Here is a 57,671-nt window from a genome sequence, read left to right on the forward strand (position 1 = left end):
CCGCTACCAGCTTCGCCCGCGCCGCTGCCCGCGCCGCCGGGTCGCTCTGCGCCGCCTGCGCGTTCAGCTTGCCCTGCGTCACCAGCACATCACTCACCTGGCGCCCGATTTCACCTGTCTTCTGCGCCGTCGCCAGACGGTTTTGCTCTTTCTCCTGATCAAATATCGGACTCAGCGTCTGGTTCGCATGCGCCGCATCCCGGCTTAACCCCGTCACGTCCTGCTGCTGACTCGCCATATCGCAGATGACGAGGGTGCCTTCAGGAACGGGCTGTGGATAAGGTCTGATAAAACGATCCCGCCGCGATGGCCGGGCTCGCTTATGCTATGTCTGAACTGCTAATCTTCATACCCCAGAGCAAATACGCAGGAGAATTTTGGGGAAGAGTGATCTGTATTACCTAAACTTGGGAATAAAGTAATACATTAACCAAACACCAAAACCTGCAATAAACCCACCGAAGGCACCAGCTTTAATAAATAATAGCGCTCGCATAAAATTAACATCCCATGTCCCTGTCAAGAAAAAAACATAGGCTATAAATACAAACTGTAAAACTAGTGCACACAAAGAGATAACCAATGTGTGGAGGCCTACGATCATGGAAAAAACTTTTAATTCATTGTATATATTCACATTAATCCTCGTTCAATATATCAATGAGTTTAGAGCCGCCCTGACTTCCCATCTCAGTAGCTAACGCTGCACCACTGTTACCAGATATACCGGGTAATGAGCTCAACTGCATTGGTTTACTTACCCCCATCCCCATATCAATCCACTCGTAATTTTTCCATGCAGGATTAACCCATTTATCTAATGAAATTTTGGCAACTTTACCTATTCCATAACCGATACCCGAAGCGGCACCACTTATTACGCCACCTTTAAATGGATCATCACCGTTCAGATAGCTGGATGTTGCACCACCTGCCGCATTCCAGCCCACAGTACCCAGACTCCCGTATTTGCAGTAAATGCTCCAACATAAGTCGCGATTAATACATCAGTTGGATTAACCGTTCCATTAATCGCATACTGAATACCTGCATTTGCCGTTCCGCCTATCGCGCCAGTAATCTGCATTCCTCCCGGCAGATAGATTAGCCCCGCTGAAGCCAACGCACCTGCATAAGCTTTATTCTCAGCAATTCCTCGCTGGCAGGCTTCACCAGACGGGTTATCTGCGCATGAGAGAACATCTGCGCCATGCTCTCTGGCTTTCTCACCCTGGCCCCATTCGTTCCCACCCATCAGGTTATTCTCAACAACAGCTTACTTATTTAACATTCGCTTTCTATAAGACAAGTAATAGGAAAGCCATAGACATATCCCGACAAAAAAACCTATAACTGCCATTTTGAGAGCAACATACACTTGTTCATAGCCAAAGAAATCAACATCAAATCCAGGTACAAGGATCCACTGAAATACCAGACTCAGCATGAACATAGTGGCGGGAACAGCTGTACAGGAATAAAAAAATAACAATACTAATTGCCATGTTGGTACTTTCATCATTTCTCTTCCTCCCCATTTTTATCACTCGTAGCATAATTGGAAAGACCAGAAACGGTTGCAGACTCAGCGCATTATTCTCCACTAAAATCCTTTAATCTTAAAAAGACGACATAAAACGATCCCTGCACCAATAATGCAGCCACCACCAAAACCTACTTTCAGATTATGCAGAGCTTCAGAGGAAGAAAAACTGAAGCTACCCTGTATGACATAATCAACAATAAGTAAGGACACATAAGCCAGTTCGGCCATGAGAATCCCCGCCACCACAGAGAAGATAAAAAAGAGAACATTAATCATTTTTTCTCTCCCCCATAGAATCCGCGCGCTTCTCTATACCTTTACCTGTTATTTCCGAGAAGAATGAACCACCAAAATCACCAAAAGCCCCAGGAACGCGGCTCGGAGTCATTTCCTTCGAAATACCAAAATCCCCCTTAATTTCAGTAAACTGCCTCAATTCAGCGTTAAACTTCGGATCCCAGCCTCCTTTCCACCAGTTTGCCCCGGCATTAACACCCCATGAGAGTCCTTTACCAATGCCATAGCCAATACCCGAACCGGCACCATTGATAAGCGCACCAGACAGTGGATCTTTGTCATCTATCCAGTTGCCCAGCGCACCACCTGCGGCATTCCAGCCTACCGTACCTGCCAGACCATTCCCCATACTGAGCACGTTTACCCAGCCAGCAATAGTCGCATTTGCCGGATCTATCGTGCCATCTGCCAGATAACTGATACCGGCATTTGCACTTGCTCCCAGTCCCCACATTGCCTGAGCACCACCTGGTAACAGGGCCACACTACCCGATGCCAGCGCAAGTCCTACCGCATTACGCTCATTTATCGCTTTCTGACATGCCGACCCGCCTGGGTTATCGGAACAACTCGCCATATCGATGCCGTGCTGGCGCAACCATGCCGCCTGCGCATCTTCACTGCCGCTCAGTAAGTTATTCTCCACCGCATTCTTCCCGGCCTGTGCACCCGTCACCGCATCCGCGCTGCTGCCTCCGCTAAGCCCCCCCATCAGTCCCGCCGCCAGCGTACTCAGCGCGCTTATCGTCGACTTCTGCTCATCCGACAGCTCTTCTGTCTTAACACCCGGATAATATTCCGCCGCTATCCAGCGCCCCAGCAGCTCGCCACTCACTGCGCCTGCCGCTCCCGCCAGCGCGCTGTTATTTCCCGATGCCGCCGCTATCGCTCCCCACACCGCGTGCGCCATCGCATTGGCTTCCACATTCACCTTGCCCGTCGCGCTGTCCGTCGTCTGGCTGTGAATGATTTCCGCCACATACGGGCTCACTGCGCCACTCGCCGCCTGCGCCAGGTCGCCCCCCGCCAGACCCTGCATCGCCGCCGTTACCGCCTGCGCCACCTTCTGGTACTTTCCGCCCGTATCGTAGTCCGCCGTCGCCGTTCGGCTCACCTGCGCGTTGATTTGCTCCTCGCTCGGACTGCCATTCCCTCCCGCTACCAGCTTCGCCCGCGCCGCTGCCCGCGCCGCCGGGTCGCTCTGCGCCGCCTGCGCGTTCAGCTTGCCCTGCGTCACCAGCACATCACTCACCTGGCGCCCGATTTCACCTATCTTCTGCGCCGTCGCCAGCCGGTTCTGCTCTTTCTCCTTATCAAATATCGGGCTCAGCGTCTGGTTCGCATGCGCCGCATCCCGGCTTAACCCCGTCACGTCCTGCTGCTGATTCGCGCTGTCGCGGATAACGATACTGCCCTCGCTCACCGCCGCCCGCGTCAGCGAACTGTCGCTGCCGCTGCCGTTCGCCCCCATCAGCAGTCCACTGGCCGCATTCCCGAGGAACTGCCCCGCCACGCTACCGCTCGTGCTCACTCCCTCGCTCTGCTGCTCCACGCTGTACTCGGCATAGTTTTTAATATCCCGGAAACCCAGCGTCCCGGTATCCAGCCGGTTCAGCTCCGCCGCCGCCGTGCTCGCCAGCACGCTGCCGTTCAGCTGCGTATGCCCGCCCACCTTCACATCAAAACCGCCCTCGCCGGCAAAAATCCCCGTCTGCGCCTCCACCGACGCCCAGGTGCTGTGCATTTTGCTCTGGCTCAGGTTAAGAGAACCCGAACCGCCGCCCATGCTGCCGCTCGCCCCCGCACTGCCGCTACGCTGCTTCGAATCGTAGTTATCGCTGTCCTGCTCGCTGGTCAGCGTCAGGTTACGCCCGACGTCCATTGTCACCTGATGGCCACTCACCTGCGCGCCGGTCAGCGTCGTATCGCGACCGCTGACGATAGTCACCCGCTCACCGGCGCTGAGGGTCGTTTCGTTATGCGTCAGGCTGTTGCCCTTCTCGTGGCCCTTCCCGGCGTTGGCGCTGGCGCTGACCGTCAGCCCGTTCGCGCCCTGACCGAAGTTAATACCGACGCCAAACGAACTCCCATGGCTCTCGTTTTTACCGCTCAGGGTGCTGGCGTTCTCCGCAGAGAATAAATTCACATCGCGCGCGGCATTGAGCAACGCGCTGCCGCCGGCCTGCAGCTGGCTGCCCTCAACGTTGATATCCGTCTCCGTGGCGATAATGCTGAGATTGTTGCCGGCCATCAGGCTGCTGCCGCGGCTGGTGTTCTGCGTTTGTCGCTGAGTGGATTTCGAGGACTGGCTACCCCAGGAGAGGTTGACCCCTATCATGCTCTCCGGACTGGAATCCGCAGTCTGCATCTGCGATGCCTGATACGCCTGTACGCCCGATAATGCCGACTGCAGCCCGCTCAGCGCGGCGAGACGGCCATTGCTCTCGGTGCTGGCCTGGTTGGCGCTGAAAACCGCGGTGTTAATGGCGCTGCCCACCATCCCGGATAACGCCAGCGTCAGGCCGCTGGTTTTCTGCTCCACGGTATGGGTCTGGGTGCTCTGGTTTTCCGCTGCCAGAATATTCACGGTTTTACCGGTCAACGCCATATTGTTGCCGGCCACCAGGTCAGATCCCTGAACCGTCAATACATTACCGGCGCTCAGGCTCAGGTTGCCCTGTGAGCTTCCGACGGTACTGGCGGCGCTACTCAGCGCCGTCGTTACATCGGTGGCTTTCAGCGACGAACTGCCGACGCTGAAGCCGACGCCGCCGGTGCCGGAAAAGCCGCTATGTTTCTCTTTACGTAGATGGTTTTCCTGGCGACGCTCCTCGGCGGTGGTGATGGTCAGGTTACGCCCCGCCGCAAGGTTAACGTCCTGGGTGCCGGCAACACTGCTGCCGGACACCAGCAGGTCGCGCCCGGCCTGCATCACAATACTGTCACCGCTAAAATTGCTGCCGATGGCGTTCTGCGCCCACACTTCATCGTGAGTGGTGAGCGAACGGCGAGCCAGCAGGCCGCTGCTGCTTTGATGACTGTTTTCCGTCAGGTGCCATGAGGACTCGCCGCTGCTGAGGTTAATATCATTGCCGGCGGCAACCGTCAGGCTGCTGGTCGCCGTCACGCTGGCGGCGCGGGCATTCATATCGTGGCCGGCGGACAGCGCCACCGCGCCGCCGTTAATTTGCGTGCCGATATCGCTACGCTGGGTCAAGGAACGATCGTTGCCTTTCCCCCAGTTTCCGCTTTCGCTATGGGTGGTGGCGAGCGTCTGCAGGTTGAGATCGTTGCCAGCGATAATCTGCGTCTGGCTGCCCGCCGCGCTGTTACTCACCATGCTTGCCGTCAGATTAATGTTATGTAACGCCTGCAGCCCCAGCTGGCCGTTTTCATTCTGGACATAAATCCCCGCGGGCCGATCGAGGCTGATGTTACCCGGGCCGCCGCCGAGGGTGCTGGCGCTGTTGATATCACGCCCGGCTTGCGCGATCAGGCTATCGCCGCCCTGCAGCGTTCCGCCAATATTGTTGATATCAGTACGCGCGTTTAGCGTGAGCTGGTTGCCGCCGATATAGCCGCTATTATGAATGTTTTCCGCGGTTAGCTGCGTCACGCCGCGGCTGTGGATGTGCCCGCTGTTGATCACATCACGGCTCACGCTGAACGCCACGTTTTCACCGCCGAGCAACGCGCCGCTGCCATCGAGATCGCCCGCTTTAACCCACGCGTAAACCTGCGGCACCAGCACCTGCTGCACGGAGCCATCCGTTAGCGTGACCTCTCTGGCGACCAGCCAGACCATATCGCTGGTCAACAGCGCCATCTGCGCTGGCGTCAGCGCCACCCCGACCGTCAGGTTGTACTGTTTGGCGAAGGCGACGCCCGCGTCCATCAGCGCCCGGTACTGCTCTTCATCGTTACTGTAGCCCTGCAGGTAGCGCCCGCCGCTCAGCTTAACGATCTGCTCACGCACCAGCCGCTGTTCGTAATAGCCGTCGCCAAGCCGCTTCATCGCCTGATCAACGCCCAGCTGATTTTGCATGTAGTCGCTGGCGAGCCACGCTTTACCGTTGGTAAAACGCGGATCGGTTTCCACCAGATAGCCTGCTTTAGCCTGCGGGTCGATCTGATACAGACTGCTGACAGGAAGCCGGGTATCCGGCGTGATGACGCGAATAACCGTTCCGTCAGCGTTAACCGGCGTCACTTCCACCAGTCGTCCGGCGGGTATTTCGCCTGTTTCATCGGCGCGATCGCGCGGATTAATCACATCGCTATGGCCATCAATTTGGGTATTGCCCTGCCACTTCATGGTTTGCAAATCGATGGTCTGAACCGTCGGCGTCGGTTCATATTCGCTGCTTTTTTTCCCCTGGCTGGTTTTGGTGCCGCCAAACGGGCGGCTGGTCTTTTTCTCATACCAACGGGTCTGGGTGCCGACGTCGGTGGTCACCCGTTTGCCGGTCGTGGCGACGTTGTTTAGTTCGCCAATCACGCCACCGAGCGCTCCTCCGGCGATAATCTGGCTATCGTAGTTATTCAGCTTATCGCTGTTGATGATGAGTCGGCCGCCGGAGAGGATTTTGCCAGGATCGCTTTCCACCACCTGCATTTCCACAACGGTACGCTGGTACTGGTATTCATAGAACTCATCGCCGCGGCTACCGTCCGGCATGATGGCGTCGTGAACGCCGTATTTGTTTTTATAACTGGTATCGACCAGCGACCAGTCGAAGCGCTGTACCGATCCTTTCAGCGCCGCTTCATGGCGCCATGACTGCTCGACCATCACATCTTTCGTCACCAGATGGTCGTTGTAGTTATTGATTTGTTGGATATCGAGCGCCATATCACCGGCGGACTCAAGCGTTGCGCTGTGGTTATTAAACACTCCCGCCCGGCCGCTGAGCGAACCGTCTTCGGCAAGCTGGCCGCCAATGGCGAGCGTACCATCACTGTAGATCAGCGCGTGATCCTGGTTATTGAGCGTGCCAACGCCCATTGCCAGCGATGCCCGTGCGGCAATCGTCGCCGCCACGCCGTTCTCCGCGGCGTTAGTCAGCGTTGCCGCCTGCAGCGCGACGGCGTCGCCGTACAGGCGCCCGCTGCCGATATTGGTTAACGTCGTGGCGACAATATGGGTTAAACCACCGTCAATCAGCCCCCGATTGACCAGCTCGCCGTTGACCGTCAAATGGTTCTCGCCAGCGCTGATTTCACCTTCCTGACGGTTATCCAGCTTTGCCGCATAGAGATTGAGCGCCCGGCCGGCGCTGATAACCCCCTGATTAATCAGCCCCAGTCCGGAGAGATTCCACTGTAGGTTGCCGTTGGCGATGATCCTCCCGACGTTATGAAACGCCTGACGCAACGTGAGAGACATATCGCCCTGAGAGAGCACCTCGCCATCGCCGCTGAGGGAATCGGCATCGAGGCTAAGTTTGCTCGCGGCAAGTAACGTCCCGCCCGTATTAGCCAGCGCCAGGTTGACGCCTGCTATTTCCAGAGCGGCGGCGGAGACGATCTGCCCCTGCCGGTTATCCAGCCCCCGGTTGTGAATGGTGATGTTGAGATTACCGCCGGACTGCAGTTCTCCCTGCCGGTTATCAACGGTGGCGCTCTGAATACCCAGGGCATCAAAAGCGGTAATTGTGCCCTGCTGGTTATCCAGTAAACCGCTCGTCGTCAGGTTGACGCTGCCCCGCTGCGCCGTGCCTATCTGCCCGTGATGATTATTAAGATTTTCAGCCTGTAGTTGGATGTCGCCGCTGGCGATGATATTCCCCTGCGAGTTATCCACCCCATGGCGCGCAGTGAGCTGAATGTCGCCCTGCGCCGCGCTGATTTTTCCGCCATGGTTGGTCAGATTGTCGGCGTCAAGCTTAATATTGCCATTTGCGGCAAGAACGCCTTCGCCGTTATCCAGCCCTCCTTCAGTGCTCATGGCCAGGTCGCCCTGCGCCGCAATCAATTGCCCCTGCTGGTTCCGAAGGCTGGCCATTTGTAGAGAAAGGCTGCCGCCAGCAACGATATTCCCTTGCGAATTTTCCAGCTCGTGACGGGTAATGAGCTGAGCATTGCCCTGCGTCGTGCTGATTTTACCGCTGCGATTATTAATGTTATCGGAGTACAAAACGATATTGCCGTTAGCGGCAATAGTGCCTTCGCCGTTGTCCAGCGCGCCTTCGCTGGTAATAGATATGCTGCCGCTGCCGGTATGCAGCAGCGTTCCGTTTTGATTGAACAACTGGCTGGTTCTGAGCGTCAAAGCATGGCTGTTGCTGGCAATCTCACCGCCGCGGTTATCCAACCCCGCGCGAAAATCAAGGCGTAGATCGACCTCGCCCGTCTGCTGGATTACGCCCTGTTGGTTATCCAGCGCCATTGCTTTCAGCTCAAGCTGGCTGGCCGTCAACAGGCCACTGTGGTTGTTGAGTTTGCCGCTGGCGGCCAACTGGAGTTTTTCGCTGGCCACCACCACCGCATCTCGGGTGGTGATATCCCCGGTCGCGGCGCTGACCACGATCCGCGCCCCCGAGGTTCGACTGTTATCAAGATCCACCGTCCTGCCCTGCGCCGTCAGCGTTCCTGCCGCCATATTGCGGCCATTCAGCGCCAGCGCGCTCTGGCTATTCAGCGTCAGCGCGCCGCTGCTGGCGGTAGAACCATCGCTATTTAATCCGGCGGCGAGCGTACTGTTTTGCGCGCTACACAAAGCGTTGGCGGCAATCCGCGTATCGCCTTGTGCGGCAATCATGCCGTCATTGGTTAGCGTCGCGCTGGCCGTCACCACGCTATCTTTTCCGGCGTACAGCTGGCCCTGGTTGTGAAGATCGCCCTTAACGGACAGTTGCAGATTCTGCGCGGACTGAATCACGCCGCGGTTGCTGAGCGCGCCATCAGCGCTGATTGCTACGTCCCCCGCCGCCGCGCCGATATTGCCGGCATTGTGAACGCCTACGCCGCGCTCGGTACCGACAAGACGAATTTTATGGGCGTACATCCCGCCCAGCGCGCTGACGTCTATCGCCACCGCAGGCAGCGCACTGCCGTCGGCTGATTTTGCCGTCGTCCGGCTGTGCGCCGCATCGATCTGATTACGCCCTGCGGTGACCTTTAGCTCCTGCGCCCAAACCCCGGCGTTGATTTTCACCGCGCGGGCGAGCAGGTCGGTGCTGTCTACCGAGCTCGCATCAAGGCCGCCGCCCTGTACGAGAATTTCGCCGCGATTAACATCATAACCGCTAATCTGCCCGTTACCGTACTGCACCTGGCCTGTCGTCAGCGTCGCGCGGTTAGCATTGATGAACCCGCAGCCATCGCAGCTAATTCCGGCAGGGTTAGCGATAACCACCTGCGCTTTTTGTCCGGCAACCTCGATATAGCCATTCAGCCGGCTCGGATCGCGGGTATTCACCTCATTGAGGATCACTCTGGCTTCCCCTTTCGCCAGATTCGGATTACCGGCGACCATCCCGGCCAGTTGGGTTGAAGTGTTGGCACGGCTGTTATTCAGCACCACGCCGCGCCCATCGACGTCAAACTGGCTGTAGACGTTGCGTGAAACGCCTGCGCCGCTCGGTGTCTGAATATTGACCTGCGGCGTGCCATTGGCGCTATTGGCGATCTGCGGTTGCTGGCCGCCTGGCGCATGGTTATCGGCGACAATCGCCGCCTGAGCCGGGGTAAGACAGGAAAAAGCGAGCAGAAAGCTAAAGGCCAGCGGCGCCAGGGTGGAGGTCAGCATCGACCCGGTTCGCGCGTCGGCGCCGGATTGCGGCGACACGCCCGCCCGATGAGAGCGGGTCGTTTCCGCCACCACCATCAGCATCCCGCGAGTCTTATTAAATACGATTCGATAAAAGCGTTTATTCATTGCCGTTACTCGTCATCCATTGTCCACCGCGGCGCGGAAAATCATCCCTGTGCGCAGCACGCGCCGCCAAACGGCGCATAAGTGAAAATCAGTAGCTCCAGCTAACGCTGAAACCAAAAGTTGCCGGATCGGTTTTAAAGCCATCGGGTTTGGCTAAAGGGATACCGGCGAACAGGTCGTAGCTGGCGCGGTGGTACTGGCCGCGCAGCCCTGCCACGCCCCCGGCGAGGTGTTTGCCCACCAGCGTTTCACTGCCCGCGCCGCCGACTTCGCCGTAATCCGCCCCCAGATAAAACTCTTGCCCCGGTAACGGGGTCGACCAGGCGATATCGTTACGTATGTACCAGCCGTGACTGGCGGTCAGGGCGCGCTCGCCGTCAAAGCCGCGAACCGTCCAACGGTTGCCGATGGAAAACATATCCGGCGAAGTCAGCGGCGTGCTGCTCATCTGCCGCTGATAGCGACTGGTAAAGCGAAAATTTTGCCCGCCCAGGGCAAAAGGCAAATTGAGCTGAGCATTGAATTGCAGGATTTTGCTGAGGGCGGTTGCTTCCCCCCATTGCTCTTCCGGCGCGGGCTGAGCGCCAAACCAGCGGGTACCGCGCTGATAGCTCACTCCGACATCGAGAGTGGCGTTGCCCAGGTAATGGCGATGCTGCAGACCAAGCTTCCAGGCCGCCGTCTGCCGCCGCTGAACGGCAATCTCGGTGTCGTTAATGAAGTTGCGCTGCTCGCGGGCTAACACATCGGCGCTAAGAGTGGTCTTCTGACTACCGCTCCGGTGCAGTACGCGGCTCATCTGGAAATCAACGTTCTTGCTTTTACCGCTGTACTGGTAATCGCCGTTGGCCCCCGCCACGGTTTGCATGTAATCATACTGGCTGGCGGTTAATCCGAGCTGCCAGTAACCCAGCGGAATCGAATAGTGGCCGGTCAGGTTCTTTGAGGATTTACCGCCATTGCCATCGAGGTTATGTGAGCCGGAAAGGTAAAAAAGGTCGCTTAAGGCTAACAGGTTATCCAGGGATAGCGTCAGGTTACCCTGATAGCGGCCGGTGGCATTAGAGCCGGAATCATCGAGCGAGGCGTCGACGCGCCAGAAGCGTTCCTGTCGGCGGTTAATAACAATATCGCTTTGCCCAGGCGTTTCGCCCGGAACAATTTCCATGCTGGCCTGTACCGTCGGCAGGCGCTGCAAGTTTTCCAGCCCCTGTTCAATATCGCGCAGGTCCAGTAGTTTCCCGTCAGTCGCCGGAAACGCGCTCGCCAGCCACAGATAATCATCGCTGTCCTCCGTAAGCCTGGCTTCACGGATATAACCCGGCATCACCACCAGGCGCAAAACACCGCTTTTTAAGTCCTGCTGCGGGGCAAGGATCCGGCTGGTGATATAACCGCGATCGATTAATATATTCTGCAACTGGGCCATCAGTAGATTAATGCCCTTCCCTCCCAGACAACGCCCAATTGCTTTATTTGTCTGGCGCTGGAGCGGAAGCCAATGCGATAAGGCTTCAGCGCCCTGCAAAATAACCTGAGAAATAGCAAAGCAAGGTTGTTCCACGGGAAATAAACCATCATCGGTATTTATTTCTTCCGCTGATAAATGAATATCCGGTGACGGCGGCGCGAGCTGGTTTTCCAGCGCCTGCTGGCGCTGCTGCTGGTTGATGAACTGCTGCTCACGTACGGTATCCACAGGCGCAGCCCATGCCCAGGCAGGCAATATACAGATAATTAAAACTTTATGAACGAAATTCCATTTATTCATTATAGTTAAGTCACAACGTTCCATGTCGAGTAATAAAAAGCGAAGCGTGGCATTTAATACAACCAAACCCATATCAATATCAACACATATTATTCAAGCCACTTCAAAAATTATTGCTTAAAATTATAAACGCGATCATTACTCCATTCTAATGATATGGATGAATCACCGCTAAGTTCTGCCAAAGACAATATGAAATCATCATGAAATAAGAATATGAGATTATGAATTAATATCGATTCACACTGAGAGCATTAGCGCGACCTCTTTTTAGATTCTGCCGCTCCCCCATCGCACTGGGCTGAAATATGCCGTGATCTCAATCACATAATTATCTCTTGTTCACTTGATGGCCAACCGCTTATTTCAGCTAGCGACCGCTTAACCTTCCATACAACCACTCACCGATTTACCCAACTTTACGCGCGCGCTGTTCTGGCAAGATCGAAGGCAGCCTAGCTAATCAATACCTCCATCAACCCTTACTTAAAACCAGACGGCTTCGGCCAATTATTCATCTAATTAACGCCAGGTTTTACTATGGATACCAAAAAACTATTCAAGCACATACCCTGGGTGATACTCGGAATCATCGGGGCATTTTGCCTCTCAGTCGTCGCGTTGCGCCGCGGTGAGCACGTCAGTGCCCTGTGGATCGTCGTCGCCTCGGTTTCTGTGTACCTCGTCGCCTACCGTTATTACAGCCTGTACATCGCGCAGAAGGTGATGAAGCTTGACCCAACGCGCTCGACGCCGGCGGTCATTAATAACGATGGCCTGAACTATGTGCCGACCAACCGCTACGTGCTGTTTGGCCACCACTTCGCCGCCATTGCCGGCGCCGGCCCGCTGGTTGGCCCGGTACTGGCCGCGCAGATGGGCTATCTGCCGGGCACCCTGTGGCTGCTGGCCGGCGTGGTGCTGGCGGGCGCGGTACAGGACTTCATGGTGCTGTTTATCTCCTCACGGCGTAACGGCGCCTCGCTGGGCGAGATGATCAAGCAGGAAATGGGGCCGGTTCCGGGCTCTATCGCGCTGTTCGGCTGCTTCCTGATTATGATCATCATCCTCGCGGTGCTGGCGCTCATCGTGGTGAAAGCGCTGGCGGAAAGCCCGTGGGGCGTCTTTACCGTCTGCTCGACGGTACCTATTGCCCTGTTTATGGGGATCTACATGCGCTTCCTGCGCCCTGGCCGCGTGGGTGAAGTCTCGGTTATCGGTATCGTGCTGCTGGTGGCGTCCATCTGGTTTGGCGGCATCATTGCCCACGACCCATACTGGGGCCCGGCGCTGACCTTTAAAGACACCACCATCACCTTTACCCTGATTGGCTACGCGTTTATCTCCGCGCTGCTGCCGGTATGGCTGATTCTGGCGCCGCGTGACTATCTGGCCACCTTCCTGAAAATCGGCGTGATCGTCGGCCTGGCGCTGGGGATCGTTATCCTCAACCCGGACCTGAAAATGCCGGCGGTGACCCAGTACATTGATGGTACCGGCCCGCTGTGGAAAGGCGCGCTGTTCCCGTTCCTGTTTATCACCATCGCCTGCGGCGCGGTCTCCGGCTTCCACGCGCTGATCGCCTCCGGCACCACGCCGAAGCTGCTGGCCAACGAAACCGATGCCCGCTTTATCGGCTACGGTGCGATGCTGATGGAGTCGTTCGTCGCCATCATGGCGCTGGTCGCCGCCTCGATTATCGAACCGGGTCTCTACTTCGCGATGAACACCCCGCCAGCGGGCCTTGGCATCGTCATGCCGAACCTGCATGAAATGGGCGGTGAAAACGCGGCGATGATCGCCGCGCAGCTGAAAGAAGTGACCGTCCATGCGGCGGCGACCGTCAGCTCCTGGGGCTTCGTGATCTCCCCTGAGCAGATCCTGCAGACGGCGAAAGATATCGGCGAACCTTCGGTACTGAACCGCGCCGGCGGCGCGCCGACGCTGGCCGTCGGTATCGCCCATGTGTTCCATAAAATCATCCCGATGGCGGATATGGGCTTCTGGTACCACTTTGGTATCCTGTTTGAAGCGCTGTTTATCCTCACCGCGCTGGATGCCGGTACCCGCGCAGGCCGCTTTATGCTGCAGGATCTGTTGGGTAACTTCGTGCCGTTCCTGAAAAAAACCGACTCGCTGGTCGCCGGGATTATCGGTACCGCGGGCTGCGTCGGGCTGTGGGGCTACCTGCTGTATCAGGGCGTGGTCGACCCGCTGGGCGGTGTGAAGAGCCTGTGGCCGCTGTTCGGTATCTCTAACCAGATGCTGGCCGCCGTGGCGCTGGTGCTTGGCACCGTGGTGCTGGTCAAAATGCAGCGCACCAAATATATCTGGGTCACCGTTATCCCGGCAGCGTGGCTGCTGCTGTGCACCACCTGGGCGCTGGGTCTGAAGCTGTTCAGCAGCAATCCGCAGATGGAAGGCTTCTTCTTTATGGCTCAGCAGTATAAAGAGAAGATTGCCGCCGGCGGCGAGCTGACCGCGCAGCAGATTGCCAACATGAATCATATCGTGGTCAACAACTACACCAACGCCGGGCTGAGTATCCTGTTCCTGGTGGTGGTGTACAGCATCATCTTCTACGGCATCAAAACCTGGCTCAACGTGCGCAACAATAAGGTGCGTACCGACAAAGAGACCCCGTACGTGCCGGTACCGGAAGGCGGCGTGAAGACCTCGTCACATCATTAACCCTGATGCCGGATAGTGCTACGCGTATCCGGCCTACAGAAAAGTGCATCAACGTAGGCCGGATAAGGCGCTAGCCGCCATCCGGCTTTATTCGTTATCTGGAACTTACAATGTTTGGTAACTTAGGTCAGGCAAAAAAATATCTCGGTCAGGCGGCAAAAATGCTGATTGGCATTCCGGATTACGACAACTACGTCACGCATATGCAAACCAACCATCCGGATCAGCCCTACATGACTTATGAAGAATTCTTCCGCGAACGCCAGCAGGCCCGCTACGGCGGAGACGGCAAAGGCGGCGTACGCTGCTGTTAATGGAGGCAATAATGGCACCGATTGCAGTCACCCTACTCACCGGTTTTCTCGGCGCAGGAAAAACCACCCTCCTGCGCCATATCCTGAATGAGCAGCACGGTTTCAAAATCGCCGTGATTGAAAATGAATTTGGCGAAGTCTCCGTTGACGATCAGCTGATCGGCGACCGCGCCACGCAGATCAAAACCCTGACCAACGGCTGTATCTGCTGTACGCGCTCCAACGAACTGGAAGACGCCCTGCTCGATCTCCTCGACAGTCGCGATCGCGGCGAAATCGAGTTTGACCGGCTGGTGATTGAGTGCACCGGCATGGCCGACCCGGGGCCGATTATCCAGACCTTTTTCTCCCATGAGGTGCTCTGCGAGCGCTATCTGCTGGACGGCGTGATCGCCCTGGTGGATGCCGTCCATGCCGACCAGCAGATGGATCAGTTCACCATCGCCCAGTCGCAGGTCGGCTATGCGGACCGCATTTTGCTAACCAAAACCGATGTTGCCGGCGACACCGAGAAGCTGCGCGAACGGCTGGCGCGCATCAATGCGCGGGCGCCGGTTTATACCGTCATTCACGGCGATATCGATCTAAACCAGCTGTTTAACACCAGCGGCTTTATGCTGGAAGAAAAGGTTGTCAGCGCCACACCGCGTTTTCATTTTGTTGCAGAAAAGCAGAACGACGTCTCGTCGATTGTGGTCGAGCTCGACTATCCGGTGGATATCAGTGAAGTTTCACGGGTAATGGAGAACCTGTTGCTCTCCTTCGCCGAGCAACTGATGCGCTATAAAGGCATGCTGTGGATCGACGGCGAGCCAAATCGCCTGCTGTTCCAGGGCGTGCAGCGCCTCTACAGCGCCGACTGGGATCGCCCGTGGGGCGATGAAACGCCGCACAGCACGCTGGTATTTATCGGCATTCAGCTGCCGGAAGAGGAAATTCGCGCCGCATTTGCCGGGTTACGACGCTAACCTGCCCGCCTGCGCCCCAAGGCGCAGGCACCATCCTCTCTCTGACACCTCGCCAAAAACAGGGACCAAACGTCGGCAGCGCGTCGAAAAATGTAAAGCAACGTTTTAATAAGTAACAGCAGAAACACTTTTGGAAATAATAAGAAACTAAATGAATAGGATCCTTAATAATTAATGCCCGCCCTGTTCAGTTTCTGTTTAGCCCACCCATTAAACCGCGGCTAAACAGACCAAATTTGATGATTGACCTCGCCGTAACCCAACGTCATTACAACATTTTCAAAACACCGCCCTGACAAACCCAGCATAAAAAATTGACGTAAGTCACATTTGCAGAGGTAAACATCGATTGTTAAGGTGCGCTCAGACAAATTTAATGACGAGGAGCAAACCATGAAAAAGCTTAACATCCTGATTGTTGCTGCCCTGACCGCGGTCTCTGGTTCCGCCATGGCGATGGGATTTACCGTTGAACAAGGTAAAAACTTCACCAATCTGAATATGGAAATGGGTAAATCCTCTTCTGGCCTGTACGCCGAAAGCCACTGGCTGAAGAATACCGATGATGGTAGCCAGACCGGCGGCGTTGGCGCGGGTTACAATCTGGAAGTAGGTCCGGTTATGCTCAACGCTGGCGCGAAAGCTATCTACCTCGGGCCGAAAAAAGGCGATAACGGCGTCGCGTTTCCGGTCGGCGGCGGGGTGAACGTGGCCCTGACCGACAGCATCCACGTGTTTGGCGAAGGGTATGTCGCGCCGGACGGCCTGAACAACAGCGTAAAAAACTATGTCGAAGCGAACGGCGGCGTAAGCTGGTCCCCGATTGGTCCAGTGACGTTGAAAGTGGGTTACCGTCACGTGAGCGTTGACGGCAAAGAGGGTCGCCCAAACCACACCCTGATTGATGGCGCCTACGTGGGCGGCGGAGTCACCTTCTGATGAAACCACGTCTCGCCGCGCTCTCTGCGCTGAGCCTGGCGTTGCTGCTGACCGGCTGCACTCAGTATACCTGGGTGAAGCCGGGTTTAAGCGATGCCGAAATGCATAAAAAGCTCACCGAATGTGAAGCGCAGGCCCTGGTCGATCTCCCTCCGGATAACGTGGTGACCGGGTCCAGTTCAGAAAAAACGGACAAAAAACATAAGAAACAGGATGTTGAAACAAGCTATACGGTAGAAGACGCGAATGAATATCAGCGGGAGACCTTAGTCGACAGCTGTATGTTCAAAAGCGGCTGGGATAAAGTCGAAGTGCAATGAATCTATTATAAAAAAACCTGCCGAATGGCAGGTTTTTTTATGGCCGGGCTTAGCGGCGCACCACCACCAGCTTCTGGTTCACAAACTCTTTGATGCCGAGATCGGAGAGCTCCCGTCCGTAACCGGAACGCTTCACGCCGCCAAACGGCAGCTCCGGCGCGGTATCGGTAAGCCAGTTGATATAAACCATCCCGGTTTCAATGGCGGAGGCCATCCGTTTGGCGCGTTCGATATCCTGACTGAAGACCGCGCCGCCCAGACCATAGTGGGAATCATTGGCCAGCTGGATTGCCTCCTCGTCATTTTTCACCACGTAGATCTGCGCCACCGGGCCAAAGAACTCTTCGAAGTACGCCGGGTTGTCACGGGTGATACCGGTCAAAATGGTGGGTTCAAAGAAATTGCCTTCTCGTGCCACCGCTTTGCCGCCCAGATGCAGCGTAGCGCCATTTTTCACCGCCTCGTCCACCTGTTTGCTTAGGGTGTCCAGCGCATCTTTGGAAGAGAGCGGCCCCAGCGTGGTGCTTTCATCCAGCGGATCGCCGATTTTCACCTGGCGAAACGCCTCACTAAATTTCGCCAGAAACGACTCAGCGATATTTTCGTGCAGGATAAAACGCTTGGCAGCGGTACACACCTGGCCGGCGTTATTCAGCCGCGCCTGGACGCCGATTTTCACCGCGCGTTCCAGGTCGGCATCGTCCAGTACCACAAATACATCGTTACCGCCCAGTTCCAGCGTCGATTTCTTAATATGCTTCGCCGCCTGCGCCGCCACCACGCTGCCGGCTTTCTCCGACCCGGTGAGCGCCGCGCCCTGCACGCGATCGTCGGCGATAATCTTCGCCACCTGATCCTGGGAAATAAACAGGTTGGTCCACGCCCCCTCCGGTGCGCCGGCCTCACGCACCAGATGGGCAAAGGTCTCCGCGCAGTGCGGCACAATGCTGGCATGTTTGGCGATAACCGGGTTGCCGGCCGCCAGGTTTGGCGCCAGGACGCGCATCAGCTGGTAATAGGGGAAGTTCCACGGCTCCACCGCCATTAAGACGCCGATGGGATGATGCTCAACCCAGGCGTCGCCGAGTTCGGAGGGATATTTCACCGGCGCCAGCAACGATTTGGCGTTATCGGCATAATAGCGGGCGATCTGCGCGCAAAGTTTCACTTCGCCGCGGCTCTGCTTAATGAGTTTCCCCATCTCCTGGCTGGCGATTTTTGCCAGTTCCTCCGCCCGGCTGTCGATCAGATCAGCCAGCTTATGCAGTACCGCCAGCCGCGGTTCAATATCGCCTTTTGCCCAGGCTGAATGGTAGAGCGCATCCGCCTGCTGCAGCGCCGCCTCCACGTCCGCGTCGCTGTGCGCCGGGTACGTTTTAATAAGCTGATTATTCGCAGGATTCACCGTCTGATAGGCCATATCGCATGTCTCCTTGTTATCGCTATTAAGGCAGTCAAAAATGCCGTCAAGGATATTAAGGGTAGTCGAGATGGCTGGCGATGCGGGTAAAGTTAGGTATATCCGGAATATTCCATAAAAAGGCTAACCGGGGCTACCTTCAGGCCGCCCCGGCGTTATCAATGTTCCAGCGCGGCGATCTCGTCGGCGGCCAGGCCAGTGATTTTCACTACCGTCTCGCGGGCAATACCGTCGTCCAGCATCCTCTGTGCAATGCGCAGCGCCTCGGCATGCTGTCCTTCTTGTCTGCCTTGTTGCCATCCTTCTTGCCGGCCTTCCCGTTTGCCTTTTCTGCGGCCCACTTCCTGTAATCTTTCGGCGATGGTCATCAATCTCTCCCTGTGCTGAGGAACCCGTTGCGCCACTTCGTGGATAAACCGGCCAAAGCGGCGCGCGTTGCCAGTCTGCAGCAGATAATTAAACAGCGTTTTTAGCTGTCTGTCATTAGCGTCCCCGCTAAGTAAAATCGTCGTCAGTTGCTCAACAATGCCCATTAAATCGCGCTGGCGAATATGCTTCTGTATCAGCTCGAGTAATGCCACGCGCCGGTGGCGAACGATCTCATCGTCGGGGATCACCGTGACATCCACCAGCGGAAAGGGCGAGATATAAAGCGCCCTCGCCAGCTGCGGATCGGCAAAACAGTCCAGCCAGTTGAGCGACCACGGGTATGGCGTGGTCGCTCCGTGATAGAACAGCATCGGCACCACCAGCGGCAGTCTGGTATGACCGCCATCAAGATGGCGCTGCATCGCGGCGATGGCGTAGCGCATCAGGCGAAAAGCCATCTGCGCGTCCGGCGAGCTCTGATGTTCGATAACCACATAAATGTAGCCCTCGCCAGACGCGGTTTTGAGTGACCACAGCACATCGGAGTACCAGGCCCGCAGGCTCTCCTCGATAAAGCTTGCCGATTCCAGCTGTAAGGTATCGAGGTCGCAGCGCAGGCGGTAAGTGGATCGCCAGGAAATCACGCGCGGTGTCGGCCTGAGTGAGAAACTGTTTAAACACCGCATCATGCGGCGTCGAGGTGGTGCCCTTTGCCATCGGCTCATCCCTGCCTGCTTATCCTGCAGGGACTCTACGCGCTCGGAATGTCTCTGACACCCGGGCAATACAACCTTTACGCACCGCCACGAAAATAGATTTCCCCGGACTGCAAGCGCGACATCCTTTTTCGAGGCGGTACGCAAATCCAGGCGGGCGACAGCCTCCGCGCAGCATGCTATAAACGACCTCTCCCTCCTCAGCAAAGGTCGATGCGGTGAACCATACCCGAGATATCCCCCAAACCTTCTGGCGAGACGATCGTCTACCGTGGCTGGAGCTGCGCAGCACCTGGCGCAGCCGCCAGGCCTACAAACGCCACAGCCACCCGCAGCTCTCGGTGGGGGCGATTATCGAGGGGGAAACGCGCTGCCTGTGCAATGGTGAGGAATATCTCCTGCAGCCCGGGGATCTGATCGTGATCCCCCCGCACGCGTCGCATAGCTGTAATCCGCTGCATGACAGGCCGCGCAGCTATCATATGCTGTACCTGGAGGCGGCATGGTGCCACGCGCAGCGCCCGGATATTCCCCCTGGCGCCAGTATCGCCTCGCCGCAGCCACTGTTGCGCGACAGCCCTCTCTTTGCCTGTTTCCAGCAGGTTGTCGCCCTGATGAGCCGCGGGAGCCTTGAACAACTGCCCGCCCGGCTGGCGCAACTCCTGCACGCGCTGCCGCTGTGCGCCGCCGCGCCGCAGGCGCCACATCACGCCAGCGCCCTGCTGTTTCAGCGCCTGGCGACAGATCTGCCAGCGCCGCCGTCGCTGGATAAGCTGGCCCACGACAGCGCGCTTCGTAAAGAGACCGTTATCCGCGCCGTGAAACAGGATACCGGCCTGACACCCGCCAGTTTGATCAACATGGCGCGCATCGAATATGCGAAAACGCGTTTACGCGCCGGGGACCCTATTGCCGATGTCGGCTATCAGGCTGGCTTTGCCGATCAGAGCCATTTCCATAAAACCTTTGTCAGCTATACCGCCGCCACGCCGCGGCAATATGCGCACAGCAGATCAATATCCGACAATAAGTAATACGGCACTTCGCTTAGGGTGGCCTCAGTACCATTATCGAGGCCACTATGCATACCTTATCGACGCTCTTTCCCGCCGCCTTCCCGGCGCTAGCCCTGTCTCACTTTGTCGCTCTGCTCAGCCCGGGCCCTGATTTTTTTCTGCTGGTCGGCTACGCCGTGCGCTACCGGATCCGCGGCAGCATCGGATTGTGTCTCGGCATCGCCGCCGGCAATGCGCTGTATATTGTTCTCGCCATCGTCGGCTGGGGGCTTCTGCGCCAGGCGCCGCTGCTGTTTTTGCTCATTGAGCTGTTGGGGGCGGGCTATTTACTGTGGGTTGGCAGCCTGCTGATACGCAGCCGTCCCGCGACGCTGGCGGTGGAGAGCATTCGCGCATCGCGTCCGGGGTTCGGCAGGCAGCTGCTGCTCGGGCTGGGGTCATCGCTGCTCAACCCCAAAAACGCTCTGTTTTATCTGGCGCTGATGACTTCCCTGCTCGGGCCGGCGGTCACCCTGCTGCAGCAAACGGTGAGCGGGTTGTGGATGGTCAGCGTGGTGTTCTTCTGGGATTTACTGCTGGTGAGTGCGATTGCGCTGCCGCAGGTACAGCGCCGCCTGGGCGCCATCGTCTGGCGAGTCGAGCGGGCGGCAGGGGCGGTCCTGATGATCTTCGGTCTGTGGATTATCTGGCGATTTTTGCACGACCTCGCCGTCAGGTTATATGCTTAAGTTTATGGAAAAACTCGCTGAACTCAAACGCGCCAAACTGCTGGCGCTGTCGCTGCTGCTGATCGCCGCCGCGCTATTTATCACCACCCTGCTGCTGCCGCCGACGCCGTGGGTCAGCGCGCTAAAGGCCATTTCCGAAGCGGCGATGGTCGGGGCGCTGGCCGACTGGTTTGCGGTGGTCGCGTTGTTTCGTCGTATTCCGCTGCCCTTTGTCGCCCGACATACGGCGATTATCCCGCGTAACAAAGACCGCATCGCCGATAATCTTGGCCGCTTTGTCGAGGAGAAGTTCCTCGATACCCCGTCGCTGGTCGCGTTGATCCGCCGCTATGAGCCAGCCCTGATGCTCGGCAACTGGTTCAGCCAGCCGGAGAATGCCCGGCGGGTCGGCCAGCATCTGCTGCAGGTGATGAGCGGTTTTCTTGAACTGACCGACGACGCGCGCATTCAGCGCCTGCTGCGCCGCGCGGTACATAAGGCGATCGATAAAGTCGACCTGACGCAGACCAGCGCCATGATGCTGGAGGGAATGACCCGCGACAATCGCCACCAGAAGCTGCTGGATTCGCTGATAAGCCAGCTTATCGCCCTGCTGCAGCGGGACAACTCCCGCGCCTTTATCGCCCGCGGCATCGTGCGCTGGCTGGAGACCGAGCACCCGCTGAAGGCCAAACTGTTACCCACCGAGTGGCTCGGCGAGCACAGCGCCGAGATGGTCACCGATGCGGTGAATACCCTGCTGGACGAGGTGAGCCATGACCGTACCCACCAGATCCGCCAGGCCTTCGACCACGCGGTGCAGAAGCTTATCGACAACCTGAAATCCGACCCGCTCATGGCGCAGAAGGCCGAGAACATCAAAGCATATCTGAAAAATGATGAGACCTTTAACCGCTATCTCGGTGAAGTGTGGGGCGACCTGCGCAGCTGGGTAAAAAACGATATCAGCAGCGATGACTCACGTATTAAGCAGCACATCGCCGAGGCTGGCCAGTGGTTCGGTGAAACCTTACTCCGCGACGACGCCCTGCGCGAATCGCTTAACGAACACCTGGAACAGGCGGCGCACCGGGTGGCGCCGGAGTTCGCCGCCTTCCTCACCCGCCATATCAGCGACACGGTGAAGAGCTGGGACGCCCGCGATATGTCGCGGCAGATCGAGCTCAATATCGGTAAAGATCTGCAGTTTATCCGCATCAACGGCACCCTGGTGGGGGGGACCATCGGCCTGATGTTGTGGCTGTTCTCGCAGATCCCCTCGCTGCTGCATCTGCATATTGGTTAGCAATGATACTATCCGAACAATAGCGCTGATAAATATTCCACAGGGAGGGAGAAATGATGCACCGGATTTCCCACTGGCTGACCCGCCACGCCGCCGCGCTGTTCTTCCCGGCGGCGCTCATTCTGTATGATTTTTCAGCCTATCTTACTACCGACCTGATCCAGCCGGGGATCCTCCACGTGGTGCGGGATTTCAATGCCGATGTGGCGCTGGCTCCTGCCTCGGTGAGCCTGTATATGGCCGGCGGCATGGCGCTGCAATGGCTGTTGGGGCCGCTCTCTGACCGGATCGGACGGCGTCCGGTACTGCTCACCGGCGCGCTGATTTTCACCCTCGCGTGCCTGGCGACGTTGTTCACCACCTCCATGACCCAGTTCCTGATTGCCCGCTTCGTGCAGGGCACCAGCATCTGCTTTATCGCCACCGTCGGCTACGTCACCGTGCAGGAGGCCTTTGAGGAAAAAAGATCGATCAGGCTGATGGCGGTGATCACCTCCGTCGTGCTGGTGGCGCCGATCGTCGGCCCGCTCTCCGGCGCGGCGCTGATGCATTTCATCCACTGGAAAGCGCTGTTCGGCATCATCGCCGCCATGGGGCTGGTGGCCTGGCTCGGCCTGCTGTTGACCATGCCGGAGACGGTGCGCCGCGGCGATGTGCCATTCAGCCTGCCCGGCGTGCTGCGCGATTTCCGCGCCGTCTTTCGTAACCGCATCTTTTTACTCGGCGCCGCCACGCTGTCTCTGAGCTATATTCCGCTGATGAGCTGGGTGGCGGTATCGCCAGTGATTTTAATGGACGCCGGCGGGCTGACCACCAGCGAGTTCGCCTGGAGCCAGGTACCAGTCTTTAGCGCCGTCATCATCGCTAATCTGTCGGTGGCGCGCTGGGTAAAAGATCCCACCCGCCCGCGCTTTGTGCTCAGCGCGGTCCCGATACAGATGCTCGGCCTGGCCATCCTGATCGTTGGGAATCTGATATGGCCGCACGTCTGGCTGTGGTCAGTGCTCGGCACCTGCTTCTACGCCTTCGGCATCGGGCTGATTTTCCCGACGCTGTTTCGCTTTACCCTCTTTTCCAACGACCTGCCGAAAGGCACGGTCTCCGCCTCGCTGAATATCGTGATCCTCAGCGTCAGCGCGTTATCGATTGAAGGCGCGCGCTGGCTGTGGTTCCATGGCGGCAGACTCCCTTTCCACCTGTTGGCGGTGGCCGCCGGGATCGTCGCCGCCTGCTGCCTGGCCGGACTGTTACGCCATCAGCGCCAGTGTGGGCAAGCGGTGATCGAAGCCCGGCAGTCGTGAGCCCTTTTACGGAGAAAGCTCCATCATGAACGACATTGAACTCAGCCCGGCACAGCGCGACCTGCTGCGCGACAAGCTCAGCAAGTACTGCGAAGAGACCTTCAACCTCGAGCTGGAGCAGTTTGACGCCGAGTTTTTTGTCGACTTTATCGCCAAAGAGCTGGGGCCGCTGTTTTACAACGCCGGTATCGAAGAGGCTATCCGCACCCATCTGGCGTGGAGCGAGCGGATCCAGGAAGAGATGGATTTGAAGAAGGTCTATTAACGCCGCGCGCAGACGCAGGAGATCAATAAAAGCTCACAAACAACAGGGCTATAATGGCGACTCTTTCAGCATCTCCCGTGTACGGGGAAGGAAAATCATGTCGCTTATCACCGATCTACCCGCCATTTTTGACCAGTTCTCAGAAGCTCGCCAGAAGGGCTTTCTCACCGTCATGGATCTTAAAGAGCAGAACATGCCGCTGGTGGGCACCTACTGCACCTTTATGCCTCAGGAGATCGCCATGGCGGCGGGCGCCATTGTCGTTTCACTGTGCTCCACCTCCGATGAAACCATCGAGGAAGCGGAAAAAGATCTGCCGCGCAACCTCTGCCCGCTGATCAAAAGCAGCTATGGCTTCGGCAAAACCGATAAATGCCCGTACTTCTATTTCTCTGACCTGGTGGTTGGGGAAACCACCTGCGACGGCAAAAAGAAAATGTATGAGTACATGGCCGAGTTCAAGGCGGTCCACGTCATGCAGTTGCCGAACAGCGCCAGCGATGCCGCTTCCCGCGCACTGTGGAAAACGGAGATCCTGCGCCTGCAGCAGGTGATTGAGGCCCGGTTTGGCACGCCGATTAGCGAAGCGGCGCTGCGCGAAGCCATCGTGTTGAAAAATCGCGAGCGCCGGGCGCTGGCCCACTTTTATCGTCTCGGGCAACTCAATCCGCCGGCGCTCAGCGGCGGCGACATCCTGAAAGTGGTGTATGGCGCCACCTTCCGTTTCGACAAAACCGCCCTGATTGATGAACTGCATGCCATGGCGGACCGCATCCATCAGGAGTGGCGGCAGGGTAAACGGCTGGAACCTCGTCCGCGGATCCTGATCACCGGCTGCCCGATCGGCGGCGCGGCGGAAAAAGTGGTCCGCGCCATCGAGGAAAACGGCGGCTGGGTGGTCGGCTATGAAAACTGCACCGGCGCGAAAGCCACCGAGCGCTGCGTGGCGGAAGAGGGCGACGTCTACGACGCCTTAACCGATAAATATCTCGCCATCGGCTGCTCCTGTATCTCCCCCAACGACCAGCGTCTGCAGCTGCTGAGCCAGATGGTGGAGGAGTATCAGGCCGACGGGGTGATCGACGTCATTTTGCAGGCCTGCCATACCTATGCCGTGGAATCGCTGGCGATTAAACGCCATCTGCGCAAGCAGCACGACCTTCCTTATATGGCGATAGAAACCGACTATTCGACGGCGGACCTCGGCCAGCTCAGCACCCGCGTCGCCGCCTTTATCGAAATGTTGTAAGGAGCTCGCGTGAACTATACGGTTGGCATTGATTCCGGCTCCACCGCCACAAAAGGCATCCTGCTGGCGGACGGCGTCATTGTACGCCGCTTCCTCTGCCCCACTCCCTTTCGCCCCGCCGACGCCATCCATAAGGCCTGGGAAACGCTACGCGCTGGCCTCACGGAGACGCCTTTTTTAACCCTCACCGGCTATGGTCGCCAGCTGGTGGATTTTGCCGATAAGCAGGTGACGGAGATCTCTTGTCACGGCCTCGGCGCTCGCCTGCTGGCGCCGGACACCCGCACGGTGATTGACATCGGCGGCCAGGACAGCAAAGTCATCCAGCTGGACGCCGAGGGCAATCTCAGCGACTTCCTGATGAATGATAAATGCGCCGCCGGCACCGGCCGCTTTCTGGACGTCATTTCACGGACGCTTGGCGCCAGCGTCGAACAACTCGACAGCATCACTGCAGACGTCGAGCCGCATGCGATTACCAGCATGTGCACGGTGTTTGCCGAATCGGAGGTCATTAGCCTGCGGTCGGCCGGCGTCGCGCCGGAGGCGATTCTGGCCGGGGTGATTAACGCCATGGCCCGGCGCAGCGCGAACTTTATTGGCCGCTTATCGGCGCAGGGGCCACTGCTGTTTACCGGCGGCGTCAGCCACTGCGCCACCTTTGCCCGGATGCTGGAAAGCCATGTCGGCATGGCGGTGACAACCCATCCCGACGCCCAGTTTGCCGGGGCGATCGGCGCGGCGCTGATCGGCCAGCGCCAGCGGAGGCGCGGATGACAACCTTCCTGTTTTTATTTCATTCCACGGTGGGGGTGGTGCGGATGCGCAAAGCCCTGCAGGCGGCGGGAATGACCTTCGAGGTGAAGGATATTCCGCGCCAGCTGCGCAGCGGCTGCGGGCTGTGCATTTACCTGAGCTGCATGCCTGGCGATGAGCAACGATGGGTTATACCCGGCGAAACGGCAGCCCTGTTTCGCGTCGCCGGAACTGACTATCACCTGTTGGCGAACTTTCCGCGACCGGCGTGAGTTTACCATCCGATGCGATCTTGCCGTTATTCCCCGGCTGCCTATGCGCACCGCGGTAGCCCGGATGAGGCGTTAGCCGACATCCGGGACGCTTCCCCGGTAGCGCTTACGCTTACCGGGGCTACCGACAAAATGCCCAACCGTAGCCCGGGTAAGGCGTAAGCCGCTACCCGGGGGCTGGCAGCTTAGCTTCAGCCCAACAGCTGGCGAACGCAGGATTTGAATACCCGCACGCCATCCGCCAGCGCGGTGCGCTCGAAATGCATTTCCGGATGATGCAGGCCCGGCAGCAGGTTGCAGCCCAGTCCCCAGAAGCCACCTTTCACCGCCGGGCGCAGACGCAAATAGTGGAAAAAATCTTCGCTGCCCGGCGTACTCTTCGCGGCCGTTAAGCCCGCCTCGCCAAAGGTTTCGCATATTGCCTGGCTTATGATAGCCGTGGCTTCTGCGTCGATAATCGCCGCCGGCATCTCTTTGACTACCCGGATGTCGACGCTGGCGCCATATGCTGCTGCGCTACTCTCGATAGCCCTGACCACGCGTTCTTTGAGTGTCGCCATGCCGTCATTTTCCTCGCAGCGCAGATCCCAACAAACGTGCGCTTTCGCCGGCACCGAATTGGTGACGCCCGCATCGCAAAGAAAGCGCGTCGCTTTCGCGCTCCAGGTAAGCGACGGCGCCAGATGGATACCGTTCACCGCCTGTACTGCATGCGAGGCGGCATCCAGCGCGTTAATGCCCAGATGCGGACGAGCGGCGTGAGCGGCTTTGCCGTGAAAATCCACCATCACCGTCGCCGAAGCGGAATAGTACATTGCCGGTACCGCCTGGCCCATCGGACACTCTTCCAGCGGCCGGAGATGGAAGCCGAACAGCATCTCTACGTCATCCAGTACCCCGGCCTCCGTTAAAGCGATCGCGCCCGTCCCCAGCTCTTCAGCAGGCTGAAAAAGCACTTTTAACTTCCCACGCTTTACCAGCCCCTCGGCGAGGATCTCTTCGGCGGCGGTTAATACCACCGAAGAGTGGCCATCATGACCGCAGGTATGACGGGCCTCTAAGCGGCCATCGATAATATGGCCCAGCGCATCCATATCTGCCCGTAGCGCCACCACTGGCCCCGGTTCCCCGCTATCGATTTCGGCGACAATCCCGGTAGTCCCGCCAACGTTGCGGTGAACCCGGAACCCTGCCGCCGCCAGGGCGTCGCCGATGTAAGCCGAGGTTTTGTACTCCTCAAAGCCCAGCTCAGGTATTTGGTGCAGATAATTGAAATGCTCTAACGTTCGCGACACAACTGACTCCTTGCCTTTCATTATGCCATCACGCGCATGACCAGCATGGCGATGACGGCGTTGATAATGCTCACCGCCATCAGCAGCGGCCAGTATTTTTTCGGTACATCCGCCACCCCAAGCAGCCGCCCCATATACTGTAGTTGCGAACCCATCAGGAAGATGGCCGGGATCAGGATGGTGACGTCCGCCACGTTGAGGGTGCCTTTACTCAACAGGCTCACCGCCACTCCCGTCCCCGCCGAGGCGGAAAGCCAGGAGGTGAGCAGCACGGTAATCGCTTCGCCCGGTAAGCCAAACAGGCCCATCAGCGGCGCGCAGACCTGGCCTATCAACTGCATCACCCCGAGCAAATTAAGCATTTCGGCGATCACATATGCCATTAATACATTCGGCATCAGGTTGTTTATGGCAATATTAAATCCTTTACGTGCACCGATAACAAAAATATCAAACGGATTACTGGCCACTTTTGCCGAATTACTCATTATCAAAATCCCCTTTATAGGCCGTATTCAAAACCAGACGGGTGATTGCCGCGCCAACGAATTTCAGCACAAACATTAACAGCAGCGGAATAATAATAGGGATGGTTAACGACGCGAAAAGCGCTGAGCCAATGGAGAAATAGTTATTGATCAGACCGGCGCCGGAATATTGCCATGCCCCCATAATTACCACATCTTTCCGACTAATTTTTTTGCTGTCATACAGCTCTTTGGTCAACGCGGCCCCGGCATCGGTGCTTTGGAGGTCGGTAATTAACGCCAGACCGGTATAACCCGGGATCCCCAGTAACGGGCGTAACAACGGCGTCAGCAGCTTATGCGCTGCACGTATCGCGCCATAATGGGTAAAGATTTCCAGCAACCCCAGCGCCAGCATCACCGTAGGGACCAGCGACAGCGCAAACAAGAAACCGGCCTTGGCGCTGATGCCGCCGCTGCCGATAAAAGTGTTAGTTTCCGGGGTCTTCATCGTGCCAAATGCGCCGCCGAGGGTGGTAAAGTCGAAAGCCCCCAGCCAGGCCATCCCTTCCACTTTAAAAAGCAGCCCGGAGAAGACTAATAACACCACCACCAGCGAGATCCATGCCCCAGGCCCTACCCGCCACTCATTTGTCGCGTCGTCGGAGGAACGTTCCAACGTTTTATTTTCACTCATACCCTGTCCTCACATTATGAAATATCTTATTGGTCTTTTGCCATTTGGACGCTTTTCAATGTATTGGTTTTGGCATTGATTATTTTGACGTAAAACACCCATCAATAAATAAGGTGCCTCTCTTTTCCCGAAAAGCCGGCAACAGGCATATACCTCACTTATTTATCTTTTTACTGGCATATCGATATCTTATTATTGGCAACCACCGGTGGTACTGGTTTATTGCCATGGCAGTTAATCCGTTCCGTGACTCCCCTTGTCTGTTATGTACCTGAATCACGATTATCTATAACTAGCCGGGATGATAAATGTCTGGTAAAGGATGTTATTGTTGACCTGAAGTCAACAAAGGAGGGAGACAGGATGTTACACGAACGTCCCATGAGCTATCTGTACGAAGTCGGGATCCAGGGGGGCATTCGGCGGGCCGCTGATATTCTGGGGATTAATCCGTCGGTTATCAGCCGCCAGATAGCGCAGCTGGAGCGAACGCTGGAACTCCCTCTGCTGGAGCGACAGGGGCGCAATGTGGCGCTCACTGAAGCCGGACGTTTGCTGGCCGAGGATTACCACGAAAGCCGCCAGCGGCGGGAAAAGCTGGAGAGTCATCTAAAGGATTTACGCCATATGCGTGGCGGCACCATCTCTGTGAGAATTGGCGGGGGGTTGGTGACGACCTTTATCGAGTCGGTGATGAGCACGTTTTCGCAGTCGTGGCCGAACGTATTCGTTGATATTAGCGTCGGCAATATGCAGGAGATGCTCAACGATATCGCCAGCGGTGAAGCGGATATGGCGGTCGCCTTCGGCCCCATCGGCAATCCGGAGCTTAAACGCCACAGCTTCCAGTGGGGGCCCATCTGCGCGGTGGTCTCTCCGCAGCATCCCATCGCGCGACAGTCGATGGTGACCATCGATGAGCTGACGCAATATCGCCTGATCGCCCTGACAGAAAGCTTTGGCCTACAGCGCCATATGAACGCCATGTTTAAAACCGCCGGGCGGCAGTTTCATCCGGCCTATCGCTGCAACCTCTTTTCCACCGCCATGAGCCTGAGCCAGGCCGGTCTGGGGATCTCTTTCATGACCGAATTCGCCGCCCGGGAAGCAATCGCTCACGGCATACTAAAGGCGGTCCCCATCGATCATCCGATCGCCAGCAGCGCCCAATGCCACTTATTACGCAACTCGAACCGCCGCTTTCCCCCCGCCGCGCACCATATGTGGCGCTTACTCCATAACGCCTTTCGCGATGCGCAGCGGGCGATGACGGTGTGACCCTATTCGCTCACCACAAAGCGCGTCGCCGCAAAGCAGTTCAGCAGACGGTGCATGAGAAAGACCAGAGTCAGCGTCACCACCAGCGAGACCGTCACCGAGGTGATGCGGTACAGGTCGCTGAATACCAGATCCTGATAGGGATGCAGATTCTGGCCGAACATAATGCCGATGGTGGTGATGCTGGCGAAGCCCACCCCGGCGCCCACTTTCTCCATCACGTGCAGGCGGGCGCTGAAGGCCAGCCCGAGACCAATCAGCGGCATCATCAGGATCATGTGGTTGCTGAAATCATAGATGATCAGTTGCACCACCAGAATATAGAGACAGGCCAGCACCACCCCGACGACGCGCCAGATCGAGCTGATCACCGCCCCGCGATAGTGCATCGGAAACAGGATCAGGATCCCGGCCATCAGCGCCGACAGCGAGTCACTGAGATCGCAGATCTGGAACACCACAAAGATGATCGTCGCGACCGTACCGGAGAGCAGCGACTCGTGGCGAATGCGGGCGGCGTCTTTTTCAATGCGCGGCGGCGGCTTGCGCGGTTCGACGTCCGGGATCAGGTAATGCAGCAGCGCGCTCAGCGCCACCGCCAGCACGCAGGCTTCCATATTGGAGAACATCAGGGTGTGCCAGTTGCTGGTGGGATAGCTCATAAAGTTGAGCATCGTGCTCTGGCACACCACGCCCATCGACCCCAGCAGAAACAGCGGCCCCTGGCTCATAAAGCGGAAACGCATCACGTACAGGGCAAACACTACCAACGTCATGATCACCGGCCACTGTGACAAATAGCCGACAATCAATACCATTTCGACGCAGTTCACCGCCGCGCTGAACACAAACTGGCGGGCGACATGGCGGTTGAACACCGGCACCAGCGACATCAGCATCAGCGGATACACCACAAAAAATACGCCGTACTGCACGTCGTAGAAGGTGGAGATACTGAGCGCAATCGTCCCGGCCACGGCGATACGCACCGTCTGGCGAAAATCATTCGCCGTGTAGACGATATTGCCGTGCGGCGTAAAGACGTGCGCCAGGGTATTAATAGACATAGTGCAACCAGCTCACCAGGTGGATCTGCAGGCCGGCGAAGGTGCGGGCGAAAGGTCCCTCGCTATTGTACAGCTGCACCGTGGCGCGGGCGCCGGTCGGCAGCGGTTTCGCCAGCGGCTGATCCAGCGCGACGTGAATGCGCATGCGCTGTGCGTCGCGCACCCAGCGGGTGGACTGCTCCGGCTGCGACAGCTGGCCGTTCACCGCCTCCTGCCCCGCCAGAATCCCGGCATCGCTGCTGGTGACGTGCGCCGGGAAAACTTGCCCCGGCAGGGCATCAAAGACCACCGCTGCATCGGTGTTTACCGCGGTGTGGCGCAGGCTCTTCTCACGGAAGTCAGCGACGATATCTGTATTGTTGTTGACCAGCGCCAGCACGGCCGTCGCCGCGGTGGCGTAGATCCCCGGGTTAAGCTGCAGGTTGCTGACCATACCGTCAGTTTCGGCACGCACCTGGGTCCAGGCCAGGTTCAGCTGCGCCTCCTCCAGCGCATTACGGTATTTCTGCAGAGTGACGTTGCGCTTATCGTCGCGCTCACCGCGCTGGATCAGCAGGTTCTGGATCTGCGCGTTCAGCGCCGAGACCGACTGCTCGCTGGTCTGCCAGGTGGTCCGCACCTTATCGAGGTCGGACTGCGAGACGTTCTGCATCGTACTCAGGCGCTGGTAGCGATCGAGCGTGACCTTATCGTTACGGGCGGTGTACTGTGCGGTGCGCAGGTTGGCGCGGGCGGCGGCGATTTGTGCATCCAGTTGCTGGTTGCTCAGTTTCGCCTGCTCGAGGGCGATCTCCGCCGCTTCAACTTTATTAATGAATGGCGTTGGGTCGAGCTCATACAGCAGGTCGCCCTTTTTCACCTGGCTGTTGTTGTGCACGTAAACGTGCGAGACATAGCCGGAGACCCGCGACGAAACCGGGGTCACCACGCGCATGACGGTGGAGTCCGGCGTCAGCGGGATCCAGATATCGGCAACGATAAACCAGGCGAATATTCCCAGAAAAGCGGCAATACTCACCCGTACCCAGCGGGCAAATTTTTGTTCAGGCGTCATCATAGTGTGTTAGATCTTGTTATCTTCTTCGCGGATATTCCGCAAACGGCAGGCGATTTGATTTAATGTGGCGCTGAAGGTGGCGAGGTCGGCCTCCGGGATGGTCTGAGTCACGCGTTCCTGATAGGTCTCGATCACGCAGCTCAGTTTTTCCAGAATCGCCCGCCCCTCGGCGGTCAGCGTCAGCAGGCGAATGCGTTTGTCATATGGCGATGTAGAACGCACCAGATAGCCCTGCTTTTCCAGTAACGAGAGGGTGCGCATCAGCGGCGGCAGTTCAATTCCCTGCACCTCCGCCAGTTCGCTGACCGAGACGTTGTCTCCCAGCTGATGCAGTTGCATCAACACCGTCCAGCTGGACTGGGTGAGTCCGGTATCGGTGATAGCGGAGTCAATAATGGCGCGCCACTGGCGCACCACCATGGCCATTCTCATCCCCAACGGGCGGCGGGCAAACAGGTCGTCTTCGGTCACAGGTTTTCCTCTCATTGTTGAGAAGAAAATAATACTTATCAGGGTAAGTATCAAGAAACGGACGATCGCGCCGCATCAATTGATAAATTTCGTGAATGTATTCCCCGGCGTCGCCAGCGCTTACCGGGGCAAAGAAGGAATGATGCCTGAAAAAAACCGCACTTTTTAATTGATCTGATCCCGACGCAGGCCGATGTCTTTCAGCTGTTCGTCGCTCATTCGCTGCAAAGCTCTGCGCGTTTGCTCCTGAAGCCACCATTTTTTGATAAACCGCACCAGCAGTACGAAACCGATAAATGGCTGTCTTGCCCTGTTCTCGTGAAATTCCATCCTCTACCTCCTCACCTTGCCAGAGGCTTTATCTTCACGGATTTGGGGCCAAGGAATACAGATTCACAAAACGCTTTTCTTTAACATACAGATTAGCTAAAACGTACACCAGAGCCCAATTTTTACGCCAATCTGTACTGGTTATTCCATCTGTATGGCGGAAATTAAGGATACAGCATGACCCGCTACCAACATCTCGCTACGCTGCTGGCCGAACGCATCGAACAGGGCCTGTATCGCCACGGCGAAAAACTGCCGTCGGTGCGCAGCCTGAGCCAGGAACATGGCGTCAGCATCAGCACCGTCCAGCAGGCCTATCAGTTGCTTGAGCAGCAGCAGATGATCGTACCGCAGCCGCGATCGGGCTATTTCGTTGCCCCCCGCAAGGCCCAGCCGCCGGTGCCGCCGATGTCGCGTCCGGTACAGCGCCCGGTGGAGATCACCCAGTGGGATCAGGTGCTGACCATGCTCGACGCCCGCTACGATAAATCGATTATCCCCTTCGGCGGCGGCTCGCCGGATGTCACACAGCCAAGCCTGAAGCCTATCTGGCGCGAACTGAGCCGGGCGATCCAGCATAACCTCAGCGAAGTGCTGAACTATGACGAGCTGGCCGGGCGCCGCGAGCTGAGGGAGCAGATCGCCCGTCTGATGCTTGACGGCGGCTCGGTAGTGACGGCTGACGATCTGGTGCTCACCAGCGGCTGCCATAGCGCGCTGTCTCTGGCCTTGCTGTCGGTATGCCAGCCTGGCGATATCGTGGCGGTGGAATCTCCCTGCTACTACGGCACGATGCAGATGCTGCGCGGACTGGGATTAAAGACCATTGAGATCCCTACCGATCCGGAAACCGGGATCAGCATTGAGGCCCTGGAGCTGGCGCTGGATCAGTGGCCGATCAAAGGGGTGATCCTCGTGCCAAACTGCAATAACCCGCTGGGCTTTATCATGCCGGACGCTCGCAAGCGCGCGGTGCTGAACCTGGCCCAGCGCCACGATATCGTGATTTTCGAGGATGATATTTACGGCGAGCTGGCCACCGAGTACCCTCGCCCGCGCACCATTCACTCCTGGGATATCGACGGCCGGGTGATGCTCTGCAGCTCTTTTACCAAAACCATCGCCCCCGGCCTGCGCATCGGTTGGATAGCGCCCGGGCGCTACTACGACAAGCTGCTACAGATGAAGTACGCCGCCAGCGGCACTAACGTCCCTTCAACCCAACTGGCGGCTTGCAATTTTATTCGCGAAGGCCACTACCACCGTCACGTGCGGCGGATGCGGCAGATCTATCAGCGTAATATGGAGATCTACACCTGCTGGCTGCGGGAATTTTTCCCCTGCGGGATCTGCGTCACCCGGCCAAAAGGTGGTTTTATGCTGTGGGTGGAGCTCCCGGAGCAGGTGGATATGGTCTGCGTCGCCAAACAGCTGTGCCGGTTGAAGATCCAGGTCGCGCCGGGCTCGCTGTTTTCGGCAGCGGGCAAGTATCGCAACTGCGTCAGGATCAACTGCGCCCTGCCGCCGACCGAGAAACATAAAGCGGTGATGGTGAAGCTGGGAGAAGCGGTGAAGGTGGCGATGGAGTGAAGTTTAACCTGTTCTCCCCGGTGGCGCTGCGCTTACCGGGGCTACGGGTTACCCCGCGTCCGCAAATCAGCTTCACTGGTCAAAAAACACCATTCCCTTATACGGCTGCTCACGGCAGGCGGCCAGCCGCTGGTCGAGACTGCCGACGTGCAGCTCCAGCTTGTGGCCATCGGGATCGAGGAAATAGTGCGAGGCGCCTTCGCTGCGGTTTAGCTTCCAGACCGCCACGCCGGCAACCTCCAGGCGGGCGGCGAAGCTGGCGAAATCCGCCTCGCTAATGCTAAACGCATAATGGGTGTAGTCGCTCTCTTCCGACGGGGTGATGCGCCGCTGCGGATCCAGCGACAGGCACAGCCACAGATCGCCGCAGGAGAGATAGGCGCCACTGTCCCAGCGGGCGTGCAGCGTCATGCCCAGCAGTTGCTGATAAAACGCCACGCTCGGCGCCAACTGGCTGACTGCCAGGGTCAGGTGATTCAGTCCACTCAGCATGTCTGTTCCTCCAGTGAATTCACAATGAACTGACGCAGCCATTGATGCGCCGGGTCGCGGTGCCAGCGCTCGTGCCACAGCATCAGCATCTCAAAGCCGGCGACCGCCAGTGGCGGCTCGACGACTTCCAGCCCGCTCTGCCCGCGCACCAGCCGCTCCGGCAGCACCGCCACCAGATCGCTATTGCGCAGGGTCTCCAGCATAAACAGGAAATGTGGCACGGAAAGGACAACCCGCCGCGCCAGGCCAAGATTCGCCAGCGCGGTATCGGTCGCCGCGCTGAAGCCGCCCCCGTCCGGGGAGACGATCACGTGCTCCAGCTGACAGAACGTTTCCAGGCTAAGCCCAGGCCGCAGCGCCGGATGCTCCGCCCGGCCTGCCAGCACATAGCGTTCGCGAAACAGCAGGCGCTGATGTAGCCCCGGCGGCGCGCCCTCGCGGGTATGAAAGAAGAGATCTACTGTATCGCTGGCCGCCTGCTGCTCCAGCCGCGCCGGCTGTAGCTCGAACACCGCCAGCCGACTGCCGGGAGAGGCCAGCCGTAGCCTGCCCAGCATCGGCAGGAGGATCGCCGAGGCCATATAGTCCGTCGCTGCCACCCGCCAGGTCTCCGCCGCCGTCGCCGGATCAAAAGGCGCCACCGGCGCCACCGCCTGCTCCAGTGCGGCTAGCGCTGCGCGCAGCGGCTGGCGAAGTTCATCGGCGCGGGCGGTGGGCTGCATGCCGCGCGGACCCGGCATCAGCAGCGGGTCGGCGAAAATCTCCCGCAGCCTGGCGAGCTGAATGCTCACCGAGGGCTGCGACAGATTCAGCCGCTGCGCCGCCCGGGTGACATTATTTTCACTGAGCAGCACATCAAGCGTGCGCAGCAGATTAAGATCCAGACGATGTAAATTAATCACAGCTATACCTGGAATTTAAGTAATTAATTTCTACTATAGCGTCAGCTTTCCTACTCTGCAGCTCTCCATACGCCAGAGGTGATGTTATGAAAGTACTGCTGATTTACGCCCATCCGGAACCGCGCTCGCTTAATGGCGCGCTGAAAAATTTTGCCGTCCGCCATCTGCAGCAGGCCGGGCATGAAGTGCAAGTCTCCGATCTCTACGCCATGCGCTGGAAGGCCGGGTATGACGCCGATGACAGCGGCGCCCCGCCGGTCGGCGAGTTCTGGCGGCCGACCCTCGATTCCAAACAGGCCTTTGCCCAGGGCACCCAAAGTGCGGATATCGCAGCCGAGCAGGAAAAGCTGCTGTGGGCCGATACGGTGATTTTCCAGTTCCCGCTGTGGTGGTTCTCAATGCCCGCCATCATGAAGGGCTGGATCGACCGGGTGTACGCCTGGGGCTTTGCCTATGGCGTCGGCGAGCACAGCGACCGCCACTGGGGCGATCGCTATGGGGAAGGCACCTTCGTCGGCAAACGGGCGATGCTGATCGTCACCGCCGGCGGCTGGGCGGAACACTATTCACCGCGCGGGATCAATGGCCCCATCGACGACATCCTGTTCCCCATTCAGCACGGTATGCTGTTCTATCCCGGCTTTGAGGTGCTTCCGCCGCTGGTGTTCTACCGCACGGATAAAACCGATGCCGGGCAATTCGCCGACCAGTGCGCCACGCTGGCCGAGCGGCTGGACACGCTGTGGCAAACCGAGCCCATTCCATTCCGCCGGCAGAATCATGGCGATTATCTGATCCCGTCGCTGACGCTGCGCCCGGAGCTGGCGCCGGGGCAAAGCGGCCTGGCGGTGCATCTGGCAACGAAATAAACCTCAACGCGATAGCCCATCCGGGTTATCGCGTTCATTAATATGACAATTTGTGAGCCTCCACGCATTAACGGTATCCCGTCGCACGAAGCCACCTCTCATATTGATAGCGATCAAGAATAATCATACCGTCTGGTCGGTATGATTCCGGCCATGAATATGGAAGCCCAGCATCGTAAAAAAGATCCCGTCCGTCTCCACCGTCAGTTGCTTGAATCGGCAGCGATGATTGCCGGCCGGGATGGTATCGCCGCCCTGTCGCTGAACGCCGTCGCCCGCGAGGCTGGCGTGAGCAAAGGTGGCCTCCTGCATCACTTTCCCAATAAGCAGGCGCTGATTTTCGCCCTGTTCGCCCGGCTGCTGGCGATCATGGAAAAGGCGATTAGCGAACTGATGGCCGCCGATAACATCGCTTACGGGCGCTTTACCCGCGCCTATTTGCGCTATCTGTCCAACCCGGAGCTGACGGACACTCACGAAAGCCGCCAGTTGATGGTGCTGTCGCTGGCGATGCCGGACGAGCCGGTGCTGCGAAAATGCTGGCGCGACTGGATGCTGGATCACCTGGCGCAGGGCGATGCGCTGGATAACGGCCCGACCGGCACGCTGGTACGCTACGCGGCCGACGGCATCTGGTTATCGGAACTGACCGAAGGGCGCACCATGAGCAATGAACACCGCCAGTCGCTGGTGAACGATCTGACCAAAATGACGCTTCCCGCGTGAAGCGAATAGAGTGAGGCCGCGATGCGCTATAACATCAATGCCCGTCTCATTTATGATGCAACGGACGGCACGCTTACCCTGCCCGGCAGCGATGAACCGGATAGCCAGCTATCCATCACCGCCAGCGCGCTACTCTATTTTTTTCTCCGCCATACCGGCGTCGTCAGCCGCGATGAAGTATTAAAAAAAGTCTGGGATGATAACGGCTTAACCTCTTCCAACAGCAACCTCAATCAATACCTGAGTATGCTGCGCAAAACCTTCCGCCACTACGATATCGATAACATTATCGTCACCGTGTCGCGCGGCATGCTGCAGCTGAACCAGGATCTGAGTATTGAACTGCTCGATGCCGGGCCGGCGCTTACCGAGGCCGCTAACCCACCCGAGAGGGCTGCTGAAACCGTCCCCCCGGCGGCGACAACGCCGCCCACCGATTCGCCACATGCGCGCGGAATGTGCTGGTATCTGGCCGGCGGCTGTCTGCTGATCATCGCCCTGCTGCTGGTGGCATTCACTTTTGCCGGTACCCACGTCGCCCGACCGATCAATCTGACGCTGATGAACCACAGCCAGTGCGAACTGCTGGCCAGCGATGAAATGCTGCGTTCGGTTTCCGCCACGGCCTACGCTAAGAATTTCGATGAGGTGCGTCAGCGGCTGAAGCTCGGCTGCAAGCCGGGGGAGCGTTTCGTTTTCTTCTACGGCGACCGGCTGGAGACTAACGGCCTGGGCCGGGTATTTCTCGCCCACTGCGCGATGCACGAGGACAACCCGTTTAGCTATTGCGATAACTACTTTTACTACTCCTGGAAGCCGCAATGAAACTCGCGCCCCGCCCCTTTTTCGCCCTTTCCGCTCTGACGTTTGTCGCCGCCGCCGGTTTTAGCGTCTGGCGCCTGCTGCCAGATGCCAACGATGGCGTGATGAGCTGCTCCACCAAAGCGATCATGCGTTTTGAAAACATGGAAAAAGAGAATGTGAACGGCAATATCCATTTTAACTTTGCCGCTAACGGCAACGGTTCGATGGTGGTGGAAGGCTATACCGATTCTGCCGCCGGCTGGCTCTACCTGCAGCGCTACGTCAAATTCAGCTACACCAGCCAACGCATCTCGGCAACCGAACGCCACTACCGCATCAAAAAGTGGGAATCCAGCGCCTCATCCATCGACGAATCGCCGAATGTCATCTTCGACTACTTCATGCGCGAAATGTCCGACAGCCATGACGGCCTGTTCCTCAACGCACAAAAGCTTAACGACAAAGCTATCCTGCTGAGCTCTATCAACTCGCCGCTCTACATCTGCACGCTGAAGTCCGGCAGCACGCTTAACTAACCCGTCCCCCCTGAACCGCCGCGAGGAAAATGCGCCCTCGCTCACGCTCCATTATTGCCCCCTCTTTCCACGATGCTAAAAGCGCACGTTTTGCATTTAGCTTCGACGCCAAAACATGAGCATACCCACAATTATCACGCGGCTATATTACTAACCGCTGGCAAGTAATTAACATCTTATTAACATTCATCTCCCGCCGATAAATAGCCTAAAAAAGCGCCATATCATCATAAAAATCAATACGCATAAAAAAGAACGAACAGATAAAAATAAGTTTAAATAAAGCTAAATCACAGAGTAAAAACCTAAAATATTCATCTACACGGATTTAAATTTCACTTCCTTCCCCATTCCCTATAGTGAACCCCGAACGCCGCTTCCGCGTGTTGATGCCGTTACGCGGACGGTTTTCCCGAATAACAAAACCTGTTCTGGAGGAGATCACGATGGGTGATGCATTGGGGCTTATCGAAACCAAAGGTCTGGTGGCCTGTATTGAAGCAGCGGACGCGATGTGTAAAGCCGCCAACGTCGAACTGATCGGCTATGAAAACGTCGGCTCCGGCCTGGTCACCGTGATGGTGAAAGGCGACGTCGGCGCGGTAAAAGCGGCGGTGGATTCCGGTGTGGAATCCGCGCAGCGCATCGGCGAAGTGGTGACCTCGCTGGTCATCGCGCGTCCACATAACGACATCAACAAAATCGTCATTAAACACAAGGCCTGAAGGCCAGGAGAACGCAAATGGGTGATGCATTAGGTCTGATTGAAACCAAAGGTCTGGTGGCCTGCATTGAAGCGGCGGATGCGATGTGTAAAGCCGCCAACGTCGAGCTTATCGGCTATGAAAACGTCGGCTCCGGCCTCGTCACCGCCATGGTGAAAGGCGACGTCGGCGCGGTAAAAGCGGCAGTCGATTCCGGCGTTGAATCCGCACAACGCATCGGCGAAGTGGTGACCTCGCTGGTCATCGCCCGTCCGCATAACGACATCAACAAAATCGTCTCGCATTACAAAATTGCGGACTAACGGAGAAACCTGATGAAAGAAGCGCTTGGTCTTATCGAAACCAAAGGTCTGGTGGCCTGTATTGAAGCCGCGGATGCGATGTGCAAAGCCGCCAACGTCGAATTGATTGGCTATGAAAACGTCGGCTCCGGCCTGGTCACCGCGATGGTGAAAGGCGACGTCGGCGCGGTCAACGCAGCGGTCGACTCCGGCGTGGAAGCGGCGAAACGCATCGGCGAAGTCGTCAGCTCTCGCGTCATTGCGCGTCCACATAACGACATCGAAAAAATCGCGGCGCAGCACAAAGCATGACCTGACAGGGCGCGCCCCGTCTCCACTCTTTTCGTCTGATGAAGGATAGACTCATGATTGAACTGGATAACGATTTGCAGTCCCGGCAGAACGCGCGGGAACTGGTGCGCAACGCCAAAAAGGCGCAGGCGATGCTGGCCACCTTTTCGCAGCAGCAAATCGACGCCATCGTGAAAAACGTGGCCCAGGAAGCAGCGCACCACGCCGAAGCGCTGGCGAAAATGGCCGCGGAAGAGACCGGTTTTGGCAACTGGCAGGACAAAGTGCTGAAAAACCGTTTCGCCTCGCTGCGCGTCTACGACGCCATCAAAGATATGAAGACCGTTGGCATCATTCATGACGACCCGGTAAAAAAAGTGATGGACGTGGGCGTGCCGCTGGGCGTCATTTGCGCGCTGGTCCCCTCAACGAACCCAACCTCTACGGTTATCTACAAAGCGCTGATCGCCCTCAAGGCCGGCAACGCCATTATCTTCTCCCCGCATCCGGGCGCGCGTCAGTGCAGCTGGAAGGCGATTGAAATCGTCAAACGCGCGGCGGAAGCGGCCGGCGCGCCGGCAGGCAGCGTCGACGGCATCACCCAGCTGACGCTCGAAGCCACCTCTGAGCTGATGCACAGCAAAGACGTGTCGCTGATCCTCGCCACCGGCGGCGAAGGCATGGTGCGTGCGGCCTATGCGTCCGGCACCCCAACCATCAGCGGCGGCCCGGGCAACGGCCCGGCGTTTATCGAACGCAGCGCCGATATCCACCACGCGGTGAAAGATATCATCACCAGCAAAACCTTCGATAATGGGGTGATCTGCGCCTCCGAGCAGTCGATCATCGTCGAAGGCTGCATTTACGACGAGGTTCACCGCGAGCTGGAAGCGCAGGGTGCCTACTTTATGAATGAAGATGAAGCGGCGAAAATGGCGGCGCTGCTGCTGCGCCCGAACGGCACCATCAACCCGAAAGTGGTCGGCAAAACCGCGCTGTACCTCAGCCAGATGGCGGGCTTCTGTGTCCCGGCCAGCACTAAAGTACTGATCGCCGAACAGACCACCGTATCGCCGAAAAACCCCTACTCGCGCGAAAAACTGTGCCCGGTGCTCGGCCTGTACGTGGCAGAAGACTGGAAAGCCGCCTGCCACCGCGTGGTGGAGCTGCTGACCAACGAAGGACTCGGCCATACGCTGGTGATCCACACCCGTAATCAGGACGTCATCCGCCAGTTCAGCCTCGAAAAACCGGTCAATCGCATTCTGATTAATACTCCGGCGGCGCTCGGCGGTATCGGCGCGACTACCAACATCTCCCCGGCGCTGACCCTCGGCTGCGGCGCGGTCGGCGGCGGTTCCAGCTCCGACAACGTCGGCCCGATGAACCTGCTCAATATCCGCAAAGTCGGCTACGGCGTGCGGTCGATCGACGAGCTTCGCGCCCCGGGCAGCCGCCCTGAACCACAGCCGACCATCGTCTCTCCGGCGAGCGATCCGCAGCGCAGCATTCTTGATGACCTGCGTTTCAACGCCCCGGCTAACGCCGCGCCAGCGCGATCCGCAGGCAGCGATGACCGTTTCGCCAGCGCAGGCGCCGCCAGCATGGAAGGCGAAATCAACGAGCAAAACGTGGAACGCGTTATCCGCCAGGTGCTGGAGCGCCTTGCTAAGTAACGCACTGATATAAGGCGATAAAACGATGATTCTCGCAAAGGTAACCGGCCATGTCGTCGCCACGCAGAAATGCGATGAGCTGCGCGGCAGCAACCTGCTGTTGGTCACCCGACTGGATGACAATCAGCAGCCGATGAAGGACCAGACCTGGGTCGCCGTCGATAACGTCGGCGCCGGCATGCACGACATCGTGCTGGCGGAAGAGTACTTCGCGCTCAATAAAGAGCGCTACAAAGCGATGTCGGTGGTCGCCATTGTCGAGAACGTGTTTCGGGACGCCTAACAGGAGTGAATAGCCCAATGAGTGAATTTTTACTGAAACCGCGGATTTGCTTCGGTCAGGACGCCCTCTCGGTGCTGAACGAACTCTCCGCCCGCAGCGTGCTGCTGGTAACCGATCAAGCGATGGTGAAGTTTGGCCTCGCCGAGCGCGTCACCGCCCTGCTGCGCCAGCGCGGGATCGCCTGGCAGGTGTGGGACGACGTGGTGGCCGATCCGGATATCGCCACCGTGGTGCGCGGCATGAAGCTGATGGATAACCACTATCCGGATCTGGTTATCGCGCTCGGCGGCGGTTCGGTAATCGATGCCGCCAAAGCGGTTATTTTCTCCCTGGCGCAAACCCGTCCGCAGGCTAACCGGCCGCGTCCATGCTTTGTCGCCATCCCCACCACCAGCGGCACTGGTTCGGAAGTCACCGCCTTTTCGGTGGTGAAAGCCAACGCGGAGAAGCTGGTGTTGGTGGATGCGTCGCTGCTGCCGGATATCGCCATTCTTGACCCGGCGCTGGTGGCTTCGGTACCGCCGGCAATTACCGCCGACACCGGCATGGACGTGCTGTGTCACGCCCTTGAGGCCTACGTCTCCCGCGCCGCCAGCGACTTTTCCGACGCGCTGGCGGAGAAAGTGGTGCAGCAGGTATTTCGCTATCTGCCGACCTGCTGGCGCAGCGGCGACAACCTGCTGGCGCGCGAAAAGATGCACAACACCTCCTGCATGGCGGGCATGGCCTTCACCAATGCCTCGCTGGGGATAACCCACAGCCTGGCACACGCCCTCGGCGGCGTCTTCCGCGTGCCCCATGGCCGCGCCAACGCCCTGCTGATGGCGCACGTCGTCGCCTGGAACGCCGATGTCGACGGCCAGTGCGACACCCTCGCGGCGCATAAATATGCCCGTCTGGCGCATCTGCTGGATCTGCCTGCCGCCTCGCCACGCCAGGGCGTCGCCAGCCTGCTGGTCGCCATTCAGGCGTTAAAAGAAGAGATGAGCATGCCCTCCGGCATTAGCGACACCGGCATCGCGGCGGCTGAATTCGAGCGCCGCCTGCCGGAGATGGTCGGCCAGGCGCTGCGCGACAGCTGTACTCCGACCAACCCACGCGCGCCAGACGCTAACGCGTTAACCGAACTTTATCGCCAGGCGTGGCATGGACAACAGACATCGCCCGGCGGCGCTCCGCTTGCGCGGGCCTACGGGTAACAGATAACCGGGTGATCGCTGGGTTATTTGCAGGCCGGGTAAGGCGTCAGCCGCCACCCGGCAGAAACGGACACTGTATCCACAACCGGGTTGTCATCAGCCGCGGAAAAAGAACATCTGGAGAATACTTCATGGCACACTACAACTTAACGCCGCGCGTAAAAGTGCTGGCAGACCGTTTACTCGCCCAGAAAAGCACGCTGTGCACCGAACATGCCACCACACTGAACGCTCTTGATGGCGACATCGCGGGCGTTCCCGCCGCCGTTAAACCGGCGCGCCGCTTCTATGAACTGATGCGCCAGCTGCCGCTGACCATCAGCGCCGACGAGCTGATCGTCGGTAACCAGACCCGTAAACCGCACGGGGCGATTTTCCATGATGAAAGCGCCGCGCATCGCCCATCCGCGTTCCAGTTCCTCAACCTCAACAGCGATCTGGATTCACCAGACTACAAACTGGTGGTCGAAAAAGGCGTGCTGGCGATTAAACACCAGTTAGAAGAGAAAACTCGCGCACTCGGTAGCGCCGTTAGCCGCAGCGGTATGGATGAAGTCAACGGCTGCCGCGCCGCCATCTACGCCTGCGACGCCCTGCTGGCGCTGGCGCAAAATCTGGCCAACAGCGCCGAACAGCTGGCGGCCGCGGAAACCAATGCTTATCGCAAAGCCGAGCTGCTCGACAGCGCGGCCATTCTGCACCACGTTCCGGCTCATCCGGCGCGTAATTTCAAAGAAGCCTGCCAGGCATTCTATCTGTTCCAGCTGGCGCTACAGCTGGACAACGGCAGCTATGCGGTTAACCCGCAAGGGGCGGATATCGCGCTACTGCCTTACTTCCAACGCGATATCAACAGCGGCGCGCTGAATACCCAGCAGGCCTATGAAATCGTGGAGTGCCTGTGGTTCAAGCTGGCGGAACTAAGCGAAGTCCGCGCCGCCTGCGCCATTGACGGCTATCCGATGCTCGACGCCATGCTGCGCGGCGCCGCTTTTGACCATGCTGAAGTGAACGAACTCTCCGCCATGTTTATCAGCGCCCAGCGCAACCTCAGCGCGCTGAATCTGCCGGTGCGCCTGTTTAGCGGCGTACAGCCGGTCAGCCACGCGCCGTTCGCCGCCTGCGCCGACACGCCGGTGATGGAAGGCTTAACCCCGCGCATGCAGCGCCTGCGTAACCACTACCTGACGGTACGCCCGAGCGTCTCTATCTATCGCGCGCTGGCCTTTACCGAAGTGGTCAAAGCCAACCCGGGCATGCCGACCATTCTGCTGCGGGCGAAAGCTTTCCGCCACGCCTGCGAAACCGCGCCGATTCTGATTCAGGATGATGAGCTGATCGTCGGCCATCCGTGCGGCAAGCCGCGCGCGGGCGCCTTCTCGCCGGATATCGCCTGGCGCTGGGTGCGCGACGAGCTCGACACCATGAGCACCCGCCCGCAGGATCCGTTTGAAATCAGCGAAGCAGATAAAAAAACCATTCGCGAAGAGATCGTCCCATTCTGGGAAGGCCGTTCGCTGGATGAGATTTGCGAAGCGCAATACCGTGAGGCTGGAGTCTGGGCCTTCAGCGGCGAGACCTTCGTCAGCGACCTCTCCTATCACCAGATTAACGGCGGCGGCGATACCTGCCCGGGCTACGACGTTCTGCTGTTCACCAAAGGGATGAACGGCATTAAAGCCGATGCCGAGGCGCATCTGGCCAGCCTGAGCATGGAAAACCCAGAAGATATCGACCGCATTTACTACTACAAAGCGGCGATTGAAACCTGTGAAGGGGTGGTCAACTACGCCCGCCGCATCGCCGCCCATGCCCGCGAACTGGCGGCTAAAGAGCAAAACGCCCAGCGCCGCGCCGAGCTGCTGACCATCGCCGACGTCAACGAAAACGTGCCGGCCAATCCGCCGAAGACCTTGCAGGAAGCGCTGCAGAGTATCTGGACCGTCGAATCCCTGTTTGAAATCGAAGAGAACCAGACCGGGCTGTCGCTGGGACGCGTCGACCAGTACTGCTACCCGATGTTCGAAGCCGATATCCGCGAAGGCCGCCTGACCCACGACACCGCGCTGGAGCTGCTGCAGGCGTTCATCATCAAATGTGCCGAACTGATGTGGATGTCGAGCGAGCTGGGCGCGAAATATTTCGCGGGTTATCAGCCGTTTATCAACCTCACCGTTGGCGGCCAGAAACGTAGCGGCGGCGATGCCTGTAACGATCTGACCTATCTGATTATGGACGCCGTGCGCTTCGTGAAGGTTTACCAGCCGTCGCTGGCCTGCCGTATCCACAACCAGTCGCCGCAGAAATACATGGAAAAAATCGTCGACGTGGTGAAAGCGGGAATGGGCTTCCCGGCCTGCCACTTCGATGACTCCCACATCAAGATGATGCTGCGCAAAGGCTTCGATTTTGAAGACGCCCGCGATTACTGCCTGATGGGCTGCGTTGAGCCGCAGAAATCCGGGCGCATCTACCAGTGGACCTCCACCGGCTACACCCAGTGGCCTATTGCTATCGAGTTCGTGCTCAACCGCGGACGGATGGTGCTGTTCGATAGCTATCAGGGGCTGGATACCGGCGACCTGCGCGACCTGCGCACCTTCGACGAATTCGACGCGGCGGTGAAACAGCAGATCGCCCATATCGTGCGCCTGTCGGCCATCGGCACCGTCATCAGCCAGCGCGTCCACCGCGATGTGGCGCCGAAACCGCTGATGTCGCTGCTGGTGGAAGGCTGCATGGAGAGCGGCAAAGATGTCGCCGCCGGCGGCGCGATGGTCAACCACGGTCCGGGGCTGATTTTCTCCGGCCTGGCGACCTACGTCGACTCGATGGCGGCGATCCGCAAGCTGGTGTTCGAAGAGAAGAAATACACCCTTGAGCAGATCCGCGATGCGCTGCTGGCCAACTTTGAAGGTTACGAAGCGCTGCGCCGCGACTGCCTGAACGCGCCGAAATACGGTAACGACGATAACTACGTCGACCAGTACGCGCTGGATATTACCGAATGGACCGAGAAAGAGTGCCGTAAGTACAAAATGCTCTACTCGACCCTCAGCCACGGCACCCTGTCTATCTCCAACAACACGCCAATCGGCGAGCTGACCAACGCCACGCCGAACGGCCGCCTGGCGTGGATGCCGCTCTCCGACGGCATCAGCCCGACCCAGGGCGCGGATAAACAAGGCCCGACGGCGATTATCAAGTCGGTCAGCAAGATGAATGTGGAAACCATGAACATCGGCATGGTGCACAACTTCAAGTTCCTCAAAGGACTGCTGGATACCCCGGAAGGTCGCCACGGCTTGATTACCCTGCTGCGTACCGCCTCGATTCTCGGCAACGGCCAGATGCAGTTCAGCTATGTCGATAACGAAGTGCTGAAGAAGGCGCAGCAGGAGCCGGAGAAATACCGCGACCTGATCGTCCGCGTCGCCGGCTACAGCGCTTACTTCGTCGAGCTGTGCAAAGAGGTCCAGGACGAGATCATCAGCCGTACGGTGATTGAGAAGTTCTAGTTCTCTTAAAGAGAATTAAATGAGCTGTATTTGAGAAATAACCGGAAGTTCTCCGTCCCGTAACGGGACGGAGCGGGAGGCAAGCGTGATCGCAAAACAAGAATTAACGGGCCGAATTTTCAATATCCAGAAATATTCGATCTATGACGGCGATGGCATTCGCACGCTGGTGTTTTTTAAGGGCTGCAACATTCGCTGCCCGTGGTGCGCCAACCCGGAAGGGCTGAACAGCCAGTTCCAGGTGATGTTCTCGCACGACAAATGCATTAACTGCGGCGACTGCGTCAGCGTCTGTCCGGCGGGTATTCATTATCGGGCGGAAGAAAACGGCGAAATGAAGCACTTCGTCGACCGCAATAAAGACTGTATCGGCTGCCGCAAATGCGAAGAGATTTGCACCCAGAACGCGCTGGACATTATGGGCAAGGACGTCACCGTCAGCGAGCTGATGGAGATCATCATGCAGGACTACGACTTCTACATCTCCTCCGGCGGTGGCGTCACCATCGGCGGCGGCGAGATGAGCCTGCAGACCGATTTTGCCGTCGCCTTATTCAGCGAATGCAAAAAGATGATGATTAACACCGCCGTCGAAACCCAGGGCACCACCCCGCTTGCCAACTACCAGAAGCTGGCGCCGGTCACCGACACCTTCTTATTCGACATAAAGCAGATTAACAGCGATCACCACAGGGCGATGCTCGGCATCGGCAACGAAGGGATCCGCCGCAATCTCGAATGGCTGGTGGATTCCGGCGCCAACGTCATTGTGCGTATGCCGCTCATTCGCGGCTACAACGACTCATTCGACGCCATTACCGGCGCCATTGATTACGTACAGAAGCTGGCGAAGCGCGGGAATATCCGCCGCATCGACATGCTGCCGTACCACCAGTTGGGACGCAAAAAGTACGAACGCCTGGATATGCCCTACCCGATTACCCAGGACCCGTCTTATTCACCGGACGAACTGGACCGGCTGGAAACCTTCTTCCGGCAATTTGATTTTGATATTCGCTTAGTCCGCCATTAACAGGAGCCGACCATGAAAAGTTTAGGCGTAATTGAAACGCGAGGATGGGTCGCCGCCATTCAGGCCGTCGACGCCGCCTGTAAAGCTGCGGGAGTGACCTGCATTGGCTATCGCAAACCAGGCTCCGGGCTGGTGAGCGTCTGCTTTGAAGGGGAGATCAGCGCCATCCACACCGCCATTGAACGCGGCGTGGCGGTGGCCGGCGCCGAGCACACCGTGAAGTCGCTGGTGATTGCCCGCCCGGAGCGCTGTGTGGTTGAAGCGTTAAGCAACCTCAAAGGCAACCCGCCGCCTGCGAAAAAAGCGGCCGAACCGGTGGTTATCGCCGCCCCGGAACCCATCGTCCCCCCTGCCGCCCCGAACGAAACGGAAGATAAACATCCGGCGCTGAAGAAAGGGAAGAAGTCATGATCGACACCCTGGTTCGCGAAAAAATCGCCGCCCGCCTGAGCGCAACGGCGCCGGCGATCCCGGTGGGGATCTCCAACCGCCACGTCCATCTCGCGCAACAGGACGTCGAGGCGCTATTCGGCAAAGGCTACAGCCTGACGCCGTTCAAACCGCTGCGCCAGCCGGGGCAGTTCGCCGCCCAGGAGTGCGTGACCGTTGTCGGGCCGAAAGGCTCGCTGACCAACGTCCGCGTCCTCGGGCCGACCCGCCCGGTATCGCAGCTGGAAGTATCGCGCGCCGACTGTTTCACGCTCGGGATTAAGGCGCCGGTTCGTGAGTCCGGCCAGCTGGATAATGCCGGTAGCGCGCTGCTGATTGGGCCCGCAGGCCACGTTGAACTCCATTCGCAGGTGATCTGCGCCTGGCGGCATATTCATATGTCGCCGCAGGACGCGCGCCAGCTCAACGTTAGCAATGGCCAGAAGGTCAGCGTGCGCAGCAACGGCAAGCGTCAGCTGACTTTCGATGAAGTGGTGGTGCGGGTGCGCGATGACTTCGCGCTGGAGTTTCACATCGATACCGAAGAAGCCAATGCCGCCGGGTTGAAAAACGGCGCGCAGGTGACGCTCATCGGCTAACGGAGGCTCGCCATGACCGACGAACAGATTGAAGGTTTAGTCGCGCGAATTTTACAGCGCCTGCGCCCGCCGGTACTGGTGATGGTGACCGCCGCTGACGGCTACCGCACGGCAATCCGCCAGCGCCTGGCAAGCTGCGGCTACCCGCTGCGCCTCGCGCTGGAGGAGGGCCTCGCCGACGCCGCCGCGTGGCGGGAGGTGGGCGAGATTATCCCGTCATCGGCCTGGCAGGATGCCCTGCCGTCAGCGCCGTGGCGGGCGGTACTGCTACCGTTTCTCGATTACCCGCTGGCTTCAGACCTGCTGAACGGCACGCTGCGCAGCCCGCTCGCCCGCTGCGCGCACGAGGCGCTGCTGGCGGGTATTCCCGTGCTGGCGCTGCGCTACCACTGCGATCCGCTCAGCGAACTCAACCAGTTGCGCGGGGCGCAGGCCGACAGCGCCTATACCGGGCATCTGCAGGCCACGCTGACTCGCCTGGAAGCCTGCGGCGTCTTCCTCGGCACCATGAATGAGCTGCTGGCGACGCTGGACGCGCCCACCGCGCCTGCCGCCAGCAGCGAACCGCGCCGTTATCTCACCGTCACAGACATAGTGAATAATCCGGCGCTGGCGGCGGCCCCGCACGCGCAACTGACCGATGCGGCCATTGATTATTTAAAAAACAGAAAGATATGACCTTACCCAACTATGAACCTGGAGCTTAACGATGTCTTCGAAAACAAAATGCTGGTTATGGATGCTGCTGGTTATCCTCTCCGAAACCTCGGCAACCTCGACGTTAAAAATGTTCGGTAGCAGCGAAGGCAGCACAAAAATGCTGCTGCTCGTATTGCTGATTGCGCTCTATTGCACCTGCTATTACTCGCTCTCAAGGGCGGTGAAAGATATCCCGGTCGGCCTGGCGTACGCCACCTGGTCCGGAACCGGTATCCTGGTGGTCTCGACGCTGGGAATGGCATTCTACGGCCAGCATCCGGATACCGCCGCCATCATCGGCATGGCGGTGATCGCCAGCGGCATCGTTATCATGAACCTGTTCTCGAAGATGGGTTCCGAAGCGAGCGAAGAGCCCGCGCCCGCCGCGCCAGTCGCCTCCATGGATAAGAACATCGCTAACTAACAGGAAAGGAATACCCTATGTTTAATCTCGGATTTTTATGGCTGGCGCTGTCTATCGGCTCCGAAATCACCGGCACCTCGATGATCAAAAAAACCAACGGCTTCAGCAAACTGGCGCCTTCGGTGCTGGTGGTCTGCGCCTACGGCCTGTGTTACTTCGCCCTCACCCGCGCGATGAGCACCATTCCGGTGGGCGTAGCCTACTCGCTGTGGTGCGGCTTCGGTATCGTCGGCGTGACGATTTGCTCCATGATCCTCTATAAGCAGAAACCGGACCTGGCGGCCATTATCGCCATGGCGCTGATTATCTCCGGCGGCGTGATCATGAACGTCTTCTCGACCATGTAATACGAGGCGGGTTTACCCCGCCGTGATTTCGTGGCAGGATAAAAAGATGAACAGAAACGTTATCGTTACCTATCCCCGTCGTTGGTGGCTGCCTGCATAACAGGCGGCACGATACACGTTTCCATTTTCAAAGCCGCCGGAAGGCGGCTTTGGTGTTTTCAGGACGTCTTTCGGCTGAACAGTCTGATAAGGAGTCCCTGATGAACCATTCGCAAACCATCCTCACTGGCGACCGGCCGACCGGCCAGCTGCACCTTGGCCACTACATCGGCTCGCTACGCCAGCGCGTCGCGCTGCAGCACGACCACCAGCAGTTTATCCTGATCGCCGACCTGCAAGGGCTCACCGATAACGGCAGCAACCCACAAAAAATCAGCCACCATATCCTCGAAGTGATGGCCGATTATCTGGCCGTCGGCATCGACCCCAGGCTCACCACTATTTGCCTGCAGTCCGCTCTGCCCGCGCTGGCGGAGCTCAGCGCGCTGTATATGAATATCGTCACCGTCGCCCGCGTGGAACGTAATCCGACGGTCAAAAATGAGATTGCCCAAAAGGGATTCGCCCGTTCGCTGCCAGTGGGCTTTCTTGCCTATCCGATTAGCCAGGCGGCCGATATCACCGCCTTCAAGGCCGAGCTGGTGCCGGTGGGTGACGATCAGCTACCGATGATTGAGCAGACCAACGAGATCGTCCACAAGATGAATAGCCTCACCGGCGAGCCGGTGCTGCGCCACTGCAAGGCGCTACTCAGCGAAGTGAGCCGCCTGCCGGGCGTCGACGGTAATGCCAAAATGTCGAAATCGCTGGGCAATACGCTGACGTTATCGGCCAGTGAAGAGGAGATCCACCGCGCGGTCAGCGCGATGTATACCGACCCGACGCACCTGAGAGTCAGCGATCCGGGACATGTCGACGGCAACGTGGTGTTCACCTATCTCGACGCTTTCCATAGCGATAAGGCGCTGGTGGCAGAGATGAAAGCCCACTATCAGCGCGGCGGGCTGGGCGATCGCCAGTGTAAGAATGAACTGGAAACCTGCCTGCAGGCGCTACTGGCGCCGATCCGCGAACGCCGGGCTACCTATATTCAGGATAAAGGGATGCTGCTTGAGCTGCTGCGCCAGGGCAGCGAACGTGCCCACCAGCTCACGCAGCAGACGCTACATGAGGTGAAGCGCGGGCTGGGGCTGCCGGTGCTGTTCTGAGTTTCAGAGCCCTTCCCCGGTCGCGCTACGCTTACCGGGGCTACGGTTTTATCCCCCGCCTTTGTGCATCTTCACGCAGTTGCGCCCCTCGCGCTTGGCGGCATACAGCGCGTTATCGGCGTCGCGCAGCAGCAGGTTGTAATCGGGGTGACCGGTGTGGGCGGCAAAGCCAATGCTGGCGGTGATGGGGATCTGCGTGTCGCCGCCAACGTTAAACGCCAGCTGGCCAATCTTTTTGCGCAGACGTTCAAGGAGAGGGGAAGCCTCTGCCGCACGGGTCTCCACCAGCACCAGCAGAAACTCCTCGCCGCCGTAGCGGAAGAGATAGTCGCTGGAGCGAATATTATCGCTGAGCAGATCGGCTACGTGCTTAATGGCGCGGTCGCCGACCATATGGCCCCATTTGTCATTGATCTCTTTAAAGAAATCAATATCGATAATCGCTACCGTCAGCGGCAGGTCATACTCAATCGCCAGGGTGACTTCATGCTTGAGCACCACCGGCAGATAGCGACGGTTAAGCAGGTTGGTCAGTGCGTCTTTGCCATTTTGCATCTGCGACAGACTACTGAATAACACTCCCAGCTGGCTGCTGATGTGCTGGCAATGGATATGGATCTTTTGCAGCAGGCTCTGAGTATTTTTATAACCAGCATCCTGTTCCGCGGTACGCCATTCGGTAATCAGCGCATCCACCTGACCGATCAACTCAGTAATCTCCCCCATCTGCGGATTGTGGTTAAAATAGCGAACGCATTTATGGCGAAACCACAAACCAAATTCGGATTCAGATAATAACGTTGCGTTAAGGTCCGTCCTGTTCTCGCTGACGATATTAAAAATCGCACTATTTTCCCAACCCGAAAGCGATGCCTGCTGCTTGCCATACTCCATCGGGACGTTATCCATCAGGCTGTACAGACGAAAAGCTTCTTCATTTTTGGTAGCCCGATAATGCGACAGCGTATAGGCGTGACACATCATCTCCACCGCCATATTCATCGCCATGATCGCGTAATGAATAGCCGCTATCCCGGTGTCCCGCGCGACCTGGCTGTCACGAATCGCCTCCACCAGCCCGGATTTTATCTGCCGCGCGCCGCGCAGCACCGCCTCTGCCGGGATGCCAATCCGCGAATGAATGCTGCCGATCTGATACTGGCGCTCCGCAAGAGCCTGAAGATCCTCTTTTTCACAGGTCAGGATCTGCTGTACCCATCCCGCCAGAGAGCGGCTCAGACGTTCCTCAACCAGCTCATAAGAGAGGTGCCTGGCGATATCCGGATCCTGAAAAATAAAATCGTAAAAGCGGGTCGCTAACATCGACGATCGCTCATCGGCCATTTTTTTAAGTAATGCACGGACGTCCGGCGTCAGGCTGTCATACAGCGGTAACCATTCCTTAAAAATCACGGCGATATATTTTTGGCTTTCTTCATTCATGAAATTAAAGCACTCGTCGGATGTTTCTCAATGCCAGGAGCGGAATCATATCGTAGTTACCGGGGGGCAACCAGATAACAAAACAGGCGCCCTGTTTTCGCGGTTTTATCCTGACGGTGGGTATTTCTGTTAACGCACCGACAAGACCATGTACTTCGTATGGACAACATCGCCACGAATGTTACTATCGCGATGACGGTAGCTCTCACTATGCGTGTTTCATTAAGGCCAGGATCGCTGATGATGACCACATAAGTAGCACAGCGATCGGCTGCGCATCGACGCGGCAGAGCGCGGCGTCAGCGGCCTTTATCCCCACCTTTTCGTCCCTCGCAAGGAGGACGCTCCGCTCGGCGGAGGAAACACGCGCACCACTCAGCAAAGGGAATCAAGCGAGTCGCGTATGGACAAAATAAAGAAACGTTGGGCAGGGTATCTTGTCGGCTTACTGGTGGTGCTCGCCGCCGCCGCATGGTGGCTGCTGCGCCCGCCAGGTCTCCCGGACGGTTTTGCCAGTAGCAACGGCCGAATCGAAGCCACCGAAGTCGATATTGCCAGTAAAATCGCCGGGCGTATCGACACGATTTTGGTCAAAGAGGGCCAGTTTGTGCGTCAGGGAGAAGTCCTCGCGAGGATGGATACCCGCGTACTGAACGAGCAGCGTCTTGAAGCCGCCGCACAAATCAAGGAGGCAGAAAGCGCGGTGCTCGCCGCCAGAGCCTTGCTCGATCAGCGGCAGAGTGAAATGCGCGCCAGCGAAGCAGTGGTGAAGCAGCGCCAGGCGGAGCTGGATTCCTCGGCGAAACGCCATGTCCGCTCGAATGCCCTGTCGCAGCGCGGCGCCGTCTCCGCCCAGCAGCTGGATGACGACCGAGCGGCAGCAGAGAGTGCCCGCGCGGCGCTGGAATCGGCAAAAGCCCAGGTCTCTGCCGCCCGCGCCGCCATCGAAGCTGCCCGCACCAGCATTATTCAGGCGCAAACCCGCGTCGAAGCCGCCCAGGCGACCGAACGGCGGATCCTTGCCGATATTGACGATAGCGAGCTGAAAGCACCCCGTGATGGTCGCATTCAGTATCGCGTCGCTGAGCCAGGCGAAGTCCTGGCCGCCGGTGGCCGGGTGCTGAACATGGTCGATCTCGCTGATGTCTATATGACCTTCTTTCTGCCAACCGAACAGGCAGGCCTGCTGGCGCTCGGCAGCGAAGCGCGCTTGATCCTTGATGCCGCGCCGGATCTGGTGATCCCGGCCAACATCAGCTTTGTCGCCAGCGTCGCCCAGTTCACGCCGAAAACGGTAGAAACCAGCGACGAGCGCCTTAAGCTGATGTTCCGCGTCAAAGCGCGCATCCCGCCGGAGCTGCTGGCGCAGCATCTGGAATATGTCAAAACCGGCCTGCCCGGCATGGCTTACGTGCGGGTGGATAAACAACAACCCTGGCCTGAGGCGCTAACGGTGAGGTTGCCGCAATGAAACTGACGCCGCAGGATACCTCGCCCCCCATCGCCCTGCTGGAAAACGTTGGCCAGCAGTATGGCGCCACCATCGCGCTGCGGGATATCAGCCTGGCGATCCCGGCACGGCGTATGGTTGGTCTGATTGGCCCGGACGGCGTCGGCAAATCGAGCCTGCTCTCGCTGATCGCCGGGGCGCGGGCCATTGAACAGGGTAACGTGATGGTGCTTGGCGGCGATATGCGTGATGTGCATCACCGCCGCGACGTGTGCCCGAAAATCGCGTGGATGCCACAGGGGCTGGGGAAAAACCTCTATCACACCCTCTCGGTGTATGAAAACGTCGACTTCTTCGCCCGCCTGTTTGGTCACGATAAAGCCGAGCGCGAACTGCGCATCAACGAGCTGCTGCAGAGCACCGGGCTGGCGCCGTTTCGCGATCGCCCCGCCGGTAAACTCTCCGGTGGGATGAAGCAAAAGCTCGGCCTGTGCTGCGCGCTGATCCACGACCCGCAGTTGCTGATCCTTGATGAACCGACCACCGGCGTCGACCCGCTTTCCCGGGCGCAGTTCTGGGAGCTTATCGACAGTATTCGCCAGCGCCAGCCGGAGATGAGCGTTCTGGTCGCTACCGCCTACATGGAAGAGGCCGAGCGCTTTGACTGGCTGGTGGCGATGAATGCCGGCGAGGTGCTGGCGACTGGCAGCGCCGCGGAGCTCAAAGCCCAGACCGGCAGCCAGACCCTGGAGCAGGCGTTTATCGCCCTGCTACCTGAAGCACAACGTCAAGCGCATAAGACGGTAGTTATCCCGCCGCGCGACAGCCGCGAGGAAGAGATCGCCATCGAAGCGCGCGGCCTGACCATGCGCTTCGGCAACTTTGTTGCCGTCGACCACGTTAACTTTCGCATCGCCCGCGGCGAAATCTTTGGCTTCCTTGGATCTAACGGCTGCGGCAAATCTACCACCATGAAGATGCTCACCGGCCTGCTGCCCGCCAGCGAAGGTGAAGCCTGGCTGTTCGGCCAGCCGGTCGACCCGAAGGATATCGCCACCCGCCAGCGGGTCGGTTACATGTCACAGGCCTTTTCGCTCTATAGCGAACTGAGCGTTCGGCAAAACCTCGAGCTGCACGCCCGCCTGTTTCATATCCCGGACGACGAAATAGCCCACCGGGTCGCTGAGATGAGCGAGCGCTTTATGCTGACCGAGGTTAAAGACGCGCTTCCCGCCGATCTGCCGCTGGGGATCCGTCAGCGCCTGTCGTTAGCGGTGGCGGTCATCCACCGCCCGGAGATGCTGATCCTCGATGAGCCGACCTCCGGCGCCGACCCGGTAGCGCGCGATATGTTCTGGCAGCTAATGGTTGACCTCGCGCGCCAGGATCGCGTTACTATATTTATCTCCACCCACTTTATGAATGAGGCGGAACGCTGCGATCGCATCTCCCTGATGCATGCTGGCAAGGTGCTGGCCAGCGATACGCCACAGGCGCTGGTCGAGCAGCGCGGAGCCGCCAGCCTCGAAGAGGCGTTTATCGCCTGGCTTAAAGAGGCCCAACCGTCCTCTCCAGTACCAGATGAACCCACGTCTGCTGTCGCATTGCATTCGGAACACGCGGCCCCACGGCAGGCCTTCAGTCTACGCCGCCTGTTTAGCTACAGCCGCCGCGAGGCGCTGGAGCTGCGCCGCGATCCGGTGCGATCGACGCTGGCGCTGCTGGGGACGGTGATCCTGATGTTTATCATGGGTTATGGGATCAGCATGGACGTTGAGGATCTGCGCTTTGCCGTCCTCGACCGCGATCAAACCCTCAGCAGCCAGGGCTGGTCGCAGAATATAGCCGGTTCACGCTACTTTATCGAGCAGGCGCCGCTGCACAGCTATGACGAACTGGACCGCCGGATGCGTGACGGCGAACTGGCGGTGGCAATAGAGATCCCGCCGAACTTTGGTCGCGATATCGCCCGCGGCACACCGGTGCAAATCGGCGTCTGGGTGGACGGCGCGATGCCCAACCGCGCGGAAACCGTGCGCGGCTACGTGCAGGCGATGCATCTCGCCTGGCTGCAGGAGATGGCCGCCCGGCAGAGCAGCCCACAGCGCGATACCTCGCTCATCTCCATCGAGACCCGCTATCGCTATAATCCGGACGTGAAGAGCCTGCCGGCCATCGTCCCGGCGGTGATCCCGCTGCTGCTGATGATGATCCCGGCGATGCTCAGCGCCCTGAGCGTAGTCCGTGAGAAAGAGCTCGGATCGATTATCAACTTGTACGTGACGCCAACCACCCGCAGCGAATTCCTGCTCGGCAAGCAGCTGCCTTACATCGTACTGGGGATGTTTAACTTCTTCCTGCTGTGCGCGCTGTCGGTCTTTGTCTTTGGCGTCGCGCATAAGGGCAGCTTCCTGACGCTGACCCTGGCGGCGCTGCTGTATGTCACCATCGCCACCGGTCTGGGGCTGCTGATCTCAACCTTTATGAAGAGCCAAATCGCCGCCATCTTCGGTACCGCGATCATTACGCTGATCCCGGCAACCCAGTTCTCCGGGATGATCGATCCGGTGGCGTCGCTGGAAGGGCCCGGGCGCTGGATCGGGCAAATTTATCCGACCAGCCACTTCCTGACTATCGCTCGCGGCACCTTCTCCAAAGCGCTGAATCTCAGCGATTTGTGGGGCTCGTTCATTCCGCTATTGATTGCGGTGCCGCTGGTGCTCGGGCTGAGCGTGCTGCTGCTGAAGAAACAGGAGGAATGATGCGCGGATTACGCAATATTTATAATCTTGGCGTCAAAGAGCTGCGCAGCCTGCTCGGCGATAAAGCCATGCTGGCGCTGATCGTGTTTGCTTTTACCGTGTCGGTGTACTCCTCGGCCACGGTGATGCCTGGTTCGCTGCACCTGGCGCCGATCGCGGTTGCTGATATGGATAAATCCCAGCTCTCTTCACGCATCATTAACGCTTTCTACCGTCCCTGGTTTCTTGAGCCGGAGCTGATCACCGCTGATGAGATGGACGCCGGGCTGGATGCCGGGCGCTACACTTTCGCCATCAACATCCCGCCTAACTTCCAGCGCGATGTGCTGGCCGGTCGGCAGCCGGAAATCCAGGTCAATGTCGACGCCACGCGCATGAGCCAGGCCTTTACCGGCAACGGCTATATCCAGAATATTATCAGTGGCGAAGTCAACAGTTTTGTCGCCCGCTATCGGGATAACAGCGTACTGCCGGTAGAGCTGGCGGTAAGGATGCGTTTTAACCCTAACCTTGAGCAGGAGCGCTTTGGCGCGGTGATGGCGATCATCAATAACATCACCATGCTGGCGATCGTCCTCACCGGTTCGGCGCTGATCCGCGAGCGGGAACATGGCACCATAG

General features: G+C 58.3%; 53 protein-coding genes and 2 pseudogenes (1 of these 55 running past the window's edge). 36 read left to right on the top strand and 19 right to left on the bottom strand.

Features of this window, described 5'->3' with window-relative positions:
* From CW267_RS16275 to CW267_RS16305, 7 genes and pseudogenes are all read right to left on the bottom strand, one after another.
* Positions 1 to 268, bottom strand: a pseudogene (locus CW267_RS16275) (hypothetical protein); the annotation flags it as partial.
* Between the two features lie 370 nt (positions 269 to 638).
* Positions 639 to 950 carry a hypothetical protein gene (locus tag CW267_RS31345; protein ID WP_227521862.1) on the bottom strand — a complete coding sequence of 104 codons (312 nt, stop codon included), beginning with the start codon at positions 948 to 950 and terminating at the stop codon, positions 639 to 641.
* Positions 908 to 1,255, bottom strand: coding sequence for a hypothetical protein (locus tag CW267_RS31350; protein WP_227521863.1), 348 nt, complete (start codon positions 1,253 to 1,255; stop codon positions 908 to 910). Before CW267_RS31350 ends, CW267_RS31345 begins: the two co-directional genes overlap by 43 nt.
* Before the next feature lie 21 nt (positions 1,256 to 1,276).
* Positions 1,277 to 1,522, bottom strand: coding sequence for a hypothetical protein (locus CW267_RS16290; protein WP_012969006.1), 246 nt, complete (start codon positions 1,520 to 1,522; stop codon positions 1,277 to 1,279).
* Between the two features lie 81 nt (positions 1,523 to 1,603).
* A complete protein-coding gene (locus CW267_RS16295) occupies positions 1,604 to 1,822 on the bottom strand; it encodes a hypothetical protein (protein WP_012969007.1) in 219 nt (72 codons plus the stop codon).
* Positions 1,815 to 9,677 (bottom strand): hemagglutinin repeat-containing protein, encoded by a 7,863-nt coding sequence (locus CW267_RS16300; protein WP_413773655.1) that lies wholly within the window; start codon positions 9,675 to 9,677, stop codon positions 1,815 to 1,817. The genes CW267_RS16295 and CW267_RS16300 overlap by 8 nt, the downstream gene beginning before the upstream one ends.
* A gap of 133 nt (positions 9,678 to 9,810) precedes the next feature.
* A complete protein-coding gene (locus tag CW267_RS16305; protein ID WP_100781586.1) occupies positions 9,811 to 11,493 on the bottom strand; it encodes a ShlB/FhaC/HecB family hemolysin secretion/activation protein in 1,683 nt (560 codons plus the stop codon).
* Between the two features lie 540 nt (positions 11,494 to 12,033).
* Here CW267_RS16305 and CW267_RS16310 point away from each other — a divergent pair.
* The 5 genes from CW267_RS16310 (at position 12,034) to CW267_RS16330 (ending at position 16,725) form a co-directional block, all read left to right on the top strand.
* Complete coding sequence (locus tag CW267_RS16310) at positions 12,034 to 14,184, top strand: carbon starvation CstA family protein (protein ID WP_008807580.1); 2,151 nt, start codon at positions 12,034 to 12,036, stop codon at positions 14,182 to 14,184.
* Between the two features lie 110 nt (positions 14,185 to 14,294).
* On the top strand, positions 14,295 to 14,498 hold the full coding sequence (locus tag CW267_RS16315) for a YbdD/YjiX family protein (RefSeq protein ID WP_002887451.1): 204 nt from the start codon (positions 14,295 to 14,297) through the stop codon (positions 14,496 to 14,498).
* Between the two features lie 11 nt (positions 14,499 to 14,509).
* Positions 14,510 to 15,466 carry a GTPase gene (gene yjiA, locus CW267_RS16320; RefSeq protein WP_022065037.1) on the top strand — a complete coding sequence of 319 codons (957 nt, stop codon included), beginning with the start codon at positions 14,510 to 14,512 and terminating at the stop codon, positions 15,464 to 15,466.
* A gap of 393 nt (positions 15,467 to 15,859) precedes the next feature.
* Positions 15,860 to 16,405 (top strand): YfaZ family outer membrane protein, encoded by a 546-nt coding sequence (locus CW267_RS16325; RefSeq protein ID WP_008807582.1) that lies wholly within the window; start codon positions 15,860 to 15,862, stop codon positions 16,403 to 16,405.
* Entirely contained in the window at positions 16,405 to 16,725 is a 321-nt protein-coding gene (locus CW267_RS16330) for a hypothetical protein (RefSeq protein WP_016160232.1), read from the top strand. Before CW267_RS16325 ends, CW267_RS16330 begins: the two co-directional genes overlap by 1 nt.
* 49 nt (positions 16,726 to 16,774) lie before the next feature.
* Here the strand turns inward: CW267_RS16330 and CW267_RS16335 are convergent, their stop codons facing one another.
* Positions 16,775 to 18,145, bottom strand: coding sequence for an NAD-dependent succinate-semialdehyde dehydrogenase (locus tag CW267_RS16335; RefSeq protein ID WP_049010702.1), 1,371 nt, complete (start codon positions 18,143 to 18,145; stop codon positions 16,775 to 16,777).
* Between the two features lie 158 nt (positions 18,146 to 18,303).
* Positions 18,304 to 19,231: pseudogene (locus tag CW267_RS16340) on the bottom strand (Rpn family recombination-promoting nuclease/putative transposase).
* Positions 19,232 to 19,448: 217 nt separating this feature from the next.
* On the opposite strand from CW267_RS16340, the gene CW267_RS16345 reads away from it, so the two are divergent.
* From CW267_RS16345 to CW267_RS16380, 8 genes are all read left to right on the top strand, one after another.
* On the top strand, positions 19,449 to 20,264 hold the full coding sequence (locus CW267_RS16345) for an AraC family transcriptional regulator (RefSeq protein WP_060619701.1): 816 nt from the start codon (positions 19,449 to 19,451) through the stop codon (positions 20,262 to 20,264).
* Between the two features lie 47 nt (positions 20,265 to 20,311).
* Positions 20,312 to 20,974: a LysE family translocator gene (locus CW267_RS16350; RefSeq protein ID WP_008807586.1), complete on the top strand. Its 663-nt coding sequence runs from the start codon at positions 20,312 to 20,314 to the stop codon at positions 20,972 to 20,974.
* A complete protein-coding gene (locus CW267_RS16355) occupies positions 20,967 to 22,259 on the top strand; it encodes a DUF445 domain-containing protein (RefSeq protein WP_100781587.1) in 1,293 nt (430 codons plus the stop codon). The genes CW267_RS16350 and CW267_RS16355 overlap by 8 nt, the downstream gene beginning before the upstream one ends.
* 53 nt (positions 22,260 to 22,312) lie before the next feature.
* Positions 22,313 to 23,560, top strand: coding sequence for a multidrug efflux MFS transporter MdtM (gene mdtM, locus CW267_RS16360; RefSeq protein WP_012969015.1), 1,248 nt, complete (start codon positions 22,313 to 22,315; stop codon positions 23,558 to 23,560).
* A 25-nt stretch (positions 23,561 to 23,585) separates the two neighbouring features.
* A complete protein-coding gene (locus CW267_RS16365; protein WP_008807589.1) occupies positions 23,586 to 23,825 on the top strand; it encodes a DUF2164 domain-containing protein in 240 nt (79 codons plus the stop codon).
* 97 nt (positions 23,826 to 23,922) lie between these two features.
* Positions 23,923 to 25,074: a double-cubane-cluster-containing anaerobic reductase gene (locus CW267_RS16370; protein WP_086070412.1), complete on the top strand. Its 1,152-nt coding sequence runs from the start codon at positions 23,923 to 23,925 to the stop codon at positions 25,072 to 25,074.
* Positions 25,075 to 25,083: 9 nt separating this feature from the next.
* Positions 25,084 to 25,851: a putative 2-hydroxyacyl-CoA dehydratase activator YjiL gene (gene yjiL, locus CW267_RS16375; RefSeq protein WP_023322018.1), complete on the top strand. Its 768-nt coding sequence runs from the start codon at positions 25,084 to 25,086 to the stop codon at positions 25,849 to 25,851.
* On the top strand, positions 25,848 to 26,102 hold the full coding sequence (locus tag CW267_RS16380; protein ID WP_012969018.1) for a DUF3343 domain-containing protein: 255 nt from the start codon (positions 25,848 to 25,850) through the stop codon (positions 26,100 to 26,102). Before yjiL ends, CW267_RS16380 begins: the two co-directional genes overlap by 4 nt.
* Positions 26,103 to 26,293: 191 nt before the next feature.
* On the opposite strand, the gene CW267_RS16385 is transcribed toward CW267_RS16380, so the two are convergent.
* The 3 genes from CW267_RS16385 to CW267_RS16395 are packed head-to-tail and all read right to left on the bottom strand — an operon-like array spanning position 26,294 to position 28,561.
* Complete coding sequence (locus tag CW267_RS16385; protein WP_023322017.1) at positions 26,294 to 27,397, bottom strand: M20 peptidase aminoacylase family protein; 1,104 nt, start codon at positions 27,395 to 27,397, stop codon at positions 26,294 to 26,296.
* 20 nt (positions 27,398 to 27,417) lie between these two features.
* On the bottom strand, positions 27,418 to 27,885 hold the full coding sequence (locus CW267_RS16390) for a YjiG family protein (protein ID WP_008807593.1): 468 nt from the start codon (positions 27,883 to 27,885) through the stop codon (positions 27,418 to 27,420).
* A complete protein-coding gene (locus tag CW267_RS16395) occupies positions 27,878 to 28,561 on the bottom strand; it encodes a nucleoside recognition domain-containing protein (RefSeq protein ID WP_008807594.1) in 684 nt (227 codons plus the stop codon). Before CW267_RS16395 ends, CW267_RS16390 begins: the two co-directional genes overlap by 8 nt.
* 363 nt (positions 28,562 to 28,924) lie before the next feature.
* Here CW267_RS16395 and CW267_RS16400 point away from each other — a divergent pair, with 363 nt between their 5' ends.
* Positions 28,925 to 29,839 carry a LysR substrate-binding domain-containing protein gene (locus tag CW267_RS16400; protein ID WP_008807595.1) on the top strand — a complete coding sequence of 305 codons (915 nt, stop codon included), beginning with the start codon at positions 28,925 to 28,927 and terminating at the stop codon, positions 29,837 to 29,839.
* 2 nt (positions 29,840 to 29,841) lie between these two features.
* On the opposite strand, the gene CW267_RS16405 is transcribed toward CW267_RS16400, so the two are convergent.
* The 4 genes from CW267_RS16405 to CW267_RS16420 form a co-directional block, all read right to left on the bottom strand.
* Complete coding sequence (locus tag CW267_RS16405; protein WP_008807596.1) at positions 29,842 to 30,906, bottom strand: DUF2955 domain-containing protein; 1,065 nt, start codon at positions 30,904 to 30,906, stop codon at positions 29,842 to 29,844.
* Positions 30,896 to 31,963 (bottom strand): HlyD family secretion protein, encoded by a 1,068-nt coding sequence (locus CW267_RS16410; RefSeq protein ID WP_022065029.1) that lies wholly within the window; start codon positions 31,961 to 31,963, stop codon positions 30,896 to 30,898. Before CW267_RS16410 ends, CW267_RS16405 begins: the two co-directional genes overlap by 11 nt.
* Before the next feature lie 6 nt (positions 31,964 to 31,969).
* Positions 31,970 to 32,434, bottom strand: coding sequence for a MarR family winged helix-turn-helix transcriptional regulator (locus CW267_RS16415; protein WP_008807598.1), 465 nt, complete (start codon positions 32,432 to 32,434; stop codon positions 31,970 to 31,972).
* Between the two features lie 165 nt (positions 32,435 to 32,599).
* The gene (locus tag CW267_RS16420) at positions 32,600 to 32,764 is read right to left on the bottom strand and encodes a DUF1127 domain-containing protein (RefSeq protein ID WP_008807599.1); all 165 of its coding nucleotides are present in this window, start codon (positions 32,762 to 32,764) and stop codon (positions 32,600 to 32,602) included.
* A 177-nt stretch (positions 32,765 to 32,941) separates the two neighbouring features.
* Between CW267_RS16420 and CW267_RS16425 the strand changes: the two genes are divergently transcribed.
* On the top strand, positions 32,942 to 34,354 hold the full coding sequence (locus tag CW267_RS16425) for a PLP-dependent aminotransferase family protein (RefSeq protein WP_008807600.1): 1,413 nt from the start codon (positions 32,942 to 32,944) through the stop codon (positions 34,352 to 34,354).
* Positions 34,355 to 34,426: 72 nt separating this feature from the next.
* Here CW267_RS16425 and fosA read toward each other — a convergent pair whose 3' ends face one another.
* Complete coding sequence (gene fosA / locus CW267_RS16430) at positions 34,427 to 34,846, bottom strand: FosA5 family fosfomycin resistance glutathione transferase (protein WP_032756137.1); 420 nt, start codon at positions 34,844 to 34,846, stop codon at positions 34,427 to 34,429.
* The gene (locus CW267_RS16435) at positions 34,840 to 35,748 is read right to left on the bottom strand and encodes a LysR family transcriptional regulator (protein ID WP_012542980.1); all 909 of its coding nucleotides are present in this window, start codon (positions 35,746 to 35,748) and stop codon (positions 34,840 to 34,842) included. Before CW267_RS16435 ends, fosA begins: the two co-directional genes overlap by 7 nt.
* 86 nt (positions 35,749 to 35,834) lie before the next feature.
* Between CW267_RS16435 and CW267_RS16440 the strand changes: the two genes are divergently transcribed.
* The 18 genes from CW267_RS16440 to trpS all read left to right on the top strand — a co-directional run bounded on the left by CW267_RS16440 (position 35,835) and on the right by trpS (position 51,395).
* The gene (locus CW267_RS16440) at positions 35,835 to 36,617 is read left to right on the top strand and encodes an NAD(P)H-dependent oxidoreductase (RefSeq protein ID WP_012542981.1); all 783 of its coding nucleotides are present in this window, start codon (positions 35,835 to 35,837) and stop codon (positions 36,615 to 36,617) included.
* Between the two features lie 141 nt (positions 36,618 to 36,758).
* On the top strand, positions 36,759 to 37,343 hold the full coding sequence (locus CW267_RS16445; RefSeq protein ID WP_022065974.1) for a TetR/AcrR family transcriptional regulator: 585 nt from the start codon (positions 36,759 to 36,761) through the stop codon (positions 37,341 to 37,343).
* 21 nt (positions 37,344 to 37,364) lie between these two features.
* Positions 37,365 to 38,168 (top strand): winged helix-turn-helix domain-containing protein, encoded by an 804-nt coding sequence (locus CW267_RS16450; protein WP_022065975.1) that lies wholly within the window; start codon positions 37,365 to 37,367, stop codon positions 38,166 to 38,168.
* On the top strand, positions 38,165 to 38,683 hold the full coding sequence (locus tag CW267_RS16455; RefSeq protein WP_060619706.1) for a FidL-like protein: 519 nt from the start codon (positions 38,165 to 38,167) through the stop codon (positions 38,681 to 38,683). Before CW267_RS16450 ends, CW267_RS16455 begins: the two co-directional genes overlap by 4 nt.
* 446 nt (positions 38,684 to 39,129) lie before the next feature.
* Positions 39,130 to 39,408, top strand: coding sequence for a BMC domain-containing protein (locus tag CW267_RS16460; RefSeq protein WP_012542984.1), 279 nt, complete (start codon positions 39,130 to 39,132; stop codon positions 39,406 to 39,408).
* Positions 39,409 to 39,425: 17 nt separating this feature from the next.
* Positions 39,426 to 39,710: a BMC domain-containing protein gene (locus CW267_RS16465; RefSeq protein WP_002442227.1), complete on the top strand. Its 285-nt coding sequence runs from the start codon at positions 39,426 to 39,428 to the stop codon at positions 39,708 to 39,710.
* Positions 39,711 to 39,722: 12 nt separating this feature from the next.
* The gene (locus CW267_RS16470; RefSeq protein ID WP_004146125.1) at positions 39,723 to 40,001 is read left to right on the top strand and encodes a BMC domain-containing protein; all 279 of its coding nucleotides are present in this window, start codon (positions 39,723 to 39,725) and stop codon (positions 39,999 to 40,001) included.
* Between the two features lie 53 nt (positions 40,002 to 40,054).
* Positions 40,055 to 41,656, top strand: a complete 1,602-nt coding sequence (locus CW267_RS16475) for an acetaldehyde dehydrogenase (acetylating) (RefSeq protein WP_100781588.1) — start codon at positions 40,055 to 40,057, stop codon at positions 41,654 to 41,656.
* A gap of 25 nt (positions 41,657 to 41,681) precedes the next feature.
* Positions 41,682 to 41,939 carry a EutN/CcmL family microcompartment protein gene (locus tag CW267_RS16480; RefSeq protein WP_004146127.1) on the top strand — a complete coding sequence of 86 codons (258 nt, stop codon included), beginning with the start codon at positions 41,682 to 41,684 and terminating at the stop codon, positions 41,937 to 41,939.
* A gap of 17 nt (positions 41,940 to 41,956) precedes the next feature.
* On the top strand, positions 41,957 to 43,138 hold the full coding sequence (locus tag CW267_RS16485; protein WP_050887428.1) for a 1-propanol dehydrogenase PduQ: 1,182 nt from the start codon (positions 41,957 to 41,959) through the stop codon (positions 43,136 to 43,138).
* A gap of 131 nt (positions 43,139 to 43,269) precedes the next feature.
* On the top strand, positions 43,270 to 46,656 hold the full coding sequence (gene cutC / locus CW267_RS16490; RefSeq protein WP_100781589.1) for a choline trimethylamine-lyase: 3,387 nt from the start codon (positions 43,270 to 43,272) through the stop codon (positions 46,654 to 46,656).
* An 85-nt stretch (positions 46,657 to 46,741) separates the two neighbouring features.
* A complete protein-coding gene (gene cutD, locus CW267_RS16495) occupies positions 46,742 to 47,689 on the top strand; it encodes a choline TMA-lyase-activating enzyme (protein ID WP_022065980.1) in 948 nt (315 codons plus the stop codon).
* A gap of 12 nt (positions 47,690 to 47,701) precedes the next feature.
* Positions 47,702 to 48,100, top strand: a complete 399-nt coding sequence (locus CW267_RS16500) for a BMC domain-containing protein (protein WP_012542988.1) — start codon at positions 47,702 to 47,704, stop codon at positions 48,098 to 48,100.
* Positions 48,097 to 48,717 (top strand): phosphate propanoyltransferase, encoded by a 621-nt coding sequence (locus CW267_RS16505; RefSeq protein WP_023296997.1) that lies wholly within the window; start codon positions 48,097 to 48,099, stop codon positions 48,715 to 48,717. Before CW267_RS16500 ends, CW267_RS16505 begins: the two co-directional genes overlap by 4 nt.
* Before the next feature lie 12 nt (positions 48,718 to 48,729).
* Positions 48,730 to 49,395, top strand: a complete 666-nt coding sequence (locus tag CW267_RS16510; protein ID WP_032731572.1) for a hypothetical protein — start codon at positions 48,730 to 48,732, stop codon at positions 49,393 to 49,395.
* A 31-nt stretch (positions 49,396 to 49,426) separates the two neighbouring features.
* Positions 49,427 to 49,840, top strand: coding sequence for a DMT family transporter (locus tag CW267_RS16515; protein ID WP_044613239.1), 414 nt, complete (start codon positions 49,427 to 49,429; stop codon positions 49,838 to 49,840).
* A 17-nt stretch (positions 49,841 to 49,857) separates the two neighbouring features.
* Positions 49,858 to 50,187: a DMT family transporter gene (locus CW267_RS16520; RefSeq protein ID WP_004204123.1), complete on the top strand. Its 330-nt coding sequence runs from the start codon at positions 49,858 to 49,860 to the stop codon at positions 50,185 to 50,187.
* Positions 50,188 to 50,387: 200 nt separating this feature from the next.
* The gene (gene trpS, locus CW267_RS16525) at positions 50,388 to 51,395 is read left to right on the top strand and encodes a tryptophan--tRNA ligase (protein ID WP_100781590.1); all 1,008 of its coding nucleotides are present in this window, start codon (positions 50,388 to 50,390) and stop codon (positions 51,393 to 51,395) included.
* Between the two features lie 48 nt (positions 51,396 to 51,443).
* Here trpS and CW267_RS16530 read toward each other — a convergent pair whose 3' ends face one another.
* A complete protein-coding gene (locus tag CW267_RS16530; RefSeq protein ID WP_040972698.1) occupies positions 51,444 to 52,838 on the bottom strand; it encodes a diguanylate cyclase in 1,395 nt (464 codons plus the stop codon).
* 403 nt (positions 52,839 to 53,241) lie between these two features.
* Here CW267_RS16530 and CW267_RS16535 point away from each other — a divergent pair, with 403 nt between their 5' ends.
* The 3 genes in view from CW267_RS16535 to CW267_RS16545 are tightly spaced (each overlapping or abutting the next) and all read left to right on the top strand, a layout consistent with a single transcriptional unit that may run on beyond the window.
* On the top strand, positions 53,242 to 54,309 hold the full coding sequence (locus tag CW267_RS16535) for an HlyD family secretion protein (RefSeq protein WP_008807610.1): 1,068 nt from the start codon (positions 53,242 to 53,244) through the stop codon (positions 54,307 to 54,309).
* Positions 54,306 to 57,050 (top strand): ribosome-associated ATPase/putative transporter RbbA, encoded by a 2,745-nt coding sequence (rbbA, locus tag CW267_RS16540; protein ID WP_080923734.1) that lies wholly within the window; start codon positions 54,306 to 54,308, stop codon positions 57,048 to 57,050. The genes CW267_RS16535 and rbbA overlap by 4 nt, the downstream gene beginning before the upstream one ends.
* On the top strand, positions 57,050 to 57,671 hold the 5' portion of the coding sequence (locus CW267_RS16545; RefSeq protein ID WP_012542996.1) for an ABC transporter permease. The gene runs 503 nt beyond the window's last position; only the first 622 of its 1,125 coding nucleotides appear in the window; it begins with the start codon at positions 57,050 to 57,052; its stop codon lies beyond the right edge, outside the window. Before rbbA ends, CW267_RS16545 begins: the two co-directional genes overlap by 1 nt.

It is taken from the genome of Klebsiella sp. X1-16S-Nf21 (assembly GCF_002837615.1).
Taxonomy (GTDB): Bacteria; Pseudomonadota; Gammaproteobacteria; order Enterobacterales; family Enterobacteriaceae; genus Klebsiella; species Klebsiella variicola.

Coding starts and splice junctions, on each gene's coding strand:
- CW267_RS31350 (WP_227521863.1), bottom strand. CDS start 1,255: ATGGGTGGGAACGAATGGGGCCAGGGTGAGAAAGCCAGAGAGCATGGC.
- CW267_RS16290 (WP_012969006.1), bottom strand. CDS start 1,522: ATGATGAAAGTACCAACATGGCAATTAGTATTGTTATTTTTTTATTCC.
- CW267_RS16295 (WP_012969007.1), bottom strand. CDS start 1,822: ATGATTAATGTTCTCTTTTTTATCTTCTCTGTGGTGGCGGGGATTCTC.
- CW267_RS16300 (WP_413773655.1), bottom strand. CDS start 9,677: ATGCTGATGGTGGTGGCGGAAACGACCCGCTCTCATCGGGCGGGCGTG.
- CW267_RS16305 (WP_100781586.1), bottom strand. CDS start 11,493: ATGAATAAATGGAATTTCGTTCATAAAGTTTTAATTATCTGTATATTG.
- CW267_RS16310 (WP_008807580.1), top strand. CDS start 12,034: ATGGATACCAAAAAACTATTCAAGCACATACCCTGGGTGATACTCGGA.
- CW267_RS16315 (WP_002887451.1), top strand. CDS start 14,295: ATGTTTGGTAACTTAGGTCAGGCAAAAAAATATCTCGGTCAGGCGGCA.
- yjiA (WP_022065037.1), top strand. CDS start 14,510: ATGGCACCGATTGCAGTCACCCTACTCACCGGTTTTCTCGGCGCAGGA.
- CW267_RS16325 (WP_008807582.1), top strand. CDS start 15,860: ATGAAAAAGCTTAACATCCTGATTGTTGCTGCCCTGACCGCGGTCTCT.
- CW267_RS16330 (WP_016160232.1), top strand. CDS start 16,405: ATGAAACCACGTCTCGCCGCGCTCTCTGCGCTGAGCCTGGCGTTGCTG.
- CW267_RS16335 (WP_049010702.1), bottom strand. CDS start 18,145: ATGGCCTATCAGACGGTGAATCCTGCGAATAATCAGCTTATTAAAACG.
- CW267_RS16350 (WP_008807586.1), top strand. CDS start 20,312: ATGCATACCTTATCGACGCTCTTTCCCGCCGCCTTCCCGGCGCTAGCC.
- CW267_RS16355 (WP_100781587.1), top strand. CDS start 20,967: ATGCTTAAGTTTATGGAAAAACTCGCTGAACTCAAACGCGCCAAACTG.
- mdtM (WP_012969015.1), top strand. CDS start 22,313: ATGATGCACCGGATTTCCCACTGGCTGACCCGCCACGCCGCCGCGCTG.
- CW267_RS16365 (WP_008807589.1), top strand. CDS start 23,586: ATGAACGACATTGAACTCAGCCCGGCACAGCGCGACCTGCTGCGCGAC.
- CW267_RS16370 (WP_086070412.1), top strand. CDS start 23,923: ATGTCGCTTATCACCGATCTACCCGCCATTTTTGACCAGTTCTCAGAA.
- CW267_RS16380 (WP_012969018.1), top strand. CDS start 25,848: ATGACAACCTTCCTGTTTTTATTTCATTCCACGGTGGGGGTGGTGCGG.
- CW267_RS16390 (WP_008807593.1), bottom strand. CDS start 27,885: ATGAGTAATTCGGCAAAAGTGGCCAGTAATCCGTTTGATATTTTTGTT.
- CW267_RS16395 (WP_008807594.1), bottom strand. CDS start 28,561: ATGAGTGAAAATAAAACGTTGGAACGTTCCTCCGACGACGCGACAAAT.
- CW267_RS16400 (WP_008807595.1), top strand. CDS start 28,925: ATGTTACACGAACGTCCCATGAGCTATCTGTACGAAGTCGGGATCCAG.
- CW267_RS16405 (WP_008807596.1), bottom strand. CDS start 30,906: ATGTCTATTAATACCCTGGCGCACGTCTTTACGCCGCACGGCAATATC.
- CW267_RS16410 (WP_022065029.1), bottom strand. CDS start 31,963: ATGATGACGCCTGAACAAAAATTTGCCCGCTGGGTACGGGTGAGTATT.
- CW267_RS16420 (WP_008807599.1), bottom strand. CDS start 32,764: ATGGAATTTCACGAGAACAGGGCAAGACAGCCATTTATCGGTTTCGTA.
- CW267_RS16425 (WP_008807600.1), top strand. CDS start 32,942: ATGACCCGCTACCAACATCTCGCTACGCTGCTGGCCGAACGCATCGAA.
- fosA (WP_032756137.1), bottom strand. CDS start 34,846: ATGCTGAGTGGACTGAATCACCTGACCCTGGCAGTCAGCCAGTTGGCG.
- CW267_RS16440 (WP_012542981.1), top strand. CDS start 35,835: ATGAAAGTACTGCTGATTTACGCCCATCCGGAACCGCGCTCGCTTAAT.
- CW267_RS16445 (WP_022065974.1), top strand. CDS start 36,759: ATGATTCCGGCCATGAATATGGAAGCCCAGCATCGTAAAAAAGATCCC.
- CW267_RS16450 (WP_022065975.1), top strand. CDS start 37,365: ATGCGCTATAACATCAATGCCCGTCTCATTTATGATGCAACGGACGGC.
- CW267_RS16455 (WP_060619706.1), top strand. CDS start 38,165: ATGAAACTCGCGCCCCGCCCCTTTTTCGCCCTTTCCGCTCTGACGTTT.
- CW267_RS16460 (WP_012542984.1), top strand. CDS start 39,130: ATGGGTGATGCATTGGGGCTTATCGAAACCAAAGGTCTGGTGGCCTGT.
- CW267_RS16465 (WP_002442227.1), top strand. CDS start 39,426: ATGGGTGATGCATTAGGTCTGATTGAAACCAAAGGTCTGGTGGCCTGC.
- CW267_RS16470 (WP_004146125.1), top strand. CDS start 39,723: ATGAAAGAAGCGCTTGGTCTTATCGAAACCAAAGGTCTGGTGGCCTGT.
- CW267_RS16475 (WP_100781588.1), top strand. CDS start 40,055: ATGATTGAACTGGATAACGATTTGCAGTCCCGGCAGAACGCGCGGGAA.
- CW267_RS16480 (WP_004146127.1), top strand. CDS start 41,682: ATGATTCTCGCAAAGGTAACCGGCCATGTCGTCGCCACGCAGAAATGC.
- CW267_RS16485 (WP_050887428.1), top strand. CDS start 41,957: ATGAGTGAATTTTTACTGAAACCGCGGATTTGCTTCGGTCAGGACGCC.
- cutC (WP_100781589.1), top strand. CDS start 43,270: ATGGCACACTACAACTTAACGCCGCGCGTAAAAGTGCTGGCAGACCGT.
- CW267_RS16500 (WP_012542988.1), top strand. CDS start 47,702: ATGAAAAGTTTAGGCGTAATTGAAACGCGAGGATGGGTCGCCGCCATT.
- CW267_RS16505 (WP_023296997.1), top strand. CDS start 48,097: ATGATCGACACCCTGGTTCGCGAAAAAATCGCCGCCCGCCTGAGCGCA.
- CW267_RS16510 (WP_032731572.1), top strand. CDS start 48,730: ATGACCGACGAACAGATTGAAGGTTTAGTCGCGCGAATTTTACAGCGC.
- CW267_RS16515 (WP_044613239.1), top strand. CDS start 49,427: ATGTCTTCGAAAACAAAATGCTGGTTATGGATGCTGCTGGTTATCCTC.
- CW267_RS16520 (WP_004204123.1), top strand. CDS start 49,858: ATGTTTAATCTCGGATTTTTATGGCTGGCGCTGTCTATCGGCTCCGAA.
- trpS (WP_100781590.1), top strand. CDS start 50,388: ATGAACCATTCGCAAACCATCCTCACTGGCGACCGGCCGACCGGCCAG.
- CW267_RS16530 (WP_040972698.1), bottom strand. CDS start 52,838: ATGAATGAAGAAAGCCAAAAATATATCGCCGTGATTTTTAAGGAATGG.
- CW267_RS16535 (WP_008807610.1), top strand. CDS start 53,242: ATGGACAAAATAAAGAAACGTTGGGCAGGGTATCTTGTCGGCTTACTG.
- rbbA (WP_080923734.1), top strand. CDS start 54,306: ATGAAACTGACGCCGCAGGATACCTCGCCCCCCATCGCCCTGCTGGAA.